Origin of the sequence: Bradyrhizobium erythrophlei (assembly GCF_900129425.1) — a bacterium.
Taxonomy (GTDB): domain Bacteria; phylum Pseudomonadota; class Alphaproteobacteria; order Rhizobiales; family Xanthobacteraceae; genus Bradyrhizobium; species Bradyrhizobium erythrophlei_C.
In genome coordinates, this window is record NZ_LT670817.1 from 6,736,507 (window position 1) to 6,791,477 (window position 54,971).

General features: G+C 62.4%; 58 protein-coding genes, 2 pseudogenes and 1 riboswitch (1 of these 61 running past the window's edge). Of the genes and pseudogenes, 27 read left to right on the plus strand and 33 right to left on the minus strand.

Annotated features, from left to right (window positions below; genetic code table 11):
• Positions 1-62: 62 nt before the first annotated feature.
• Positions 63-752 carry a class I SAM-dependent methyltransferase gene (locus B5527_RS32075; RefSeq protein ID WP_079605069.1) on the minus strand — a complete coding sequence of 230 codons (690 nt, stop codon included), beginning with the start codon at positions 750-752 and terminating at the stop codon, positions 63-65.
• Between the two features lie 83 nt (positions 753-835).
• Positions 836-1,891, minus strand: a complete 1,056-nt coding sequence (locus tag B5527_RS32080) for a glycosyltransferase family 4 protein (protein ID WP_079605070.1) — start codon at positions 1,889-1,891, stop codon at positions 836-838.
• Between the two features lie 265 nt (positions 1,892-2,156).
• Here B5527_RS32080 and B5527_RS32085 point away from each other — a divergent pair, with 265 nt between their 5' ends.
• On the plus strand, positions 2,157-2,861 hold the full coding sequence (locus B5527_RS32085) for a L,D-transpeptidase (RefSeq protein WP_079605071.1): 705 nt from the start codon (positions 2,157-2,159) through the stop codon (positions 2,859-2,861).
• A 211-nt stretch (positions 2,862-3,072) separates the two neighbouring features.
• Entirely contained in the window at positions 3,073-4,641 is a 1,569-nt protein-coding gene (locus B5527_RS32090) for a DUF4403 family protein (protein WP_079605072.1), read from the plus strand.
• An 89-nt stretch (positions 4,642-4,730) separates the two neighbouring features.
• On the opposite strand, the gene B5527_RS32095 is transcribed toward B5527_RS32090, so the two are convergent.
• Positions 4,731-4,943, minus strand: a complete 213-nt coding sequence (locus B5527_RS32095) for a dodecin family protein (RefSeq protein WP_079605073.1) — start codon at positions 4,941-4,943, stop codon at positions 4,731-4,733.
• A gap of 198 nt (positions 4,944-5,141) precedes the next feature.
• Here B5527_RS32095 and B5527_RS32100 point away from each other — a divergent pair, with 198 nt between their 5' ends.
• Positions 5,142-6,356, plus strand: coding sequence for an ABC transporter substrate-binding protein (locus B5527_RS32100; RefSeq protein WP_079605074.1), 1,215 nt, complete (start codon positions 5,142-5,144; stop codon positions 6,354-6,356).
• A 456-nt stretch (positions 6,357-6,812) separates the two neighbouring features.
• Here the strand turns inward: B5527_RS32100 and B5527_RS32105 are convergent, their stop codons facing one another.
• The 3 genes from B5527_RS32105 to B5527_RS32115 all read right to left on the minus strand — a co-directional run bounded on the left by B5527_RS32105 (position 6,813) and on the right by B5527_RS32115 (position 8,756).
• Positions 6,813-7,331: a PRC-barrel domain-containing protein gene (locus B5527_RS32105; protein ID WP_079605075.1), complete on the minus strand. Its 519-nt coding sequence runs from the start codon at positions 7,329-7,331 to the stop codon at positions 6,813-6,815.
• Positions 7,332-7,484: 153 nt separating this feature from the next.
• A complete protein-coding gene (locus tag B5527_RS32110; RefSeq protein ID WP_079605076.1) occupies positions 7,485-7,859 on the minus strand; it encodes a PRC-barrel domain-containing protein in 375 nt (124 codons plus the stop codon).
• A 216-nt stretch (positions 7,860-8,075) separates the two neighbouring features.
• Entirely contained in the window at positions 8,076-8,756 is a 681-nt protein-coding gene (locus B5527_RS32115) for a hypothetical protein (RefSeq protein ID WP_079605077.1), read from the minus strand.
• A gap of 174 nt (positions 8,757-8,930) precedes the next feature.
• Between B5527_RS32115 and B5527_RS32120 the strand changes: the two genes are divergently transcribed.
• Positions 8,931-9,671 (plus strand): response regulator, encoded by a 741-nt coding sequence (locus B5527_RS32120; RefSeq protein WP_079605078.1) that lies wholly within the window; start codon positions 8,931-8,933, stop codon positions 9,669-9,671.
• A 2-nt stretch (positions 9,672-9,673) separates the two neighbouring features.
• Entirely contained in the window at positions 9,674-11,008 is a 1,335-nt protein-coding gene (locus B5527_RS32125) for an ATP-binding protein (RefSeq protein WP_079605079.1), read from the plus strand.
• 42 nt (positions 11,009-11,050) lie between these two features.
• Here the strand turns inward: B5527_RS32125 and B5527_RS32130 are convergent, their stop codons facing one another.
• Both B5527_RS32130 and B5527_RS32135 read right to left on the minus strand, forming a co-directional pair.
• Positions 11,051-11,251: a hypothetical protein gene (locus B5527_RS32130; RefSeq protein WP_079605080.1), complete on the minus strand. Its 201-nt coding sequence runs from the start codon at positions 11,249-11,251 to the stop codon at positions 11,051-11,053.
• A gap of 172 nt (positions 11,252-11,423) precedes the next feature.
• Positions 11,424-12,917 carry a hypothetical protein gene (locus tag B5527_RS32135; RefSeq protein WP_079605081.1) on the minus strand — a complete coding sequence of 498 codons (1,494 nt, stop codon included), beginning with the start codon at positions 12,915-12,917 and terminating at the stop codon, positions 11,424-11,426.
• 195 nt (positions 12,918-13,112) lie between these two features.
• On the opposite strand from B5527_RS32135, the gene B5527_RS32140 reads away from it, so the two are divergent.
• The 6 genes from B5527_RS32140 (at position 13,113) to thiC (ending at position 18,800) form a co-directional block, all read left to right on the plus strand.
• The gene (locus B5527_RS32140; RefSeq protein WP_079605082.1) at positions 13,113-13,619 is read left to right on the plus strand and encodes a lytic transglycosylase domain-containing protein; all 507 of its coding nucleotides are present in this window, start codon (positions 13,113-13,115) and stop codon (positions 13,617-13,619) included.
• Between the two features lie 100 nt (positions 13,620-13,719).
• A riboswitch (TPP riboswitch) is annotated at positions 13,720-13,853 on the plus strand.
• Complete coding sequence (locus tag B5527_RS32145; protein ID WP_079605083.1) at positions 13,841-14,857, plus strand: FAD-dependent oxidoreductase; 1,017 nt, start codon at positions 13,841-13,843, stop codon at positions 14,855-14,857. (Overlaps the previous riboswitch by 13 nt.)
• Positions 14,848-15,045, plus strand: a complete 198-nt coding sequence (gene thiS, locus B5527_RS32150) for a sulfur carrier protein ThiS (RefSeq protein WP_079605084.1) — start codon at positions 14,848-14,850, stop codon at positions 15,043-15,045. Before B5527_RS32145 ends, thiS begins: the two co-directional genes overlap by 10 nt.
• Positions 15,046-15,270: 225 nt before the next feature.
• Positions 15,271-16,053, plus strand: coding sequence for a thiazole synthase (locus B5527_RS32155; RefSeq protein WP_079605085.1), 783 nt, complete (start codon positions 15,271-15,273; stop codon positions 16,051-16,053).
• Positions 16,040-16,666, plus strand: coding sequence for a thiamine phosphate synthase (locus tag B5527_RS32160; protein ID WP_079605086.1), 627 nt, complete (start codon positions 16,040-16,042; stop codon positions 16,664-16,666). Before B5527_RS32155 ends, B5527_RS32160 begins: the two co-directional genes overlap by 14 nt.
• Positions 16,667-16,880: 214 nt before the next feature.
• Entirely contained in the window at positions 16,881-18,800 is a 1,920-nt protein-coding gene (gene thiC / locus B5527_RS32165; protein ID WP_079605087.1) for a phosphomethylpyrimidine synthase ThiC, read from the plus strand.
• Positions 18,801-18,805: 5 nt separating this feature from the next.
• On the opposite strand, the gene B5527_RS32170 is transcribed toward thiC, so the two are convergent.
• Positions 18,806-19,645 (minus strand): hypothetical protein, encoded by an 840-nt coding sequence (locus B5527_RS32170; RefSeq protein ID WP_154072634.1) that lies wholly within the window; start codon positions 19,643-19,645, stop codon positions 18,806-18,808.
• Between B5527_RS32170 and B5527_RS32175 the strand changes: the two genes are divergently transcribed.
• A complete protein-coding gene (locus B5527_RS32175) occupies positions 19,645-20,385 on the plus strand; it encodes a hypothetical protein (RefSeq protein WP_079605089.1) in 741 nt (246 codons plus the stop codon). The two genes, B5527_RS32170 and B5527_RS32175, sit on opposite strands and share 1 nt — an antisense overlap.
• 104 nt (positions 20,386-20,489) lie before the next feature.
• On the opposite strand, the gene B5527_RS32180 is transcribed toward B5527_RS32175, so the two are convergent.
• Positions 20,490-20,714, minus strand: a complete 225-nt coding sequence (locus B5527_RS32180) for a DUF6429 family protein (protein WP_079605090.1) — start codon at positions 20,712-20,714, stop codon at positions 20,490-20,492.
• 111 nt (positions 20,715-20,825) lie between these two features.
• Here B5527_RS32180 and B5527_RS32185 point away from each other — a divergent pair, with 111 nt between their 5' ends.
• A complete protein-coding gene (locus B5527_RS32185; RefSeq protein WP_079605091.1) occupies positions 20,826-21,326 on the plus strand; it encodes a mismatch-specific DNA-glycosylase in 501 nt (166 codons plus the stop codon).
• 122 nt (positions 21,327-21,448) lie between these two features.
• On the opposite strand, the gene B5527_RS32190 is transcribed toward B5527_RS32185, so the two are convergent.
• The 3 genes from B5527_RS32190 to B5527_RS32200 form a co-directional block, all read right to left on the minus strand.
• On the minus strand, positions 21,449-21,739 hold the full coding sequence (locus B5527_RS32190; protein WP_079605092.1) for a copper-binding protein: 291 nt from the start codon (positions 21,737-21,739) through the stop codon (positions 21,449-21,451).
• Positions 21,740-21,842: 103 nt separating this feature from the next.
• Positions 21,843-22,283, minus strand: coding sequence for a hypothetical protein (locus B5527_RS32195; protein WP_079605093.1), 441 nt, complete (start codon positions 22,281-22,283; stop codon positions 21,843-21,845).
• A 177-nt stretch (positions 22,284-22,460) separates the two neighbouring features.
• Positions 22,461-22,988, minus strand: coding sequence for a hypothetical protein (locus B5527_RS32200; RefSeq protein WP_154072636.1), 528 nt, complete (start codon positions 22,986-22,988; stop codon positions 22,461-22,463).
• A 138-nt stretch (positions 22,989-23,126) separates the two neighbouring features.
• Between B5527_RS32200 and B5527_RS32205 the strand changes: the two genes are divergently transcribed.
• Both B5527_RS32205 and B5527_RS32210 read left to right on the plus strand, forming a co-directional pair.
• Positions 23,127-23,894 (plus strand): SDR family NAD(P)-dependent oxidoreductase, encoded by a 768-nt coding sequence (locus tag B5527_RS32205; protein WP_079605095.1) that lies wholly within the window; start codon positions 23,127-23,129, stop codon positions 23,892-23,894.
• Between the two features lie 1,090 nt (positions 23,895-24,984).
• Positions 24,985-26,162: pseudogene (locus B5527_RS32210) on the plus strand (cytochrome P450).
• A 16-nt stretch (positions 26,163-26,178) separates the two neighbouring features.
• On the opposite strand, the gene B5527_RS44745 reads toward B5527_RS32210, so the two are convergent.
• Positions 26,179-26,370, minus strand: coding sequence for a hypothetical protein (locus tag B5527_RS44745; RefSeq protein WP_154072637.1), 192 nt, complete (start codon positions 26,368-26,370; stop codon positions 26,179-26,181).
• Here B5527_RS44745 and B5527_RS32215 point away from each other — a divergent pair.
• Positions 26,358-27,074, plus strand: coding sequence for a hypothetical protein (locus tag B5527_RS32215; protein WP_079605096.1), 717 nt, complete (start codon positions 26,358-26,360; stop codon positions 27,072-27,074). The genes B5527_RS44745 and B5527_RS32215 overlap by 13 nt on opposite strands.
• A gap of 56 nt (positions 27,075-27,130) precedes the next feature.
• On the opposite strand, the gene B5527_RS32220 is transcribed toward B5527_RS32215, so the two are convergent.
• Positions 27,131-27,397 carry a DUF2277 domain-containing protein gene (locus tag B5527_RS32220; protein WP_079607675.1) on the minus strand — a complete coding sequence of 89 codons (267 nt, stop codon included), beginning with the start codon at positions 27,395-27,397 and terminating at the stop codon, positions 27,131-27,133.
• Positions 27,398-27,552: 155 nt separating this feature from the next.
• On the opposite strand from B5527_RS32220, the gene B5527_RS32225 reads away from it, so the two are divergent.
• The 3 genes from B5527_RS32225 (at position 27,553) to B5527_RS32235 (ending at position 29,689) form a co-directional block, all read left to right on the plus strand.
• Positions 27,553-27,798, plus strand: a complete 246-nt coding sequence (locus B5527_RS32225) for a DUF2188 domain-containing protein (RefSeq protein WP_079607676.1) — start codon at positions 27,553-27,555, stop codon at positions 27,796-27,798.
• Positions 27,799-27,920: 122 nt separating this feature from the next.
• Complete coding sequence (locus B5527_RS32230) at positions 27,921-28,985, plus strand: alpha/beta fold hydrolase (protein ID WP_079605097.1); 1,065 nt, start codon at positions 27,921-27,923, stop codon at positions 28,983-28,985.
• Between the two features lie 98 nt (positions 28,986-29,083).
• Complete coding sequence (locus tag B5527_RS32235) at positions 29,084-29,689, plus strand: pyridoxamine 5'-phosphate oxidase family protein (RefSeq protein ID WP_079605098.1); 606 nt, start codon at positions 29,084-29,086, stop codon at positions 29,687-29,689.
• Positions 29,690-29,703: 14 nt separating this feature from the next.
• Here the strand turns inward: B5527_RS32235 and bfr are convergent, their stop codons facing one another.
• From bfr to B5527_RS45530, 3 genes are all read right to left on the minus strand, one after another.
• Positions 29,704-30,201 (minus strand): bacterioferritin, encoded by a 498-nt coding sequence (gene bfr, locus B5527_RS32240; RefSeq protein ID WP_079605099.1) that lies wholly within the window; start codon positions 30,199-30,201, stop codon positions 29,704-29,706.
• Between the two features lie 125 nt (positions 30,202-30,326).
• On the minus strand, positions 30,327-30,590 hold the full coding sequence (locus B5527_RS32245) for a (2Fe-2S)-binding protein (protein WP_079605100.1): 264 nt from the start codon (positions 30,588-30,590) through the stop codon (positions 30,327-30,329).
• Positions 30,591-30,771: 181 nt separating this feature from the next.
• Positions 30,772-31,041 carry a hypothetical protein gene (locus tag B5527_RS45530; protein WP_079607677.1) on the minus strand — a complete coding sequence of 90 codons (270 nt, stop codon included), beginning with the start codon at positions 31,039-31,041 and terminating at the stop codon, positions 30,772-30,774.
• A gap of 181 nt (positions 31,042-31,222) precedes the next feature.
• Here B5527_RS45530 and B5527_RS32255 point away from each other — a divergent pair, with 181 nt between their 5' ends.
• The gene (locus B5527_RS32255; protein ID WP_079607678.1) at positions 31,223-31,543 is read left to right on the plus strand and encodes a hypothetical protein; all 321 of its coding nucleotides are present in this window, start codon (positions 31,223-31,225) and stop codon (positions 31,541-31,543) included.
• A gap of 209 nt (positions 31,544-31,752) precedes the next feature.
• Positions 31,753-32,028: a hypothetical protein gene (locus B5527_RS32260; RefSeq protein WP_079605101.1), complete on the plus strand. Its 276-nt coding sequence runs from the start codon at positions 31,753-31,755 to the stop codon at positions 32,026-32,028.
• A 70-nt stretch (positions 32,029-32,098) separates the two neighbouring features.
• Here the strand turns inward: B5527_RS32260 and B5527_RS32265 are convergent, their stop codons facing one another.
• Positions 32,099-33,286 carry a lytic murein transglycosylase gene (locus tag B5527_RS32265; RefSeq protein ID WP_425305115.1) on the minus strand — a complete coding sequence of 396 codons (1,188 nt, stop codon included), beginning with the start codon at positions 33,284-33,286 and terminating at the stop codon, positions 32,099-32,101.
• A 202-nt stretch (positions 33,287-33,488) separates the two neighbouring features.
• Between B5527_RS32265 and B5527_RS46770 the strand changes: the two genes are divergently transcribed.
• Entirely contained in the window at positions 33,489-33,620 is a 132-nt protein-coding gene (locus tag B5527_RS46770; RefSeq protein ID WP_245332774.1) for a BrnA antitoxin family protein, read from the plus strand.
• A 49-nt stretch (positions 33,621-33,669) separates the two neighbouring features.
• On the opposite strand, the gene tam is transcribed toward B5527_RS46770, so the two are convergent.
• Complete coding sequence (gene tam, locus B5527_RS32275) at positions 33,670-34,440, minus strand: trans-aconitate 2-methyltransferase (protein WP_079607679.1); 771 nt, start codon at positions 34,438-34,440, stop codon at positions 33,670-33,672.
• A gap of 13 nt (positions 34,441-34,453) precedes the next feature.
• Positions 34,454-36,103: an energy-dependent translational throttle protein EttA gene (ettA, locus tag B5527_RS32280; protein WP_079605103.1), complete on the minus strand. Its 1,650-nt coding sequence runs from the start codon at positions 36,101-36,103 to the stop codon at positions 34,454-34,456.
• 252 nt (positions 36,104-36,355) lie between these two features.
• On the opposite strand from ettA, the gene B5527_RS46775 reads away from it, so the two are divergent.
• Both B5527_RS46775 and B5527_RS32290 read left to right on the plus strand, forming a co-directional pair.
• Entirely contained in the window at positions 36,356-36,607 is a 252-nt protein-coding gene (locus B5527_RS46775; RefSeq protein WP_079605104.1) for a hypothetical protein, read from the plus strand.
• A 120-nt stretch (positions 36,608-36,727) separates the two neighbouring features.
• On the plus strand, positions 36,728-37,687 hold the full coding sequence (locus tag B5527_RS32290; protein WP_079605105.1) for a D-2-hydroxyacid dehydrogenase family protein: 960 nt from the start codon (positions 36,728-36,730) through the stop codon (positions 37,685-37,687).
• Between the two features lie 103 nt (positions 37,688-37,790).
• On the opposite strand, the pseudogene B5527_RS32295 reads toward B5527_RS32290, so the two are convergent.
• A pseudogene (locus B5527_RS32295) lies at positions 37,791-39,070 on the minus strand (L,D-transpeptidase family protein).
• 358 nt (positions 39,071-39,428) lie between these two features.
• Between B5527_RS32295 and B5527_RS32300 the strand changes: the two are divergent.
• Positions 39,429-40,394, plus strand: a complete 966-nt coding sequence (locus tag B5527_RS32300; RefSeq protein ID WP_079605106.1) for a hypothetical protein — start codon at positions 39,429-39,431, stop codon at positions 40,392-40,394.
• Positions 40,395-40,398: 4 nt separating this feature from the next.
• Here the strand turns inward: B5527_RS32300 and sseA are convergent, their stop codons facing one another.
• The 3 genes from sseA to B5527_RS32315 form a co-directional block, all read right to left on the minus strand.
• Positions 40,399-41,256: a 3-mercaptopyruvate sulfurtransferase gene (gene sseA, locus B5527_RS32305; RefSeq protein ID WP_079605107.1), complete on the minus strand. Its 858-nt coding sequence runs from the start codon at positions 41,254-41,256 to the stop codon at positions 40,399-40,401.
• A gap of 118 nt (positions 41,257-41,374) precedes the next feature.
• Positions 41,375-41,791, minus strand: coding sequence for a rhodanese-like domain-containing protein (locus B5527_RS32310; RefSeq protein WP_079605108.1), 417 nt, complete (start codon positions 41,789-41,791; stop codon positions 41,375-41,377).
• Positions 41,792-41,916: 125 nt separating this feature from the next.
• Positions 41,917-43,092, minus strand: a complete 1,176-nt coding sequence (locus B5527_RS32315; RefSeq protein WP_079605109.1) for a vWA domain-containing protein — start codon at positions 43,090-43,092, stop codon at positions 41,917-41,919.
• A 205-nt stretch (positions 43,093-43,297) separates the two neighbouring features.
• Between B5527_RS32315 and B5527_RS32320 the strand changes: the two genes are divergently transcribed.
• Positions 43,298-44,140 (plus strand): AAA family ATPase, encoded by an 843-nt coding sequence (locus tag B5527_RS32320; RefSeq protein ID WP_079605110.1) that lies wholly within the window; start codon positions 43,298-43,300, stop codon positions 44,138-44,140.
• Positions 44,141-45,079: 939 nt separating this feature from the next.
• Here B5527_RS32320 and B5527_RS47900 read toward each other — a convergent pair.
• From B5527_RS47900 to B5527_RS32330, 3 genes are all read right to left on the minus strand, one after another.
• Positions 45,080-45,163: a DUF3309 family protein gene (locus B5527_RS47900; protein WP_425305116.1), complete on the minus strand. Its 84-nt coding sequence runs from the start codon at positions 45,161-45,163 to the stop codon at positions 45,080-45,082.
• 383 nt (positions 45,164-45,546) lie between these two features.
• Positions 45,547-45,972 (minus strand): DUF4399 domain-containing protein, encoded by a 426-nt coding sequence (locus B5527_RS32325; RefSeq protein WP_079605111.1) that lies wholly within the window; start codon positions 45,970-45,972, stop codon positions 45,547-45,549.
• A 20-nt stretch (positions 45,973-45,992) separates the two neighbouring features.
• Positions 45,993-47,615: an SUMF1/EgtB/PvdO family nonheme iron enzyme gene (locus tag B5527_RS32330; RefSeq protein ID WP_079605112.1), complete on the minus strand. Its 1,623-nt coding sequence runs from the start codon at positions 47,613-47,615 to the stop codon at positions 45,993-45,995.
• Positions 47,616-48,823: 1,208 nt separating this feature from the next.
• On the opposite strand from B5527_RS32330, the gene B5527_RS44755 reads away from it, so the two are divergent.
• Positions 48,824-49,159, plus strand: coding sequence for a hypothetical protein (locus tag B5527_RS44755; RefSeq protein WP_154072639.1), 336 nt, complete (start codon positions 48,824-48,826; stop codon positions 49,157-49,159).
• A 675-nt stretch (positions 49,160-49,834) separates the two neighbouring features.
• Here B5527_RS44755 and B5527_RS32345 read toward each other — a convergent pair.
• The 5 genes from B5527_RS32345 to B5527_RS32365 form a co-directional block, all read right to left on the minus strand.
• Positions 49,835-50,293: a VOC family protein gene (locus tag B5527_RS32345; protein ID WP_079605115.1), complete on the minus strand. Its 459-nt coding sequence runs from the start codon at positions 50,291-50,293 to the stop codon at positions 49,835-49,837.
• A gap of 352 nt (positions 50,294-50,645) precedes the next feature.
• The gene (locus tag B5527_RS32350) at positions 50,646-51,707 is read right to left on the minus strand and encodes a ketopantoate reductase family protein (protein ID WP_079605116.1); all 1,062 of its coding nucleotides are present in this window, start codon (positions 51,705-51,707) and stop codon (positions 50,646-50,648) included.
• A 122-nt stretch (positions 51,708-51,829) separates the two neighbouring features.
• On the minus strand, positions 51,830-52,828 hold the full coding sequence (locus B5527_RS32355; protein ID WP_079605117.1) for an aldo/keto reductase: 999 nt from the start codon (positions 52,826-52,828) through the stop codon (positions 51,830-51,832).
• Between the two features lie 112 nt (positions 52,829-52,940).
• Positions 52,941-53,177 carry a hypothetical protein gene (locus tag B5527_RS32360; protein ID WP_079605118.1) on the minus strand — a complete coding sequence of 79 codons (237 nt, stop codon included), beginning with the start codon at positions 53,175-53,177 and terminating at the stop codon, positions 52,941-52,943.
• A gap of 993 nt (positions 53,178-54,170) precedes the next feature.
• Positions 54,171-54,971: the 3' portion of an XdhC family protein gene (locus tag B5527_RS32365; RefSeq protein WP_079605119.1), read on the minus strand. It continues 36 nt past the right edge of the window; only the last 801 of its 837 coding nucleotides appear in the window; the start codon falls outside the window, past its right edge — the gene reads right to left on this strand; the stop codon is at positions 54,171-54,173.

A 54,971-nucleotide genomic window follows, 5' to 3' on the forward strand; every position in this document is an offset into this window, starting at 1 on the left:
ATCATCAAAATGTCACATGACATCACGCGATATCTTGGATGCGGCAACTTCCGCCGCCTCGGTCAGGCGGCAACCGCCATGACGGCTTTTCGGATACGGACCAGCGAGAAATGGCCGAGCGGCGGCACCAGACGGCGCTCGACCAATTCCATGCCATGCGCGCCCGCCAGCCATTTCGCATAGCGCGACCAGGCGAATTCGGCGGTCCGGAAGCCGAGCGGGCGCACCACCGGCTGCAAGCGCTGCTCGATGAAGCGGCGCATCCCGGCATCCGCGCTGACCCGGGTCAGGATGATCAGTTCACCGCCGGGCCGCAGCACGCGGGCAAACTCGTCAAGCGCCGCTTCCGGATTCGGCACGGCGGTCACGACATATTGCGCCATCACCACGTCGAATGAATTGTCGGGAAATTCGAGTTTCTCCGCATCCATCACCGCCAGGCCCTCGACGTTCTTCAGGCGCAGATCGGTGACACGTTGCTTTGCCTTGCTCAGCATCGCTTCCGAAATATCGGTGCCGAAGATGCGCAGATGCGGTGCGTATTGCGGCAGCGAGATTCCCGTGCCGACGCCAACCTCGAGCACGCGGCCGCCAATTTTGTTGGTGGCCTGAATGGCCGCCTTGCGGCCTTTGCTGAACACGCCGCCAAACACCAGATCGTAAACCGGCGCCCAGCGGTCATAGGCCTGTTCGACCGTCTCGCGGTCGAAGTCCAGTTGCGCCGTGCCGGCGAGTTTTGCGATTTCTGTCATGAGTCACTCTTGCTCGTTGTTTGCGGTCTGTTTCAGATTCGCCGTATCAGACCCGTGGATTATCTCTTTGATGCTCGATCCATTCAGCCGCGCACCGCGCTTTGGCTCGCCACGCGGCGGGCCGGTTGCAGCGAACGGCTCGGCTGCAACGCCGTCAGATTACCGATGAACTGCCTCGCGCTGTTTTCCCAGGAACGCTCCAGCGCAAAGCTCCGACAGGTTTCGCGGGAGACGCCGAGCGCGCGGATGCAGGCGCTGCGCAGGTCGGCGTCCAAGGCGCCAACGGGGTGATCCGCGATCACGTCCAGCGGGCCGGTCACCGGAAAGGCGGCGACGGGCGTGCCGCACGCCAGCGCTTCGAGCTGAACGACGCCGAAGGTGTCGGTCAGGCTCGGAAAAACAAAGACGTCGGCCGCCGCCAGATGGGAGGTCAGGTCCGCGCCGGTTTTTTCGCCCAGAAACCGGGCTTTCGGATAGCGGCGCTGCAACTCGGCCTTCTGCGGTCCGTCCCCGATCACGACCTTGGATCCCGGCAGGTTCAGCGCGAGAAATGCCTCAAGGTTTTTTTCAACCGCGACGCGCCCCATGGTCATGAAAATGGGTCGGGGCAGATCGAGCTCGGCGGCATCGTCGGGCCGGAACAGATCGGTGTCGACCCCTCGGGTCCAGCTGCCGAGCTTCTTGAAACCTCTGGCGCCGAGTTCCTGCCGAAGCGAGGAGGTGGCGACCATCGTCATGGCGGCGGCGGCATGAAAGTGTCGCAGCACCGCGTAGCTCAGCGTCGCCGGCACGATCGAGCGCACCGCGATATATTCCGGAAAGCGGGTCGTATAGGAAGTCGTGAACGCCAATTTGCGGCGGCGGCAATAGGCGCGCACCGCCCATCCGATCGGCCCCTCGGTCGCGATATGAATGGCGTCCGGCGAGGCCGCCTCTACCCGCGCGGCAATCTCGCGCCGGTTCGGTAACGCCACTCGCAAGCCCGGATAGGTCGGGACAGCCAGCGACGGAAACCCGTCCGGGGTTAAAAAGCTTACCTCCGCTCCCAGCGCCGAAGCGCTGCGGGCCAGCGAGGTCAGGGTACGAACCACGCCGTTCACCTGCGGAAGCCAAGCGTCGGTTGCTATCAAAATCCGCATGAACGGGGACCCAGGAGCTTGCTGATTCTCAAGTCGAGACGTTCGGCCATGGATATTTCAACCGTGTGACGTCATCGATGCGTAATGGTCGTTTTTCACGCCCGCCGGCAAAAAATTTCGTGCCGGCGACATCGTCCTGAAACATTTCTCCGCCCCGACGAAACCACTTTGCCACTTTGGCGCAAACGTCCTGAAACCCTCGCCCGGTAGTGGTCACGTTAACGACGCGCCGAACGAGCGCGGCAACATCAAACAGGGACGTGCCATGCTCAATTCGGGCGTATTGAAGCTGAATTCCCGCAAACTGAATTGCCGTCGTGTCGGTGCCGCGTTCGGCGCGCTGGCGATTGGCGCGATCGCGTTTTGCGGCTCCGCCACGGCCACGCCGCTGCCGCTGTTTCCGTTCATCATGGTGCCCGCGCCGCAATCGGCGCCGCCGCCGGCCCAAATCGCACCGTCACAAGACCAAGGTGCGGTGGTCAAGCTGCCGGCACGGCTGAGGCGCCAGATCGTCAGCTATGCCACCCGCGAGGCGCCCGGCACCGTCATCATCGATACGCCCAACACCTATCTCTATTATGTGCTCGGCGGCGGCCACGCGATCCGCTACGGCATCGGCGTCGGCCGCGATGGCTTCACCTGGTCGGGCGTGCAGTCGGTTACTAAAAAGGCCGAATGGCCGGACTGGACCCCGCCCCCGGAGATGATCGCGCGCCAGCCCTATCTGCCGCGCCACATGGCCGGCGGCCCCGGCAATCCGCTCGGCGCGCGGGCGATGTATCTCGGCGGCACGGTGTATCGCATTCACGGCACCAACGCCCCGGAAACCATCGGCACCCACATCTCGTCGGGCTGCATCCGCCTCACCAACGAAGACGTCTCCGATCTCTATTCGCGGGTCAACGTCGGCACCAGGGTGATCGTGCTGCCGATGGACCGCCGCGCCGACAATGCGGGCCCGATCGACTAGCGCCGCCGAAGAATATCAGACGAAAAATGGTGCGCTCGCCGCGCGCCATTTTTTGTTTCCGGCCGGCAACAATTCGAACCGGTTTGCGTCCGTGCGAGCACCTTGCGTCGTGTTGTCGCGTATTAGTGATTGGGGTGTACCACCCTCCGCCACTCTGGCGCCGCCGGAACCTGCCCTGTAAACTCTCCGGTGCAACCAATACGGGGGGACGATGCGTTTGGCGGTGAGCCTCAAGACGATTCTGCTCGCGATCGCGGTGGTCGCGGTCTCGTTTTTTATCAGCCTGAAGGCCATGGACTGGCTGTCGCCACGCGGCTCGGTTCCGGCCCCGGTGCTGGTCGAATTGCCGCCGCTGCCGTCTGCGCCGCGTATTTCCAGCATCATCGCCCAGGTCGCGATCGCGCTTCCGGCGATTCGCGACGCCGCCGAACGCGGCGCGCCGCGCACCTTCGCCGGCAAAGCCGACAATCCGGTGTCGCAGATTCTGCAGAATGCCGACATCGGCTGGACCGCCTCGCGCGGGCCGATCACGGCGACCGGCGCCCAGGACCTGTTGTCGCTGGCAACGCCGCTGACGGGAAAGCTGGATGTGACGGGATCGCTGTCGTCGAAAGCGACCGGCGCGGTCGGTGACGCGCTCGGCAGCCTGCTCGGCGGCAATGTCGCCAAGCAGATCGGCAGCGTGAACATCAAGGCGCTCAACGCCAGCGCCGAGATCAAGGGCAACGTCGTCATTACCTCGCGGCCCAAACTCGCCGCCGCCTGGCGTATCGAACCGAATCTGGCCGGACAGGTCACGCTCGGCGATACCAACCTTTCGCTGGCGGGCGCCCGCATCGACGTCCCGGCCCAGGTCAAGCCGCTGATCGACAAGACCATCGCCGATCAGATCAACGCGGTGGATGCACAGATCCACAGCAATCCGGCCTTCGAACAGAATGCGCGGACACAATGGGCCAGGGCCTGCCGCTCGATTCCGCTGCAAGGCACCGGCGCCGCGTCGACGGTGCCGGCGCTCTGGCTGGAGTTGCGGCCGACCCGCGCGATCGCGGCCCAGCCGCGGGTCGATGCTTCCGCGGTCACGCTGACGCTCGGCGTCGAGGCCGAGACCCGCATCACATCGACGCAGACCAAGCCCGATTGCCCATTTCCCGCGAAGATCTCGATCGTTCCGCCGACCCCGGGAGGCGTCAGCATCGGCGTGCCGATCGACATGCCGTTTACCGACATCAGCAAGATCGTCGAGGCGCAGTTCGCGGGGCGGACGTTTCCCGAGGACGGTTCGGGCCCGGTCGACGTCACCGTCAAGCATGCTTCCGTCGCGGCCTCGGGCGACCGGCTGCTGATTTCGCTACTGGTCAACGCCAAGGAAAAAAAGAGCTTCTTCGGCTTCGGCGGCGAAGCCACCGTGCATATCTGGGGCAGGCCCGTGCTCGATCAGGCCCAGCAGACGCTGCGACTGACCGACATCCAACTCGCGGTCGAATCCGAAGCCGCGTTCGGGCTGCTGGGAGCCGCGGCGCGCGCGGTGATGCCGCATCTGCAAAAGGCGCTGGCCGACAAGGCCACCATCGACCTCAGGCCGTTCGCGACCAACGCGCAGAAAAAGATCGCCGCGGCAGTCGCGGATTTTCAGAAGAACGAGGACGGCGTGCGGGTGGCGGCCGATATCAACAGCCTTAGGCTCGCGGACATCGCCTTCGATTCAAAAACGCTGCGCGTGATCGCGGAAGCCGACGGCGCGATCAATATTTACCTGACGGCGCTGCCGGGATTGTAGGCAAAGGCAAACACGCGTTATCCCTGCGCAACGGCTCCGCCGTTACAGCAGGGATGACGGCAAGTGTACTTTTTCGTGAGCCCTCTTCGTCAGTCTTCGAATTTGAACGAGACGTTGAGCTTGGCGCGATAGGCTTCGATCTCGCCCTTGGCGTCCAACTGCAAATCGAGCTTGACGACTTCTGCGACGCGAAGTTCCCGAAGGGACTTTCCGGCCCTGTCGACTGCCGCCTTGGCCGCCTTCTCCCAGGAATCCTTGCTGGTACCGATCAACTCGATGACTTTGTAGACGCTCTCAGCCATGTCGACCTCCCGTTTGCTATCGGGCAGGACGCAGGTGCTCCTGCCGCCCGTGAGCCTAACATCGTGACGTCGTCGCCGAAAGGCGCATTCCGGAAGCTTTGCAACGCCCCACCTGCTCAAAAGTCGGCTTTGCGGGCCCCGCCGAAGGCGGCTAGAACAGAGGCTTCAGACCAACAAAAACTCAGGGAGAACGGAACCATGAAGTCAGTTGCAGCTGTGGCCGCGACCGTCATTGCTTTCGCCGTGTCCGGCGGCGCGGCGAACGCGCAGATTTCCGACGATGTCGTCAAGATCGGCGTCCTGACCGACATGTCCAGCCTCTATGCCGACGCCACCGGTAAGGGCTCGGTGGCCGCGGTCCAGATGGCGGTCGCCGATTACGGCGGCAAGGTGAAGGGCAAGCCCGTCGAGGTGATCTCCGCCGACCACCAGAACAAGCCCGACGTCGGCGTCGGCATCGCGCGCAACTGGTATGACAACGAGAAAGTCGATGCGATCTTCGACGTGCCGACCTCCTCGGTTGCATTGCCGGTTTCCGCGCTGACCCGCGAGAAGAACAAGATCAACATCAATTCCGGCGGCGGCAGCTCCGACATCACCGGCACGCAGTGCTCGCCCAACACGGTGCACTGGACCTACGATACCTACGCGCTCTCCAACGTCGCCGGCAAGGCGATGGTCAAGCGCGGCGAGGACACCTGGTTCTTCGTCACCGCCGACTACGCTTTCGGCATGGCGCTCGAACGCGATGCCGCCAACGTCGTCAAGGAGAGCGGCGGCAAGGTGCTGGGCGACGTTCGCCATCCCCTGAACTCCTCCGACTTCTCGTCCTTCCTGCTGCAGGCGCAGGCCTCCAAGGCCAAGGTCGTGGCGCTCGCCAACGCCGGCGGCGACACCACCAATGCGCTCAAGCAGGCCGCCGAATTCGGCATCACCCAGGGCGGCCAGAAGATGATCGCGCTGTTGCAGGAGATCACCGACACGCATTCGCTCGGCATCAAGGCGACCCAGGGGCTGATCGTGACCGACGCGTTCTACTGGGACATGAATGACGAGACCCGCGCCTTCTCGAAACGCTTCAACGAGAAGGTCGGCCATATGCCGACCATGATTCAGGCCGGCCTCTACTCGGCGACGATGCATTATTTGAAGGCGATCGAAGCCATCGGCACCGACGAGGCGCCGAAGGTGATGGCGCAGATGCGGGCGACGCCGGTCAACGACTTTTTCGCCAAGAACGGCAAGATCCGCATCGACGGCCGCATGGTCCACGACATGTATCTGTTCGAGGTGAAGAAGCCGGAAGAGTCCAAGGGCGAGTGGGATCTCTACAAGCTGATCGCCACCGTGCCCGGCGACGAAGCCTTCCGTCCGCTCGACAAGGGCGGCTGCCCGCTGGTCAAGGCGAATTGAGGGGACTAGCGCGCTTTCTATCTCACATGGGCCAGCACACTTTTCTTCTCCCCTCCCCCCGCAAAGCGGCGGGGTCGAGACGAGCGAAGCTCGCTCTTAGGGGTCGGGGGTGGGGGGTCTATCGGCCGGAACGGCTGCATGGGTGATTGCCGCACTACCCCCCACCCCCGACCCCTCCCCACCACGCGCAAGGGCGCGTGGAGGGAGGGGAGTGAAGAGCATCGCAAAGCGATGCCGCTCGAAGGATGAAGCATTAGAAATGGAAAGCGCTTTAGGCATTCCTCATGGTGAGGAGCGCTTCATGCGCGTCTCGAACCATGAGGCCCCGATGCCTCTTCCCATCCTTCGAGACGCGCGCAAAGCGCGCTCCTCAGGATGAGGTCCGGCGCAAAACAAAAACGCGCCCGGCAAAACCGGGCGCGCTTCTGTTTTTGACCAACTCGATCCGGCGTGACGTTACGTCGAATATTTGAACTCGGGCATCGCCTTGAGCAGATCCTTGGTCGCGTTGAAGACCGCGTGGTCCGGATACCACGGGTTGGACTTCGTCGAGGCCGGCGCGGTGCTGGTGGTCGCGGCCCCCGTGGTCGTGCTCGACGCCGGGCGGGTGGTCGACGTGCTCGAAGCCGTCGTGGAAGAGACCGGCTGATCGACAAATTTGATCTTGTCGAAGGCTACGGCGACAAGATGCTCACCGACGCCAAGGAAACCGCCAACACCGATCACGACAGCCTTGATGCTCCCGTTCTTGTCGGTCAGGAGGTCATTGATCGAACCAACGTTTTCATTGTTGTCGTTGTAGACGTTGAGACCGACAAGCTTCGATGCACGCCAGTCGCCCTGGAACGACTGATCGGACATCGCGGCGGTCGACGTGGTGTTGCTGCCCGCGTTGGTCATCGGCGTTTGCGCAAATGCAACGGTCGCAAGCAAAGTGGACGCGGCCAAACCGGCCGTTATGTATTTCACAAGCATATGGTTTCTCCTCGAGGTTGGATTGTCAGGAGAGAACACGCCACCGCGTCCGCCGTTCCCATGGCCGGCCTGCATTTTCAACAGGCGCAACGGGTGATGATTTGGTACGGCGCGCAAACTGAAATGGTGTGCGGAACGAGTCTCAAGGCGCGATCAGAAGCCGCCCCAGTACGGCGGGATTCCGTAGTAGCGATGCAACTCCGCTTCCTGCGAACGATCGCCCCAGTCGAAATCCTTGTCGGCGCGAAACGACGGCGCGTGCCTGAGTTCCTCGTCGTCGATGTCGAGCTGATAGGCCTCGAACCTGGTGTTGTAGGTCAGACGCGCCCACGGCAGCGGCAGCAGGTTGGTGCCCATGCCGAGGAACCCGCCGAAACTGAGGATCGCGTAGGACACCTTGCCGGTGACCTTGTCGATCATCAGCCGTTCGATATGGCCGATCCGGTCGCCGTTCGGCCGTCGCACTGCAGTGCCTTCGACCCGGTCGCTCGCGATCAACTGGTGCGGTTTGGCCATGACGTCGGTCATCTCATCCTCCCCTTTTGGGTCGATGAAGCCGAATCAACGTGTCAGCCGTAGCCCGGTTCCAACAAAACCGGGCCGGCGTGTGGAAGCGCGATTCAGGATGCCCGGCCCGCGCGTCCGCCCGCCGACCAGGAATCGCCGACGTCCGGGGTCGCGTCGGCCACAGCACCCATTCCCCTTCCCATTTGGGAAGAATGATTGCCGCGCGCCGGCCTCAACTCAGATCTGATAGTTGATCAGAAGCGACGAGAAGGAATTGCTGCCGGTGCCGGAGGCACCGGTCGCGCCGTAGGTCGTCGACGTGGCGCTCGACTGAGAGTCCTGAAGCGATTGGAGGAATTGCTGAAGAATGGTGTTGGCGGAGCTCGTGCTGCCGGTCGACGACGAACTGCCGGCTGAAGACGAACTGCCGGCTGAAGACGAACCGCCGTGGCCACCGTGCCCACCATGGCCATGGTGGGCGCCGCCGGCGCCGGCCGGTCCACCGGCACCACCTGGCGCAGCGGCAACCGGCGGAGCCACAGCAGCTGTTGAAGCGCCGGCACTGCCGGCGCTACCCGAAGCGCCGGCGCCGTCGGGGCCATTGGCGAAAGCGGTCTGGAACACGCCCTGCAGCTCGGTGGCCTGCTGGCTGGTCAGGTTGCCGCTGGACACTTCGCCCTGAATCAGGGTGTCGATCTTCGATTTCAGATCACCGGGTGAAGAGTTCGTGGCGGCGGTTGTACCGCTCGCACTGCTGCCGCTCTGCAGCGAGGCGTTGATGTCGGTCAGCGCCGAGGACAGCGCGCCCTGATCGGACGAGGAGACGGTGCCCGAGTTTACTTCGCTCTGCAGCTGGTTCTGCAGTAGCTGGAGCGGCGACAAATAAGGATTGCTGGAGGTCGCGGAGATTGAGGTCATGGGGGACTCCGAGGATGATTCTTGGCTTACCCCCGATCTTTAGGATTAATGATCTTAACGAGGCCTTTTCATTGCCGCGCCAGCATGTTGCCTCGTGTTGCGAAGCTGACGCCGGACATATTGCGAAACAAAAATCCTTCGCCGGTTTCCCCGAATCTGCGACAATAGGTGCGCATGGCCATCGCATCGCCGAACATCCTTGTCGTCGAAGACGACCGCGAGACGCGGACGCTGATTGCAAAATACCTGCGCACCAACGCCTGCAACGTGACGACGGCGAACGACGGACGCGAGATGGTGCGGGCGATGGCCGACCATCGCGTCGATCTTCTGATCCTCGATGTGATGCTGCCGGGTGAAGACGGCCTCAGCCTGTGCCGCAAGGTCCGCGCGGAATCGCAAATTCCGATCATCATGCTCACCGCGCGCGGCGAGGATATCGATCGGATTCTCGGACTTGAAATGGGCGCCGACGACTACCTGGCCAAGCCGTTCAATCCGCGCGAATTGCTGGCCCGGATCAACGCGGTGCTGCGCCGCCAGGCCGCCGCGCAGAACGTCAGCACCAGCAATGGCGCCACTGCGCTGACCTTTCTGGGCTGGCGGATCGATTTCAGGCTGCGCGAATTGCGCGATCCGGCGGGCGCGCGGGTCGCGATGACCAGCGCCGAATTCGACCTGCTGCGAACCTTTTGCGAGCGGCCGGGCCGCGTGCTGTCGCGCGACAGCCTGCTCGACCTCACCCAGGGGCGCAACGCCGGCTCATTCGAGCGCAGCATCGACGTGCTGGTCAGCCGCATCCGGCGCAAGATCGAAACCGATCCGCAGGACGCTACCATGATCAAGACGGTGCGCTCCGGCGGCTATTTGTTCACCCCCAGTGTGGATGCGGTCATACCCCCGGCAAACAACTGACCATGAAGCTGGCAGGTTTCCTGAATCTCAGGGGTATCAGCGGACAGATCGCGGCGCTGGTGGTCGCCTCGATCATCGCCATCCACCTGATCCTCACCGCGACCTTCCTGATCCATCGGCCGGACCAGATCGATCCATCGCTCGACCGCGGACACGGCCAGCTCGCCGCCGCAGTCCAGCTTCTCGGCGCGGCGCCCGCAGCCGGGCGGCCACGGCTTGTCGCCGACATCGCGCGGGCATTTCCGCAACTGGACATCGAAAGCCTTCCAGCAGGTTCCGCTGCCGCGGCCGACGAACCGGATGGCCATAATCTGCGCAGTCTGCATCGCCGCCTCGGCGGAAACTACCGGATTTTTTCGCTCGCGCATGAGGGAAACATCCACAGGATCGGCATCGCCTTACCCGACGGCGCGATGATTTCCGCGAAGATCCAGGTGGACCAGCCGCAACGTCCGTTCTGGATTGGAACCTGGATCGTGACCTTGCTGTTTGGCGCCATCAGCGTCACCTCGCTCGGCTTGTGGGCGGCGTGGGCCTTGACGGCGCCGCTGTCGTCATTCGCGAAAGCCGCCGAGAACTTCAGCCTGAACGGCGCCGCGGCACCGCTGCCCGAACGCGGGCCTGTAGAAATTCGCTCGGTGGCGAAGGCGCTCAACCGGATGCGGGAGCGCATCACCGCTTTGATCGACGACCGCACCAAAATGCTGGCCGCCATCAGTCACGATCTGCGCACGCCGATCACCCGGATGCGCCTGCGCTCCGAATTCATCGAGGACGATACGCACCGCAGCCGCATGCTGGATGATCTCGACCAGATGCGCTCGATGCTGGAATCCGTGCTTTCTTTCCTGCGCAACGACGGCAAACTCGAATCCATGACGCTGGTCGACATCGCGACCACGCTGCAGCTCGTCACCGATCAATTCGGCGACATGGGACACAAGATCGCTTACGACGGACCCGGACACGCCATGGCCACGGTCCGCCCCGACGACCTGCATCGCAGCATTACCAACCTGGTCGAGAATGCGGTCAGGTTCGGCGCGGAGGCCACCATCCGCCTCATTGTGTCGCCGGACACCGCGACGATCGAGATTGAGGACGATGGCCCCGGCATCGCCGATGCGCGCAAGGACGTCATGCTCGAACCGTTCGTCCGCGGCGACGACGCCCGCAATATGGATGAGGCAGCCGGCTTTGGTCTCGGTCTGTCGATCGCGCGCGCCATCGTGCTGGCGCATGGCGGCGAGCTGTCGCTGCACGACCGGCAGCCGCATGGATTGATTGTTCGCATCGAACTGCCGATCCATCAGCAGGGCCGGCAGGCCGCCGCCTGAGCGGGCAGATTCCAGGAGAGCAAATCAGTGAGGACTTGGCGGTCAGGCCGCGATGGCTTCCCGATCCGTATGCGACGCATCGAAGAAGGCCACCGCCTCGAACCGGTAGTCGCAGGCCTGGCAATGCCAGAGATATGAGATGCGGCGCGGACCGTTTTCCGTCCATTCCGGTTTCGCGATCGGCTTGCCGCACTGGGCACAGGGATTTTCACGGGGCAAATAGCCGAAGTCTTTTTTGGCCATGACGCGTCTCCCTTTTCTTTTTGTAGTCTCCGGTAGGAAGCGGATTGGACAGGATTGCTGTCGGATAGTCCACGCTCCGTCTGCGACTTTGAGACAGCATTGCGACTTTTGAACGGCGATGAGGGCGAATTTCAGGACGGCGGCGGTATGCGTGTCCGGGTGGACAGCCGGTTTACTTCGCTGCCGGTTCGACCGCCGGTTCCGCCGTGTGCACCGCTCCCGCCTTGCGCACGTGAATCGTGGCGATGTCGTCGGCATAGACCTTCCGCCAGCCGTCGACGTGATCGAGCAGTTTGGTCGCAGCACTTTGCGTGCGCATCAAGGTCGCCTCGATCTTGTACTGCTCGAGCAGCCGGAACAGGTTTTCCGGCTCCATCAATCCGCTGGCGGCGTTGTGGTCGACGAAGAATTTCTCGCCGTAGAGCTCGGTGCGGCCGTCGATGAAGGGGGCGACGCCATTGGCGATCAGATAGCCGCCGAAATCGTAGTCGTTGAACACGCGCGCGAGATGCAGTTTCTTCAGTGCGGCCACCGCGGCGACCGGCGATTGCCGGACATTGGGCTCGTAGCGATGCACCGATGCAAAGGCAAAAGTTCCCGCCACCAGCACGGCCGCGACGCTGGCAAACAACACGCCGCGCAGCGGCGGCGCGGCGTTCGGGTTTGAAAGCTCTGCGCCGCCGATCTGCCGGGCCAGCGGTGCGGCGAGCACGAGTGGCGCCAGCAGCGCCAGCAGTTCGCCGGCGCGTCCCTGGGCGAGCGCCATGTGCAGCAGCCCCAACAGCAGCGCGATGCGCAGCGGCGGCAGCTTGATGCCGTGCAGCAGCGCCAGGCCTGTTCCCGCGAGCAGGCAGACCTCGAGCGCGCCGACGCTGCCGAAATCCGCCGGTTTCCACTCCATGATCAGCGGCAGCGCGCCGCCCAATTCCATAATCTTTTCCGAGGCCAGCAACGCATTCCAGCCATAGGGCGTGCAGCAACTCGCCACGAGCGCCGCAAGCGCGAACGCCGCCCATCGCAGCGCCAGCGCTTTGCGCAGCGTGGCATCGGCGCTCAAGACGACGTCGAGCGCGACTGGCGCGATCAGCACGAGGCCGAACACAAAGCCGCCATGCAGATTGGCCCACAGCGCCATCAATGGCAGCAGCCAGAACGATGGCGCGCCACGGCGATCCGCGGCGGCGATCAATCCGCCGACCCACGCCACCATGACCGGCATCGCCAGCACATGCGGCCGGGCCAGCAGATGCGGCACCGTCAGCGCCAGCGCCGCGGCGACGAACACCAGCGTCGTGCTTTCGCTCAGGCGCCGGTTCAGGAATCGTGTCAGCAGCGCGAAGGTCGCGGCGATCGCGCCGGCGGCCAGCACCACCGGCCCGCTCCAGCCGGATATCGCATAGGCCTTGGCGAGCATCACCTGCGCCAGCCACTGCGTCGATATCCAGGGCTGGCCGCGCATGGTGAGGGAGTAGACATCGGTTTCCGGCACCGCGCGATGGTCCAGGATCCACTGGCCGACGGTGACCTGCCACAGCGTGTCGGGATCGATCAGCAGCCGGTTTCCGGCCAGCACGAACAGCGCATAGATGCCGATGCCGACCCACAGCGGCAGCAGCCCGCGCAGCGGACTCGTCTCCGCGGTACTATGGGCGACGGACATGGTCATCGGTGCGGCCGGATTTCCAAGGGGTTTCCGGCCGGATCGAAGCACGCCAGGGCATAATTCTTGGTAAATCGGGGCGCGGAATAAAGGCAAACCCGAGAAAGCCGGATTTTGGCCACATCTATGCCCGGCGATTGCGGCAGTCAGGGTCCTTTAGCGTTCGACCGCTGTATTTTGTCCCGCCTGAGGCCATTCCCGATGAAACGTCTTTTATGGCTCGTGTGCCTCACGACCCTGGCGGCGCTGCACTCTCCGCAGGCCGCCCAGGCGCAGCACGCCGAATACGACGCGCTGGTCGCCACCCACGCCAGCGCCAACGCGGTGCCGGAAGCCCTGGTGCATCGCGTGATCCTGCGTGAAAGCCGCTATCGGCCGGCGCTGGTGGGGCGCGGGGGCACCATCGGCCTGATGCAGATCAAGCTCGCGACCGCGCGCAGCCTCGGCTACACCGGGTCAGCCGAGGGACTGCGCGATCCCAACACCAACCTGCTCTATGGCGTGAAATATCTCGCCGGCGCCTACCACGCCGCCAACGGCGACCACGCCCGTGCCATGCATTATTACGCCAGCGGCTATTACCAGGCCGCCAAGCGCCAGCGGCTCGAATTGGCCGGCAATCCACAACCCCCGCTCACCCGCGCGCTGCGGAAACAGGCCGTCAAAGAGCTCCCCGACGCCAACGCAGGGCAGGTTTCCCCGAAATAATCGTCGCCGACAAGTTTACGCGGTCTGAGCAAAGCAGCCTGCAATGGCCCCGCCTGACCAACGGGGTCCGTTGACACTCCCGGCCATCGGCCTACATTAGCCCCGTTCCGAGGGGAGCTCCGATGAGGAGCTGAGAGACCGCAAGCTCAAGCCTGGCTGCAGGCGCGAGACCGCGGTGACCCTTTGAACCTGATCCGGGTCATGCCGGCGAAGGGACAGGGATGTACCAGAGTTCGAAGCTACCACGGGGGGATTCCCCCGTTTCCGTCATCGGCGCCGGGATCGCCGGGGCCTGGCAGGCGCTGTTGTTCGCACAGGCCGGCCACGCCGTGACGCTGCACGAGCGCAGCGATGCCGACATGATGCTCTCCACCAGCCACTGGGCCGGCGGCATGCTGGCGCCCTGGTGCGAGAGCGAGGTATCGGAGCCGGTGATCAGCCGGCTCGGCCTGCGGGCGCTCGATCTGTGGCGCCGGGAATTGCCGGACACCCCGTTCAACGGCTCGCTGGTGGTGGCGCACCCCCGCGAGCGCAACGATTTCGAACGTTTTGCCAAACTCACATCAGGCCATCGGCGGCTCGATGCGCGCGCGCTGGGCGAACTCGAACCCTCGCTGCAGGGCCGTTTCCGCGATGCGCTGTTTTTCGCCGGCGAAGGCCATGTCGAGCCGCGCCGCGTGCTGCCGAAGCTGCATGAACGGATCATCGCCGCCGGCGGCACCATCAGGTTCAACAGCGAACCGGCGCCGGCGGATATCGACGGGCTCGTAATCGACTGCCGCGGGTTTTCGGCGCGCGACGTCGAGCCCGAGTTGCGCGGCGTCAAGGGCGAGATGATCCTGATCGAAACGGACGAGGTCGAACTGGCGCGCCCGGTGCGCCTGATCCATCCGCGCTGGCCGCTCTACGTGATTCCGCGCGAGAACAACCTCTTCATGCTCGGCGCCACCTCGATCGAGGCCGAGGACACCGGCGTCAGCGTCCGCTCGGCGCTGGAACTGCTCGGCGCGGCCTATGCGGTGCATCCGGCGTTCGCGGAAGCGCGCATCGTCGAATTCGGCTCCGGCCTGCGCCCGGCATTTCCCGACAATCTTCCGCGCATCCGGATCGACGACGACAAGATCGCGGTGAACGGCCTCTATCGCCACGGCTTCCTGATCGCCCCCGCGCTGGCGGAGCTGACGCTGGCGTTTGTCGAGCGCGGCCAGATCGACAACGAGGTGATGCAATGCGCGTGATCGTCAACGGCGAATCGCGCGAGATCTCGTCGACACGGGTCGACGCGCTGCTCGGCGAACTCGAATATGAGGGCACGCATTTTGCGATCGCCGTGAATTACGACGTGCTGCCGAAGAGCCAATGGGCGCAGACGCCGCTGAAGAACGGCGACGAGATCGAGATCATCACGCCGCGGCAGGGAGGGTGATGGGATGACGCGCGCAACATCTCTCTCCACGTCGTCCCTGCGAACGCAGGGACCCATAACCACCGCGCATCAAACTCAGCCGTCATCGCCCGGCTTGACCGGGCGACCCAGTACGCCGCGACGCCTCGGTTCAATCTCCGAGGTCTCTGGAATACTGGATCCCCGCCTTCGCGGGGATGACGAGTTGTATGTGGAGCGACGTGTCTTGTTCGGAGCGCCAACACGATGCTGAAATTCTATGACCGCGAATTCTCTTCCCGCCTTTTGATCGGCAGCGCGCTGTATCCGTCGCCGGCGATCATGCAAGGCGCGATCCGGGCTTCGGGGGCGCAGATCGTCACGGTGTCGCTGCGGCGTGAATCCGCCGGCGGCAAGACCGGCGATGCGTTCTGGTCGCTGATCCGTGAGCTCGACGTCACGGTGCTGCCGAACACCGCGGGATGCCGCAGCGTGCGCGAGGCCGTGACCACTGCGAAACTGGCGCGCGAACTTTTCGCTACTTCCTGGATCAAGCTCGAGGTGATCGCCGACAACGACACGCTGCAGCCCGACGTGGTCGGCCTGGTCGAAGCCGCCGGGATCCTGATCAGGGACGGCTTTGAGGTGTTCCCCTATTGCACGGAAGATCTCGGCGTCGCGATGCGGCTGGTCGACGCCGGCTGCAAGGTGGTGATGCCATGGGCAGCCCCGATCGGCAGCGCCAGGGGGATCATCAACCCGGATGCGTTAAAACTGTTGCGCGACCGCCTGCCCGATATCGCGCTGGTGGTCGATGCCGGCCTCGGCGCGCCCAGCCATGCCGCGCAGGCGCTCGAACTCGGCTATGACGCCGTGCTGCTCAACACCGCGATCGCCAAAGCCGCCGATCCCGTCGCGATGGCGACAGCGTTTCGCACCGGCGTCGAGGCCGGCCGTATCGCTTACGAGGCCGGGCTGATGGAAGCCCGCGACTTCGCCTCCCCTTCAACCCCTGTCGTTGGGACACCGTTCTGGCATGCCGTATCCTGATCGCAACGCGTATCCTGATCGATTCTATCCTGTCGTCGACAGCGTCGCCTGGGTGGCGCGTCTGACAAAGCTTGGCGTCGGCACGATTCAACTTCGCGCCAAGGATCTCGACGACGCCCGGGCGCTGCAGATCGTGACCGACGCGCTCGCGGTGACCGCGGGCACGCCGACAAAACTCGTGGTCAACGACTACTGGCGCGCGGCCGTCGTCGCCGGCGCGCAGCATCTGCATCTCGGCCAGGAAGACCTGGCGGAAGCCGACCTCAAGGCGATCCGCGACGCCGGGCTGACGCTCGGGCTGTCGACCCATGACGATGAAGAGCTCGAAAATGCCCTGCGCGCGGAGCCGGACTACATCGCGCTCGGCCCGATCTTTCCGACCACGCTGAAATCGATGCGCTTCGCGCCGCAGGGCATTCCGAAGATCACCGAATGGAAGCGCCGCATCGGCGAGATCCCGCTGGTCGCGATCGGCGGCATCAAGCTCGAACAGGCGGCTGCGATTTTCGCCGCCGGCGCCGATTCCATCGCCGTCGTCAGCGACGTCACCCAGAACGCCGATCCCGACGCCCGCGTGCGCGCCTGGCTCGGCCAGAACGCGGAGGCCGCGTGAGATGAGAGGCAAATCTATCAGCCGTCATTGCGAGGAGCGCAGCGACGAAGCAATCCATTTCTCCGTTCGGCACGCTGCCCATGGATTGCTTCGCGGAGCCTGTCATCGGGCGGCGCTTCGCGCCGACCCGTTGGCTCGCAAAGACGGAAACAACCATCAACGTCATTCAGGATCGACCGTCCGGAATGACAAACAACTATAACAGGAGGATCCCATGAACATCCGCTCCAATCCCGACACCACGCTTCCCGCCGTCACCACCGGCCCGCTGCCCGCTTCGCGAAAAATTTTCGTCACGCCGGACGAGGCGCCGGATGTGCGGGTGCCGCTGCGCGAGATCATCCTGAGCGAAGGCGCCGGCGAGCCGAACCTGCCGGTGTACGATACCTCCGGCCCCTATACGGACCCGGCCATCACCATCGACGTCAATGCCGGGCTGTCGCGCGCGCGCATCGCATGGGTCAAAGAGCGCGGCGGCGTCGAGGAGTATCAGGGCCGCGACATCAAGCCGGAGGATAACGGCAATGTCGGCGCCTCGCATGCCGCGAAATCCTTCACCGCGCATCACAAGCCGCTGCGCGGCCTCGACGGCCACATGATCACGCAGCTCGAATTCGCCCGCGCAGGGATCATCACCAAGGAGATGATCTACGTTGCCGTCAGAGAAAATCTCGGCCGCAAGGTGCAACTCGAACGCGCCGAGGCGGCGCTCGCCGACGGCGAAAGTTTTGGCGCGTCGGTGCCGGCGTTCGTCACCCCGGAATTCGTCCGCTCTGAGATTGCGCGCGGCCGCGCCATCATCCCCTGCAACATTAACCACGGCGAACTGGAGCCGATGATCATCGGCCGCAATTTCCTGACCAAAATCAACGCCAATATCGGCAACTCCGCCGTCACCTCGTCGGTGGAAGAAGAAGTCGACAAGATGGTGTGGGCGATCCGCTGGGGCGCCGACACCGTGATGGACCTCTCGACGGGGCGCAACATCCACACCACGCGCGAATGGATTTTGCGCAACGCGCCGATCCCGATCGGCACCGTGCCGATCTATCAGGCACTGGAGAAGTGCGACGGCGATCCGGTCAAGCTGACCTGGGAGCTTTACAGGGATACGCTGGTCGAACAGTGCGAACAGGGCGTCGATTATTTCACCATTCACGCCGGCGTGCGGTTGCCCTACATCCACCTCACCGCCAACCGCGTCACCGGCATCGTTTCGCGCGGCGGCTCGATCATGGCGAAGTGGTGCCTGGCGCATCACAAGGAAAGCTTTCTCTACACGCACTTCGAAGAGATTTGCGACCTGATGCGCCAATACGACGTGTCGTTCTCGCTCGGCGACGGATTGCGGCCGGGCTCGATCGCCGATGCCAACGACCGCGCGCAATTCGCCGAACTGGAGACGCTCGGCGAACTCACGCAGATCGCGTGGAAGAAAGGCTGCCAGGTGATGATCGAGGGCCCCGGCCACGTGCCGCTGCACAAGATCAAGATCAACATGGACAAGCAGCTGAAGGAATGCGGCGAAGCGCCGTTCTACACGCTGGGGCCGCTGACCACCGACATCGCGCCGGGCTACGACCACATCACCTCAGGGATCGGTGCGGCCATGATCGGCTGGTTCGGCTGCGCGATGCTGTGTTACGTGACGCCGAAGGAGCATCTCGGCCTGCCCAACCGCGACGACGTCAAGGTCGGCGTCATCACCTACAAGATCGCCGCGCACGCGTCCGATCTCGGCAAGGGCCACCCCGCCGCGCAGCTGCGCGACGACGCGTTGTCCCGCGCCCGCTTCGACTTCCGCTGGGAGGACCAGTTCAACCTCGGCCTCGATCCGGAAACCGCGCGCAGCTTCCACGACGAAACGCTGCCGAAGGAAGCACACAAAGTCGCGCATTTCTGCTCGATGTGCGGCCCGAAATTCTGCTCGATGAAGATCACGCAGGACGTGCGCGACTACGCGGCGACGCTGAACGATCCCGACAAGCGCGCGGTGGCCGGCGGTGCCGTCGGCCTATCGATGTCCGGCGTGATCGAGGACGGGATGGCGCAGATGTCGCAGAAGTTCAAGGAGATGGGCGGGCAGGTCTATCTGGATGCGGAGAAGGTGAAGGAGAGCAATCGGGTGTTGTGAGGGGGTCACTTCTTTAGCAGGGCTGACGATACCAATCGCTGTTGATTAGCAGCGGTTGCCTGAAGTCTGCTATCCATAGCGATGGCGGCGAACTTCAGCGCTTGCAAGTATTCAACCATCGGTGTTGCGGAGAGCGATCTATCTGAAACTTCCGCAAGCTCGTGACCGACCTCATCTTCCGTCACCTCAGCATGGACCTTCGAAAAATGATCGCCCCAGTTAAAGGAATTCAGCATTTTGTGCCGTCCGGCAAAGCTTGAATCGCGCTCGACAAATCGCAACAGGTAATGCCACTTGGGTCGGAAATTCCCCTCCCCAACAGTCCACGACGCAATGACCCTTTCATGAAAGGAAAACGTTATGTAAAACAATTTAAAAGCCGTCACTGGATTTTTCGCAATATCGATTGCTTCAAGATCATTTCTGAATTCCCTAATGCGAGGCGCAAGAAATTTTCTCTCAAAGCGGTCGCGATTGATATCTGCCAGCAGGTCAACTACAGAATCATTCGGTCGTTCAGTGGTGATTTGTTGAACATAGTCCATTTTTGAAACGAGTGAAGTTACCTGCTTCTTATTGAACGCTTCCATTTTGGCTACGTGGAACTCGCTCCACGAGCCAAATGGACCGTCGGGCCTACTAGTCAGGATAATTCCGTTTTCACCAAATTCGTAACTTAATTCAACAATCTGCTTCGCTAACGTATCCCGCATAGACGAATCGATCTCGTCGAATCCATCTAGCAATAGCAGGAACTTGCCGGCTTTGAGGGCGTACTCAAATAGCTCACTATCAATCGCGGGGGCAACAGCAGCTATAGGCGGCTTTTGATTGGACAATCCCAATGGGTGGATTTCCCGACGACGTTAAACAGGTCTTTATTGATTGGAAGCAGGATAAGCTTCTGAAAGATCTTGAGGACTCCATCAGAGAACTGCAAAAACGACGTATCGAGTACGTCGAATATGGCGACCCGGAAAAACTCACCCCGAAGAAACGGGCGGCGCTTAATGCCGAGCTGTTAAGACAAGCCCTTCTTCATCGAGCAGAGTGCTTGCTGCAAGCCGCTGGCAAGATGTTGTTGGCGAAGAACGTCTATGGTCTCGCGCTTGTGGGGCGAGGTTCTGTTGAAGCAACTGCTGTGCTTGGGTATTTCTGCAAACGCATCGACTCACTCTCAAAGGGAAATATCGACTTCGAGAGGTTCGAAACCGATATCGCAAACGGTTTGCTGGGTGCAAAGGACGACTTGTTTTCTCAAGCTGATGCGCCGGTCAACATCATTACCTGCATTGAGTTCAGCGACAAATATCTTAATACCGAGCTATTCGAGGGAGAGAAGAAAGATGTGCTCGAGGAGGTCTACACTTGGCTGTCGGAATTCGCTCACCCAAACTTCTGCTCTAACAAAACCGCGTTTCACCTTGACAAGGAAATGGGCCGAATGACCTTCCGGCATGATGCGGACTTGCAAGAGAGGGATTTCGGTCTGGCCGGTTACATGTCCGTCAGCGCAGGATTTTTCCCTATGCTCTACGATCGCTTTTCTGCCGCTTGCGAGAAATCGCTCGCCGAGAGCTCGTAGGACGGATTGGCGCAGCGTAATCCGCCATCTCTCATTGTGAGTCCATCTCTCGCAATGGCGGCGGGTTACGGCTTCGCCTAACTACCCGCCCTACAGACTGCCTTTTACTTCTCGAACATTTCCTCAAATAGCGCCTTCGCCCGCTCCAATCCTTCCTGCGTGAACACCACGGATTTCACCTTGCCCACGGGATCGTGGATCATGCCCTTGTCATGCAGGCGGCCGAGCACGCCCCAATCGAAACCTTTCCAGGCCCTGCAATCGTCGTGCAGCGTCAGATAGAGCAAGGCCAGCGCGGTGTCATCGATCTTGTCGGTGTTGAGAGCCATCGCGAACCTCCTGCTGCGGGATGGGCCATGGTATTCAGGATCGCGCCCAGCGCAATCGACCCACCTATTCGTGTTGGGCGTTCCCCGGCTTTGACGAAAAGAGCGCACGCGTTGGAAAAACTTCCCGACCAGCTTCAGCCTCACCTGCGCCTCGTCTTCGTCGGCACCGCCGCGAGCCAGCGGTCCGCCGACGTTGGCCACTACTACGCGCATCCCGGCAATCGCTTTTGGCGCACGCTCCACGAGGTCGGCATCACGCCGCGCCTGTTCGAGCCGCATGAATTTCCGGCGCTGCTGAGACTCGGCATTGGCTTCACCGATGTTTGCAAGCTCGGCGCGGGAATGGACCATCAGGCCCTCGCCTTCCCCGTCGACATTCCGGCCTTCCGGGAAAAGATGCGGCGCTATCGGCCGAACACCATCGCCTTCACCAGCAAGAAGGCGGCGAGCCTGTTCTATGGACGACCGACGAAGGCGGTCACGCTGGGCCGGCAGCCGGCACTCGACGATTTTCCGATCATCTTCGTGCTGACGTCGCCGTCCGGCGCCGCATCGGGCCATTGGTCGGTGCAGCCATGGCGGGAACTGGCGGATTCGATCGGGGACATGTAGGGCGGGTTAGCCATCCGGGTCCGCGCATGGCGCGGCCCGAATGCAGGCTCCGGCGTAATCCGCCATCATTTCGTCCTCAAGACGGCGGGTTACGGCTTCGCCTAACCCGCCCTACCATGGACCTACTGGCTCTCGATTTTCGTGATTGTCTTCTTGCCGCCGCTTTCACTGACGGAAAAAGTCACCCTGTCGCCGGCGTGCACTTTCTCCAGCGCGCCCGGGGACACCTTGAATTGTTCAGTGGCGCCGCCGGAACTGGCTCCGACGGTGCCGTTTTGCGCCTGTTGAATGCCGATAGTGCCACTGATCCGATCGATGGTGGTCACCGTTCCCGTGAGCGCTTGCTGGGCCAGCGCCACCGATGGGATGACCATCAGCAGGGAACCAGCCAGGATCCGCTTTGCCAGTTTCATTGAAATCTCCCGGTTTTTCGAACGTTGGGCAATAAGCCGAAGCGAACGGATTGGTTCCCCGGTAATGCCCCCTGGACCGAACAAGCGCCGGATTGGTTTCCCGCTACTTCAGCGTAATCGCCAGCCCGCTCAAATCCACATTCGCCATCAGGCCGACCTGGCGTCCCGACAGTTCCAGCACCGCGCCCTTCTGGTTGGTCAGCACGATCGCGCGCGCGCCGCCGCCGACCGCGAGGCCGGCGCCCGCCGCGCCATAGACGCCGGCGACGTCGGAGGGCCGGTTGATGTTGCTGACGCGGCCGCGCAGCATAGTCTTCGATCCGCCGAACACCAGGCCGTAGTCCAGTCCGCCGGCCGACAGCGGGTAGCTCCGGCCGCGAAAATTCAGCGAGCCGCCGCCGCCCGAGCCGCCGATGATCCATCCGGCCTTGTAGATCGTGAGCGACACGGTGCCCTCCTCGGCATGGGATGCGGAGCACAGGACGGCGCCGGCGAAAGCGGTCAGCGCGACCAGCGCAATACGAATAGCGGATGACATCTTCATGTGCACATTTCCCCGGAATGTTGTGATTGGACGCCACGACGCAGAACGAATCGCGCGGGGCAGAGTGTAGCCGATGGCGCGGATCGGCAAAACGTATTCGCGCTTTTCACGACCCTCGGCCCGTTCCCCCCTGCGCATTCCTTGCCGCCGACAGTCAGCCGGCGTAGCCCGGATGCTCTAATCGCCGCCCATCGCCACGGGCCAAATCCCTTGCACCCGGGTGAGCAGCGCCACGGACGCGCATATATCGATGATCAAATGCACGGACGTATTCATCAGATAGCTTCTCCTCTCACCTTTCTGCTTGCGGAATTCCCAAAACAGGCCGCCTTCCCGCATGTCCTCGAACGCATGCGCCAGCTCATCCCTGTATTGCTGCGGCCTGCCCTGCAGGGCAGCCGTCAATGCGCGGCTCAACTTGTTGATCTGCTCTACGCAGCGCAGGACAAAGCCAAGATGGCCAAGATTGAAGGTCCATACGCCGACAAGGACCGCCAAACCGGCAGACAGCGGCAATCTTTGATTGGACCCATAGTTGCCGGCGGCAAACTGGACTGCCGTATAGACCGCCCACAAGGTGTAATATTGCGTTTGCTTGCTGATGATCAGGTCGACGAGCCTGGATGGTTCGATCTTGAATAATGCGGCTCTATGCCCCGAAGAGGACGTGAAATGAGATTTTATCATATGGGCCATTCCCGGCATTCCTTCTCTGAGTGAAAATAACAAGCGTGCAGTCCGATACAGCCGCTACAGCGACTTAAGCGGGCGCCTCGGGGTGACGCCTTGTGCCGGCGGGCGCGCTTGCTATCCTCCGCCAAAATCAAACGCGAGGAAACACCCATGCCGCTTCTCGAAAACCACATCGCCGTCGTCACCGGGTCGGGCTCCGGCATCGGGCACGCGATCGCATCGGGCTATGCCCGCGAAGGCGCGCAAGTGGTGCTTCTCGACATCGACGAGAAGGCGGCCGCCGAAGCCGCGCGGGAAATCCGCGAAGCCGGCGGCAAGGCCGAGAGTTTTGGACTCGACGTGACCCGGCGCGAAGCCTGCGCCGTCGTCGCCAGACGGATTGCCGGCGAGGTCGGGCCGGTCTCGATCCTGGTCAACAATGCCGGCATCGCGCGGCGCAACGGCATGCTGGGCGCAGCCGAGGCCGTGACCAGCGACTGGGAGGACATCATCGCCATCAACCTCACCGGCGTCTTCAACGTGACGCACGCGTTTCTCGACGCCTTGCGCGCCACCAAAGGGCGCATCGTCAATATCGGCTCGATCCAGTCGTTCGTGCATCTGCGCCAACCGAGTTCGCCGGCCTATACCGCCTCCAAGCACGGCGTGCTCGGCTTCACCAAGGCGCTCGCCGCCGAACTCGGCAAGGAGGGCGTGCGCGTCAATGCGATCGGCCCGGGTTTCATCGAGACCCCGCTCAACGCCGGCACCCGCGCCAACAACCCCGACGCGGTGAAGATGTTCATCGATCACACTCCGCTGGGACGCGCGGGCAAGCCGGAGGACATCGTCGGCCCGGCGATCTTCCTCGCCTCCGATCTCTCAAGCTACGTCACCGGCTCGATCGTGATGGCGGACGGCGGCTACCGGGCGATCTAGGGCAAGATGGTTTTAAGTTGAATCGATGCCCTTCACCTCTCCCCCACGGGGAGAGGTCGATTTGCGCAGCAAATCGGGTGAGGGGGCTGCACCAACGATAGACCGTAACCCCTCACCCGGCGCTACGCGCCGACCTCTCCCTTTGGGAGAGGTAAAGTTTCCGCTACAGCTTAACCTAACTTCATCTCATCACGCTTTAGACACGCTCGCCTTTTGACCTGTTGGCGATGGCGTAGCCCATGCTTCCAACTCCGTCCGTGCACGGACCGCCCGCCTGACGGGCAAATCAGTGACTCGCCTTGTCACTTGCTTGTCCAGCCCTGTTTGCAAAAATATTCTGATTTTCCGAACACCAAAATCAGTCTATCTGTTCGGCGTCCTGTCCCACTCAGAGGGGCGTTGCGCAACGTCACCGACGCGGGGCTTGATGCGGTGGACGCGGATGGTGCTCCTGACGAGGGTGCTTGAGGCGGACGGCGAAGACGTGTGGTCCTGACACCCCGACGCTGGTGTCAAGTCGGTGGAGGCAACTCCGCCGGCGACGGTGGCAAGAAAGCCGATCACCGGGGAGAGCACGGTATAAGCCGTAAACCATTGCGCGGGGAATGCCGGGTGATTCCGGTGACTCGCTGTGAATACTCGTGTGCATACTTACTACCCATAGCGCACACGAGGCTGCGGGTGCATCGGGCGCCCGGCATTCCCTGCGCCCTCTGATTGAGAGGGCGGAACGAGCAGGCCAAACCTCGCGCAACACATGCGGCGAGATCGCGGAAGTGTGTTTATGGATCCCGGCGAACGGGGCGAGGGAGCGCTGATCGCGGACGCTGGTTGCTGTCATTGCCGGGCTTGACCCGGCAATCCATCCGCTTCGCGAGATTCCTTTCAAGCGATGGATACGCGGGTCGAGCCCGCGTATGACGACCTAATATGTTTAGCGCGCGTTCGCGCGACCCGTTGGCTCGCAATGACGGCTGGCCACACCACACTCCGAACGATTTGACACGGCCCTATCGCTTCGCCAGTTTATCCGCCAACAAACAATACGTCTCGCCGACGGCAAAGACGGCCCAGGCCAACGGGAAACGCCATGTCCAACGCCCCGCATTTTGACATCGACGTATCGGCGTTCTGGGCAGACCCCTATCCCGATCTTGCCAGGATGCGCAAGGAAGCGCCGATCGCATTCGTGCCGCAACTCGGCTCGACCGTCTTCACGCGGCGCGACGACATCTTCAGCCAGGAAAAGCGCACCGACGTGTTCTCGTCGCATCAGCCGGCCGGGTTGATGAACACGCTGATGGGCCACAACATGATGCGCAAGGACGGCGATGCCCACATGTCCGAGCGCGCCGCGATGTTTCCGGCCGTGTCGCCGCGCGCGGTGCGCGACATCTGGCGCAAGCAGTTTCAGGCCCACGCCGACCGCATCCTCGATGCGCTGGCACCAATCGGCCGCGCCGACCTCTGCAAGGCGTTCGCGCTGCCGCTGTCGGCCGAATGTCTCAAGGACATCACCGGCCTGACCAACATGCGCTATCAGGACATGGATGCGTGGTCGCAGGCGATGATCGACGGCATCGCCAATTACAGCGGCAACACAACAAGGAGGTCGAGGCGCGCTGCCACGCCGCCACCGCGGGGATCGATGCCGCGATCGACGATATGATTCCGGTGGTGACCAGACATCCGAACGCGTCGATCCTCAGCGTGCTGCTGTCGGCCGGCATGCCCATGATGAGCGTGCGCGCCAACGTCAAGCTGGCGATCTCCGGCGGCCAGAACGAACCGCGCGACGCCATCTCGGGCGCGGTCTGGGCGCTGCTGACGCACCCCGATCAGCTCGCGCTGGTACGCGAAGGCAAGGCGAAATGGATCGACGTGTTCGAGGAATATGCGCGCTGGATCGCGCCGATCGGGATGTCGCCGCGCCGGGTGGCGAAGCCGTGGTGCCACGGCGGCGTCGATTTCGAGCCGGAGGATCGGGTGTTCTTCATGTTCGGCTCGGCCAATCGCGACGAGGCCTGCTTTCGCAATCCCGACGATTTCGACATCACCCGCGATACCGGCAAAAGCATCGCCTTCGGCGCCGGTCCGCATTATTGCGCCGGCGCCTTCGCCTCGCGCGCGATGGTGGCGGACGTGGCGCTGCCCGGCATCTTCGCGCGCTTGAAGGGCTTGCGGCTCGACGTCACGGAGCCGGCGCGGATCGGCGGCTGGGCGTTTCGCGGGCTGCTCAACCTGCCGGTGATGTGGGAGGCGGGATAGGATGCGCGGCAACGGCTCACTGGCGCGGGTATTTCCTGTAGCCGAGCACATCGATGATGACGATGCCCCAGACGCCGTGAAACACCGTATGGCGCGCCGCCATCCGGCTTTTCGCCAATGCAGCGGTGGATTTGCGTGCGCAAACCCGCCGGGCGGGATAAATTGCGGCGCCGCCTCCAGCGATCGAGCCAGAGAATGACCGAAGCAAATTTCTCACAACAGGCGAGCGCTTCCAGGGGCGCCGTCAGCGCGTTTTCCGAGGTTTGTGAAAAATTCCAGGAGATCTCCAAAAGCGGGCAGTCCGGATACCTGCCGATCTATGGCGGGCAGTGGGCGATTCTGAAGTTCATCGCGAGACATCCCATTCACGCTTACGCCAGTTTATTTCGCGAAGCGATACGCGCCCAATCTTCCCTCGGGATCCTGGTGTCGTCATTTCCGCTGGAAACGATGATTGCGTTTCTAACCCGCTTTACTGAAGCCGAATTGAAAACACTCAAAACGCTTTCCGAAATGCAGCTTCGCCGCATGAAATCATTGGTAACGGACAACCCGGTATTGAAGGTTTCCGTTCCGCTAGGCTCCGCTTATGCGCTGCTCAAAGTCAGCAATGAATTGGTAAAAGGTCACGACTCGCAGCTGGATTTTCTTAAATCAATGTTCGAGACGCCCGCAGTCCAGTCCTTGACCGGGTCGCTCCTGTTTGGCTTTATCATTGGACTCGCCGCCCTGGGCTTCCAGTATGTGTTCTTGACGGTTCCAACCATTGCGCGCGCTCAAATCCTTGACGATATGCTGCAGATCGCGTTGGAGGAAAAGCACTTTGGGCCGGGACCCATCGCGGAAAATGCCGTTCCGCTCGATGTCCCCGTGGACAGCCTGAAGGGCGCAAACCGGACCAGCCAAACGTGATCCGCGATCATTGCCAATCGGCGGGTTTAACGCCTCGCCTGACCCGCCGCCGCCCCTCACCCGAATCGCAGCTTCGACCGTTCCTTCGCCTTCTCGGCTTCGGTCGCGCGGTCGCGCGAGGGCGCGTGGGTGTGCAGCGACGCCAGCAGGCGTCGGGCCGAGGCCGAGACCTCCGCGACCGCGCGGTCGAACGCCTCGGCATTGCCCTGCGACGGCTTGTTGAAGCCGGAGAGTTTTCGCACGAACTGCAGCGCGGAGGCGTGGATCTCCTCCTCGGTCGCCGGCGGTTCGAAATTAAACAGCGTCTTGATGTTGCGGCACATTTTTTTCTCCTTGCCCAGGCGGCGCACGATCCCTGGCTCGAACCCAGGGACGATCGGCCGGCGTAAAAACCTGCATCGCGGTCTATTTTGTCATAGAATAGGCGATGCGTTCACCCCTGACGGCGCGCCCGCGCCGACAAAAAAGCGAGTTCTCGATGTCCCACGTCACCTACAAGATCGTTCAGCATGACGGCGGCTGGGCCTACACCGTCGACGGCGTTTTTTCGGAAGCCTTCGCGACCCATGCCGCAGCACTCGCCGCCGCCAAGCGCGCCGCCGCCGAGCAGCGCGTGCCCGGCCGTACCGAGGCGATCGAGTACGAGACCGCCGACGGCAAGTGGCACACCGAAACCGCCGCCGGCGGCGACCGTCCCGACACCGACGTCGAGGACAAGCGGTAGCGCCGGTGTTTTCCCGGAAAATTGACCTCGCGCTCCCGACGCTAAGTCTCTCGGATCGCCCGGCACGACGTGATAGGCTTTTACGCAAGCGGCCCGAGGCCGCGCCCCGGGGAGAAGCCATCATGAAATGTTCGCGCGCGGCGCTATCGGCTATCTTTGCAATGATCTCATTTACGACCGCGCTCGCAGCGGACTATCCCACACCGAAACAGGGCGACTGGAGCGCGAAGGATTTCAAATTCCACAACGGCGAGACCATGCCGGAGCTGCGGCTGCATTACACCACCGTCGGCGAACCCAACGGACAGCCGGTGCTGGTGCTGCACGGCTCGGGCGGCTCGGCGGCGAGCATGCTGACGCCCGCCTTTGCCGGCGAGCTGTTCGGCCCCGGCCAGCCGCTCGACGCGTCGAAATACTACATCATTATTCCCGACGGCATCGGCCACGGCAAATCCTCGAAACCGTCGGACGGCATGAAGACGGCGTTTCCGAAATACGATTACGAAGACATGGTCGACGCGCAGTACCGCCTGGTCAAGGAAGGGCTCGGAATAAAGCACCTGCGGCTGGTGATCGGCAATTCGATGGGCGGCATGCACACCTGGATCTGGGGTGTGCGGTATCCGCGGTTCATGGATGCGCTGGTGCCGATGGCCTCGCAGCCGACCGAAATGGCGGCGCGCAACTGGATGCTGCGCCGGATCATGCTCGACACCATCCGCAACGATCCGGACTACAATGGCGGCAATTACACCGCGCAGCCGCGCATGATGAAGTACGCCATCGTCGCCTATGGCATCGCCTCCGGCGGCGGCACGCTCGGCTATCAGACGCTGGCGCCGACGGCTGACAAAGCCGACAGGATGGTCGACGAGCGGCTGGCCACGCCGGTAACGGCAGACGCCAATGACTTCATCTACCAGTGGTACGCCTCGCACGATTACAATCCTTCCGCCGGGATGGAGAAGATCGAGGCGACGCTGCTCGCCATCAATGCCGCCGACGACGAACGCAATCCGCCGGAAACCGGCGTCACCGACGCCGCGCTGAAGCGCGTCAAGAACGGCCGGCTCTATCTGATCCCGGCCAGCACGCAGACGCGCGGCCATCTCACCACGGGCAATGCGGCATTCTATAAGCAACAACTGCAGGAGTTGCTGCAGACGGCGCCGCAGCGGACGATGTGAGGGCCAGTGGTGGCAGCGCCGGCGATCAAGGATGGCCGCCGGAATGCCGCGATGATAGCTTCGACTAGTTACGACGACATTGTTCCCGGAGGCAGAACTTGACCGACCTTGGCGCCAGCGACCTCGCGACGATTTACCCGCAACCCTCGCCGCGCGTGATCGCGAAGGCGCGGCCCGAAATCGATGCGCATGCGAGAAACTTCATTGCGATGTCGCCGTTCTGCGTGCTGGCGACGTCAGGCTCCGACGGCAGCGTCGATGCTTCGCCGCGCGGCGGCAATCCCGGCTTTGTCCACGTCGTCGGTCCCAACAAGCTGCTGCTGCCGGATCGTTCCGGCAACAACCGGATCGACAGTTTCAAGAACATCGTCGAGGGCTCCGGATTCGTGCAGCTGATCTTCTTCGTGCCGGGCATCGACGAGACGCTGCGCGTCGGCGGCAGAGGCAGGCTGTCGGCGGAGCCGGAACTGCTGGAGTCGATGGAGGAATTCGGGAAGCCGCCGCGCGCGGTGCTGAGCATCGGCGTGCACGAGGCTTATTTTCATTGCGGCAAGGCGCTGATGCGCTCGAAGCTGTGGTCAAGGGAGGCGCAGGTGGAACGCGCGGTCCTCCCCAGCATCAGCCAGGTGATCCACGACCAGACCAAGCTCGGCGAGCCGGAATCCCAGGCCGTGGTCGAGGCGCGCTACAGGACGCAGTTGTAGCGAGGATCTACGGCCTACTCCTTGGGGTCGAATTCGCTCTCGAGGCCGCCGACGTGCTTCTGGGTGTAAAGATCAAGCCCGATCCGCTGGATCAAATCGAGTTGGGTTTCGAGGAAGTCGATGTGGTGCTCCTCATCCTTCATCAGATCTTCGAACAGATCGCGCGAGACGTAATCCTTGACGCCATGGCAGTAGGTCGCCGCTTCCTGATAAAGCGTGCGCGCCGCGACCTCGGTGGCGAGATCGCAGTCGATGATTTCCTTGACGTTCTGGCCGATCCGCAAGGGATCGAGCACCTGCATGTTGGGAAACCCGTCGAGAAACAGGATACGGTCGGTGAAGCGATCGGCGTGATGCATCTCCTCGATGGATTCCTTGCGCCATTGCTTGGCCATTTCCAGCAAGCCCCAGTGATTCAGCAGCCGGAAGTGCAGCCAATACTGGTTGATGGCGGTGAGTTCGCTGCGCAGACCCTTGTTGAGGTAATCGATGACCTTGAGGTCGCCTTGCATGGTGCACTCCGCTCGCTGAAGCCAAATGAATCCGCCTCTATTCAACTTTAGAATGCTTCTAAATCAGATCGCCGACGAGGGCAACCCTATTCCCCAAGGGCAGGGCCTAGAAGCTCGTTCGATCTTCAGGAGGCAGCGAGCGCAAACTCGGTATTGCTGTGCTGATGCGTTCCGGCCCGGCTGTGCGGGCATCCGGAACAGCAGGCTTCGGCGCAAGCGCCGAGCGCCTCGTCGATAATGGTCTTGATGGTGCGCGCGCATCGGCCGCACTCAGCGCTGCAGCCGAGGCAGCCGTAGATCTGCTTGGCATTACGCGGAAGCTGTTCGGCGGCCCCAACGGCATTGCGGACATCGTGGTCGCTGAGGACGTTGCAGGAACAGACAATCATGAAAGCGGCAGACCCATTGGTGATGCAAGGCCAGAGATATTTAAGACCGCGGCGGGATGCAAAAGGAAAAGCCGCATTTTCAAGTGATTCCAAACTGGCCCTTGGTACAGACTGGAATGAATCTAAAAACCCTTGCTGGACCGGATCAAAATGCCGTTCGTTTTTCGGCGGACTCCCAGCGTTAATCGCCTCCGCCGTCGCCGCCACCTCCGCTATCGCTTCCATCTCCACCACCATCAACCAGATTGCCCGAACTATCCGATGCGGAATGGACGCCGTCGCTCCAGAGGGTCCCACCGTGGTCGCCGGCATAGCCGGCGCCGTCCGCTCCGAAGCTGTCGCTCGACGATCGGCGAGGTGCGCGGCGGTTCTGTAATCGCGTCGTCACTACGTAGCAGATCAGCGACGTGCCGCCGACCGCGATCGCGAGTGCCGTCATCCCGCTCGTCATCGTTTCCTCTCGCGCCCAACCGCATGCCGGAGCCCGCTTGCGCATCGCAAAAGCTGCGCAGCGGCCCACATTTGTCGTGAAATGTGGCGATCCCGTTCATTGATCATTCAAGTGAAATGTGGAACTTTCACTCCGACGGACCGCTTTGTCGCTGTCCTTGCTCGATGAGAAAGGTGAAGCCATGAGGAAAACATTGATGGCCCTAACCGCTGTCGCCAGCTTGGCTGTCTCAGCCGTGGTGGCGCCCGCGCCGGCCCACGCCCAACGCGGCTTCGGCGCAGCGGTGGCTGGCGGCATCATCGGCGGCGCCATCGTCGGCGGTGCGCTTGCCGGTCCCGGCTATTATTACGGCCCCGGTTATTACGGACCCGGTTACGGCTATTACGGCCATCCGGCCTACGTCGGCGAAGACCCGGATTACTATGGCGGCTGCGTCTGGCAACGGCAGCGTTTCTGGGACGGCTATGGCTGGCGCGTTCGCCGCGTCCGGATCTGCGGCTGATCCCGTTCATCTTCGTTAAACCTGCGGCGCTTCTTGGCGTGCTCTGACAAAGGCCTGAAAAAACCGTTTTTTCGGCCCAGTAGCTCGGAAGCGTTTACTTTGAATTGACTGTTGCGCGCTTTTTGGCGAGACGGCCAGTTTCGAATACTGCGTGAGTCACCTTCAACCCGGCGCTGACTGAAGGCGCCAACTCCAGGAGAGCCCAAGACATGAAGAAGACATTGGTTGCCTTCGCAGCGGTCGCAATGATCGCCGCCGGATCGTTTGCCCCGACGCCCGCCAGCGCACAGCGCTACCTTGGCGCGGCCGTGGCCGGCGGGCTCATCGGCGGCGCGATCGTCGGCGGAGCCATCGCCTCCAGCCGCCCGGCCTATGGTGGTCCGGTGTATGTGGAAGACGCACCGCCCCCGCCCTGCCGTTGGGTTCGCCAGCGCTTCTGGGATGGTTACGGCTGGCGCTTCCGCCGCATCGAGGTCTGCAACTGATCTGACCGGCGCCAATCGACGCTGCCTAGATTCAAAACCCGGCCGATGCTTCGGCCGGGTTTTTTCTTTTTCAGCGCGCCGCGCTGATCGAACGCAGCACCGCTTCGCTTGGCCAGCAATCGACCTTGAGTCCGGCCGATTTCTGGTACGCCCCGAGCGCCGCGCGGGTCTTCATCCCCGCCTTGCCATCCACCTTGTCGGCATAGAGACCGATGCGCGTCAACTGACGCTGCATGGCCTCGACATCGGCGGTGCGCAGCTGGGTCGAAGCCGACCACGGCGTTGCGAACGGTTGCGGGCTCAACATGCGATCGCTGAGATGCCCGACGAACAGCACATACAGATCAGAGAAATTATATTCCTTGATCACGAAATAATTCTTCGTGGTCAGAAACGCCGGGCCATAGATACCCTCCGGCTGCAGCAGCGAGGCCGGCTCGGCCTGCTCGGTCGCGCTGAGCTTTTGTCCGCGCACCGGCACGAAGCCTGCGCGCAGCCAATCGCCGATCGGCTTTGTCACTTCCGGTACGCCCATGCTGCAATCGACATTGCCAGGCGCGCGGACTTCATAGGCCCAGCGCACGCCCGGCTGCCAGCCCTTGTTGACGAGTTGCTGCGCGGCAGAGGCAAGCGCGTCCGGCACCGAATTCCAGATGTCGCGGTGGCCGTCGCCGTCGAAATCGACGGCGTGCTTATAAAATTCCGACGGCAGAAATTGCGTGAGGCCGGTGGCGCCGGCCCAGGACGAACGCATGTCCTTGCGCGCCACCTCGCCGTCACCAAGGAGCTTCAGCGCCAGGATAAACTCGTTGCGATACTGATCCTTGCGCCGGCCGACATAGGCCTGCGTCGCCAGCACGCGCAACCCGTCGTAGGGCAGCGTGTAGCGGCCAAAATCGGTTTCGCGGCCCCAGATCGCCAGCACGATGGTGGCGGGCACACCGAAACGCTTCTCGATTCCAGCGAGCGCAGCGCGGTACTTCGCCATTAGCCGCTGCCCCTCCTCAGCCAGCCGCGCGATGCTGGCTTCCTTCACATAATCGGCCGGTACCTGCACGAATTCGGCCTGCGACGGCGCACCGGTCGCGGGACGGCCAGGCAAAATCAGATCGGGCAATTTGTAATCCGGCTCGAGACCGCTGGTCTCGCGGTCGAACGTCGCGCGCGCGACACCGGCGGCCTGCGCTTCCGGCCAAAGCGAGGCGATGAACTCTTTGAAGCCGGCGTCGGCGGCGCGGGCGGGAGTCAGGCCCGGCATCAATAGCAGGACTGAAACGGCGAACAGGAAACGGTTCAGAGTGCTTACAAACTTGATATATTGCATTCGCGCCTGCCAATTGTAGCTTCGACAATATGCACCGCGAGGAGCGGCGAATCTATGAGCAAGCCTAAATCAATGCCTGCTTCAAGACCGAAGCGAGGAACGGAAGTTTTGGGGAACGCACGATTCTACCGATTACATCGACTGGAGCACGGCCGAGCGCGCCTCGCCTTTCAAACCTGAAGCCCTCGACCAGGTCGATTTCAATTTGTCGATCAAGATCCCTGCCAACAACCGCGACGTGCCGTATCAGTCGCTGATCAAGATGTAGCTGGCGGAAGAAGGTGGGATGAACACCAAAAACGCCGCCGCCTCATTCGTTACCTTACCGCCACGATGAACAGCCGCGGAAACCGCAGCAGCACCTTGCCGTCGGTCTGCGGCGGATAACTGGCAGCAATGCGCGCGGTGTATTCGGCGAGATATTGTTTGCGCTCGGGCGCCTCCAGCGGATCGAGGAACGGCCGCAGGCCCGTTCCCTTGACCCATTCCACGATGGCGTTGGCATCGTCGAGCACGTGGTTATAGATCGTGTGCCAGATTTCCAGCCGGGTGCAGAGCGGCCCCAGCGCATCGTAATAGCCGCCGGGCTTCGGAATATCGTCGCGCAGGCGTGCGCTCTCCCCCAGCGCCTTGCGCCACGGCTCCAGCTGCGCGACTTCGCGCATCAGCACATGGCTGGGCTCATCGAAATTGTCGGGCATCTGCACCGCGAGTACGCCGCACGGCGGCAACGCGCCGAGCAGCCGCTGCAGCTGCTTGAGATGGCCGGGCACCCATTGAAAGATGGCGTTGGCGAATAGAACGTCGGTGCCCGCAGGCGGCGCCCAGTGCGCGATATTGGCTTCGATAAAGCTGTGTCCCGGCAGCCGCTCGCGCGCCTGCCGCAGCATGTCGGCGGACGTATCGATGCCGATCACAGCCGCCTGCGGCCAGCGCTTGACCAGAAGCTCGGTTGAATTTCCCGGCCCGCATCCGATGTCGACGACCTTGCGCGCATCGGAGAGCGGGATCTGCGCCAGCAGGTCGCGCGAGGGGCGGGTCCGCTCGTCCTCGAATTTGAGATACTGCTCTGCGTTCCAGTCCGCCATGCCGGCCCCCAAATTACCTTGTGAGCTTCTTGTACTTCATGCGATGCGGGATGATGGAATCCTGCCCCAATCGGCGCATCTTGTCTTTTTCGTAATCCTGGAAATTTCCTTCGAACCATTCGACGTGGCTGTCGCCCTCAAAGGCCAGAATATGGGTGGCGATGCGGTCGAGGAACCAGCGGTCATGGCTGATGATCACCGCGCAGCCGGCGAAATCCTCCAGCGCCTCTTCCAGCGCACGCAGCGTGTCGACGTCGAGGTCGTTGGTCGGTTCGTCGAGCAGCAGCACGTTGGCGCCGGACTTGAGCATCTTGGCCAGATGGACGCGGTTGCGCTCACCGCCTGACAGCGAACCGACCTTCTTCTGCTGGTCGGCGCCCTTGAAATTGAACGACGAGCAATAGCCGCGCGAATTGACCTCGCGCTTGCCCAGAAGAATAAGTTCGTTGCCGCCGGAAATTTCCTCCCACACGCTTTTCTTGCCGTCGAGCGAGTCGCGCGACTGGTCGACATAACCGAGATGCACGCTTTCACCGATGGTGATGGTGCCCTTGTCCGGCGTCTCTTGCCTGGTGATCATCCGAAACAGCGTGGTCTTGCCGGCGCCGTTGGGGCCGATCACGCCGACGATGCCGCCGGGCGGCAATTTGAAGGTGAGATTGTCGATCAGCTCACGGTCGCCGAAGCCCTTGGTCAGGCCCTCGAAATCGACCACGTTCTGGCCGAGGCGTTCGGCCACGGGAATCGTGATCTGCGCGGTCTGGGTCTGCTTCTCGCTGGCCTGCTTCAGCAGCTCTTCGTAGCGTTGGTAGCGCGCCTTGGATTTGGCCTGGCGCGCTTTCGGCGAGGCCGCGATCCATTCCTTCTCGCGCTCCAGGGTGCGCTGGTGCGCGATATCCTCGCGGCCCTCCTGCGCAAGCCGCTTCTGCTTTTGCGACAGCCAGGCGGTGTAGTTGCCCTCGTAGGGAATGCCCTTGCCGCGGTCGAGTTCGAGGATCCAACTGGTGACGTTGTCGAGGAAATAGCGGTCATGGGTGACGATCAGGATTGCGCCGGGATAGTTGCGCAAGTGCCCTTCCAGCCATGATACCGACTCGGCGTCGAGATGGTTGGTCGGCTCGTCCAGCAGCAGCAGGTCGGGCTGGTCGAGCAGCAGCTTGCACAGCGCCACGCGGCGGCGCTCGCCGCCGGAGAGCTTGGTGACGTCGGACTCGTCGGGCGGGCAGCGCAGCGCGTCCATCGCCTGGTCGACCTTGCTGTCGAGATCCCACAGCCCCGCGGACTCGATCTCGTCCTGCAGCTTGGTCATCTCGTCGGCGGTCTCGTCGGAATAATTCATCGCCAATTCGTTGTAGCGATCGAGGATCGCCTTCTGCTTGGCAACCCCCAGCATGACGTTCTCGCGCACGGTCTTGGTGGCGTCGAGTTGCGGCTCCTGTTCGAGGTAGCCGACCCGGGCGCCCTCGGCGACCCACGCCTCGCCGTTATATTCCTTGTCGAGGCCGGCCATGATCCGCAGCAGCGTCGATTTGCCGGAGCCGTTGACACCAAGCACGCCGATCTTGGCGTCGGGATAAAACGATAGATGGACGTTATCGAGCACCTTGCGGGTCGGGTAGGTCTTGGACAAACCCTGCATGAAATAGACGAACTGACGGGCCATCGCGATCCCTGGAAACGAGAGGATTTATGGAAATTTGCTGCCGCTGATGTAACGGCGCGGCCCCCAAAGGGCAACCGTACCCCGATGTTTTCCATCCGTTCACCACGGATCGTTACGGGGTGGACACCATGTGTGCGCCAGATCACGACAATTGAAACCTTCTTTTAATAAATCAGGCCAAAACTCGCTTTCAGCGCCAAAAAAGGCGATTCCAACGCGGCATAAGCCGCGAGCAAAGACAGCAGGCGTGTCATGGCAACCATCACCTCGGCATCTTTCTCCTCTCCGGCAGACGGCCGCGACAGGTCCAATTCTTTCGCCGAAATCCGGGCCTTCTGGCGCCAGTTCCTCGCCAGGGCATTCAATCCCTACCGGCCGGAACTGCACTACATGCGCGGCCCCGGCCCGGCCTGTCGCGCCAAGCACAGGGCGTTGTCACCCGCGGTCCAATCGATGGTCGCCGAAATCCGGGCCGCGAAGGCGCTCAGGTCGTCTGCGCACTGATAACAGCGACCGCTTTTCAAGTCACAGGCGCTCTTGCGCGCTCGCGGATTGCGCGCGACCATGGCGGTCCCCGGACGGCGCGTTTGCGCGCCGTCATCATCGCCATGAACGGACGTTCCCATGACGCGGCTGCGCTGTGTAATTCTCGATGACTATATCAATCTGGCTTTGAAGGTTGCGGACTGGTCGAAGATCGGCGACCGGGTCGACGTCACCGTGTTCAATCAGCCGTTCGCCTCGCCGGAGGCCGCAGCCGGCGCGCTGAAGGATTTCGAGATCATCTGCGCGATGCGCGAGCGCACGGCGTTTCCGCGTGCCCTGTTTGCGGCATTGCCGAACCTGAAACTCCTGATCACCTCGGGCATGCGCAACGCCGCGATCGACTTGGAAGCCGCCAAGGAGCATCAGGTGGTGCTGTGCGGCACGCAATGGGCACGCGACCCCACCGCGCCGCTGACCATGGGCCTGATCCTCGAACTGACCCGCAATATCGGCCGCGAGAACGCCCGCATGCATGCCGGCGAAGCCTTGCAGAAATTTGTCGGCATCGAGATCGAGGGCAAGACACTGGGCGTGGTCGGACTCGGCAAGCTCGGGGCCAAGGTTGCGGGGCTTGCCAAGGCGTTCGGCATGAACGTGATCGCCTGGAGCCCGAACCTGACGCCGGAGCGCTGCAAGGAAGTCGGCGTCGGCTACGCCACCAAGGAGGAACTGTTCTCAACCGCCGATTTCGTCACCGTCCATGTGGTGCTGAGCCAGCGTTCGCGCGGGCTGGTGGGACGCGATGATCTGGCGCGGATGAAGCCGACCGCCTACCTCGTCAACACCGCGCGGGGGCCGATCGTCGATGAAGCCGCGCTGCTGGAAACGCTGCAGCAGAACAAGATCGCGGGTGCTGCGGTCGACGTGTTCTCGGTCGAGCCGCTGCCAACAGATCATCCTTTCCGCAAGCTCGATAACATCGTGCTGACGCCGCATCTCGGCTATGTCACCGAGGAGGGCTTTCGCAACCATTACAGCCAGATGGTCGAGGGCATCGACGCCTGGTTCAAAGGCGAGCCGCTGCGAAGGCTGGCATAGCCGTTAGGGCATCACGCCGTCATTGCAATGACGTGAACGCGCAACGAAAAGGGGCGCGCCATCGCGCGCCCCTTCGGGAAATGTCCGCGCCGATCGTGTCGGCCTAGCGCACCGTCACCGGCGCCGGCAGCGGCGGCACCACGGTGGGCTGGGTGCCATGCATGCCCGACGGAGGCAACCCGGCATTCGGTCCAGGTATCGGCGCTGCCGAGGCGGTGGTGGTCGACGCCGGCGGCGCGCCTCCGGGAAGCACGACCACGCGGGTGCCGACCTTGACGCGGTCGAACAGGTCCGAGACATCCTCGTTCAGCATCCCGATGCAGCCCGACGAGACGAACTTGCCGATCGTCGAGGGCTGGTTGGTGCCATGGATGCGATAGACGGTGGAACCGAGATACATCGCCCGCGCGCCCAGCGGATTGCCCGGGCCGCCGGCCATGAAGCGTGGCAGATAAGGCTGACGGTCGATCATCTCCGGCGGCGGATGCCAATCTGGCCACTCGGCTTTGCGCGAGATTTTCTGCACACCGGTCCAGGTGAAGCCATCGCGGCCGACGCGGACGCCGTAGCGGATCGCACGCCCGCCACCCAGCACGTAATAGAGATAGGTGTTCGGGGTATCGACGATCAGCGTTCCCGCCGGCTCCTTGGTGGCGAAGGCGACTTCCTGCCGGCGCAAATTCGGCGCGAGCTGCGCGGGCCCGGCCTCCGGCTGCTCATCCGGCGGCAGCGCCGACAGCACCATCGGCCTGCCGTCCGCTCCTATGGGCCCGGGCTGCACCGAGCCCGTGACGCCGGCACCGGGGGGGGCCCGACAGCTTCTGGCGGACGCAAGCCACGATTGTCTTGATAGGGATCGACGCCCGTAGGAGGAAGGCGGTTATCGCCGTTGCCGCGGTCCGAATAGATCACCGGCGGCGGTCCATCGGGACGGCCATAACGGGGATCGTCCGGCGACAGGATCGGCCCCTGCGGTACGCTGCGGTCGGAATAGACGGGCGGAGCGCCCATCGGCCGGCCATAGCGGGGATCGTCGGGGGAAAGAACCGGCCCCTGAGGTACATTGCGGTCCGAATAAACGGGCGGAGCACCCATCGGCCGGCCGTAGCGGGGATCGTCGGGCGAAAGCACGGGGCCGGGCGGCGGCAGCGCCGTCGAACTCTGGGCGTTCGGCCCCTCATCGTCCTCCACCGCGTCGTAATCCGGGCCGCCGGGAGCGCGGCGATAACCAGGCGGATAACCGCCGGGCGGATAGGACGGCGGCGCGCTCGAATAAACCGACCCGGGAGGCACCGGATAGCCCTGCTGCGCCAGGGCGAGCGAAGTTCCCGCCGCGCCAGCCGCCACGGCAGCACAAATCGTCAGAATGCTTTTGATCGTCATCGCTGTTGTATAGTCCCCAAGCCGACACCGGACCGTTAACGCAGATGGCCGAACATAGCGGCGCATTCAAGACAAATCCGCCCAATTCACGCCAAGTTTCGCAGTTTGTACCGATGCCGCAGCACAGTTGCAACGAAGCCTCACCGGTTCAGGAAACACTTTTCCGGCATGGAGGCGGGCTTCGCACCGCCGATTTTTAACAACCGCCGCAGATACCTTGCGGTATTCTGAAATCAGCTGATTCGCTGGCGCTGGGGGTGTCCGATGCGTCGCGAACGCGGCCAATTCTGCGGTCACCGCGTTCCCCGATGCTCAAAGGCCTTCGCGGATTTATCGCGAAGGTGGAACTCGCCTCCCCATGCTGCCCGGTTTCCGTTTTCTGTTCGCCGCGATCCTATTGTCGATGTCGATCCTGGTCTTCGGCCTGGGCGCGGTGGCACTGTTGCGCGCGGCCCACGAGGAAGTTGCCAGTACACCATCGTGGCGCGCCGCTCCCGAAACCATGTTTGCGCAGCAGAAGGAAGTCACACCACCGGTTCTGGCGATGCTGCTCGTCGAACCGGCGGTCGCAGAGAAAGCGCCGGATGATGTTCCAGCGGTGCCGCCAGCCGAGCCGGTGGCCATCGTTTCCCCGCCGGACGAGCCAGCGCCGGTTTCAACACCGGTCGAGCCCGCGGCGCCCGTTTCAACACCCGCCGAGTCCGCGGCGCCCGTTTCAACACCCGCCGAGTCCGCAGCGCCCGTTTCAACACCGGTCGAGCCCGCAGCGCCCGCTTCAACACCCGCCGAGTCCGCAGCGACCGTCTCGGCGCCGGCCGAGCCCGAAAGCACCGCCGCGCTGAAGCCGGATGAGGCGTCGGTGCCAGAGACCGCGAAATCCGAAGCCCCGGTCGCGGAAACTCCGGCACTTACCGAGGCAACACCCGCTCGAACCGATCCACCCGCTGCCGCCGACGACACCACGATCGCGGTCTCGGAGCCTGTCCCGCCGCCGGCGCAAGTTGCGGCGCCGGCGAACGATGCTGTCCCAGCCGCATCCGAACCGGCCGCATCGGAGCAAACGAGCACGACCGTCTCCCCGGAAGTCGGAATGACCTCGACGAAAATCGCCACGCTTGGTGGCCCGCCCGTCACCATCGGGGCGCAGTCGCCGGCAAAAGCTGCAGGCGCCAAGCCTGATCCGGCCGCCATCAAGAAACGCCAGCAGGCACGGCGGGCGGCACAGCGCCGCAGGATGGCGGCGCGGGCGCGGCTCGCGCAACAGGCACAACAGCAGGCCGCCAACCCGTTCGCGCAGCCGGTGGCACCCGCTCCCAAGCGCTGAAGTCTCAGGCCGGGCCGGTTGCGACCGGCGGCCCGTCGGGCAGGCCCCATTCGGCCCACGAGCCATCGTAAAGCGCGCTGCCGCGCACGCCGAGCCGATACAGCGCCAGCGTCAACACCAGCGCGGAGACGCCGGAGCCGCAGGTCGTCACGATCGGTTTTGCCAAATCGACGCCGGTGCTGCTGAAAGCCTGGCGCAACTCTTCCAGCGGCTTCATCGCGCCGGTCGCGGGATCGAACAATCCGGCATAGGGCACGTTGCGGCTGCCCGGGATATGACCGGAGCGGCGGCCCGGCCACGGCTCGGCCACCGTGCCCTCGAAACGCGGACGCGGCCGCGCATCGACCAATTGCTCGGCCTGCGTTTCCAGATTGCCAACCAACTGCTGCTGGCTGCGGATATAGGCTGGATCGAGGCTCGCCCGAAATTTTCCGGGCTTCGGGATCACCTTGCCGGAATGGGTGGGGCGTCCTTCGCGCAGCCATTTCTGCAAGCCGCCATCGAGCACCTTCACGTTGCGATGGCCGAACGACAGGAACATCCACCAGGCCCGGGGCGCTGCGACCCAGGCGCCGGAATCGTAGGCGACCACGGTATCGCCGTTGGAAATGCCCAGCGCGGCGACGTCGCGGGCGAACTGCTCTGCGCGCGGATACATATGCGGCCGCGGATCGTTGGGATCGGCGATACTGCCGACATCGAAAAACACCGTGCCCGGAATATGCGCGCCGAGATAATCGTCCGACGGCAGCGGCAGCACGCCCGGCATCTTGTAGGACGCGTCGATGATCTTGATCCTGGGATCTTCGAGCCGGGCGGCAAGCCAATCGGTGGAGACGAGCGGATCGTCGGTGGGTGGCATTGGAATATCCTTTTGTCATTCCGGGATGCGTGCGAAGCACGCAGACCCGGAATCCAGAAGTTATGACTGCGAGATTCCGGGTTCGCGCTGCGCGCGCCCCGGAATGACGAAACGAATACTAACCCTTCGCCGGCTTCGGCTCGACCTTCTCGACCGGGCCGCCGGCATCGCGCCAGGCGGCGAAGCCGCCGCCGATATGCGCGACCGGTTTCAGTCCCATGTCCTGCGCGGTTTTCGCCGCCAGCGCCGAGCGCATCCCGCCGGCGCAATGAAAGATGAACTTCTTGTCGCTCTGAAAAATCGGCTTCGCATAGGGGCTGGCCGGATCAATCCAGAATTCCAGCATGCCGCGGGTGCAGGAGAAGGCGCCGGGAATCCGCCCCTCGCGCTCGATCTCGCGGGGATCGCGGATATCGACGATCACGACGTCATCGTTGTGGGCGATTTCAATGGCTTCGGAAGCGCTGAGGGTTTCGATCTCCGCATTGGCCTCGTCGATCAGCGATTTGATTCCGCGGTGGATGGTCTGGGGCATTTTTCACACCTCCCTTTTTCCGTCGTTCCGGGGCGATGCGAAGCATCGAACCCGGAATCTCGATCGAATTTTTATTACATCGAGATTCCGGGTTCGCGCTGACGCGCGCCCCGGAATGACGATATCTACCGCACCAGTTCCTTCATCGCGCCTTCCAGACCTTCGATCGTGATCGGGAACATGCGCTGCGAAAACAGCCGGCGAATGATGGTGGTCGATTCCGAATAATCCCAGTGCCGCTGCGCCACCGGATTGAGCCACACCGCGTGCGGATAGGTGCGCGTGATGCGCTCGAGCCAGACCGAGCCGGCCTCCTCGTTGACATGCTCGACCGAGCCGCCGGGCACCATGACCTCGTAAGGGCTCATCGAGGCGTCGCCGACGAACACCACCTTGTAGTCGTGCGGATATTTATGCAGCACGTCCCAGGTCGGGGTGCGATCGGTGAAGCGGCGGCGGTTCTGCTTCCACACGCCCTCATAGAGGCAGTTGTGGAAGTAGAAATATTCCATGTGCTTGAATTCGCTCTTCGCCGCCGAGAACAATTCCTCGACCTGCTCGATGTGCGAATCCATGGACCCACCGATGTCGAAGAACACCAGCACCTTGACCGCGTTGCGCCGCTCGGGGCGCATATGGACGTCGAGATAGCCGTGGTTGGCGGTCTCCTTGATCGTGGTGTCGAGATCGAGTTCGTCGGGCGCGCCGGTGCGGGCGAATTTGCGCAGGCGCCGCAGCGCGATCTTGATGTTGCGGATGCCTAGTTCAACGTTGCCGTCGAGATCCTTGAACTCGCGGCGGTCCCACACCTTCACGGCGCGGAAATTGCGGTTCTTCTCCTGCCCGATCCGGATGCCTTCGGGATTATAGCCCTCCGCGCCGAACGGCGAGGTGCCTGCGGTGCCGATCCATTTGCTGCCGCCCTGGTGCCGGCCTTTCTGCTCCTTCAGGCGCTGGCGCAGGGTCTCCATGAGCTTGTCCCAGCCCATCGCCTCGATCTGCTTCTTCTCTTCCTCGGTGAGATATTTTTCCGCGAGCTTCTTCAGCCATTCGGCCGGAATATCCGCCTTCTCCATGGCGTCGAGCAGGCTCTCCAGCCCCTTGAACACGGTACCGAACACGCGATCGAACTTGTCGAGGTTGCGTTCGTCCTTCACCAGCGAGACGCGCGCGAGATAGTAGAAATTCTCCACCGTCTGCTCGGCGAGGTCGGCGTTGAGCGCCTCCATCAGCGTCAGATATTCGCGCAGGCTCACCGGGACCTGAGCGTCGCGCAGCGATGTGAAGAATTGCAAGAACATGAATGACAGATTGCCCGCCGGACCCGGGACGTCAAGGGTAGAGAAGCCTAGACCTGCGGGGTTTTTCAATTAGAATTGACTGCAGAAGACCTTTTCCCCACCCCCGCAATGAGCGCCAATCTGGTGTCGGGACGCCAGCTGTCGTTTCCTGCACAAGCCAAGGCGCGCCTCGGCGCTCAAGACTGAACAACAGGGCAGATACTCGATGAAATTTACCGGCACCAAAGACTACGTCGCCACCGACGACCTCAAGATCGCCGTCAACGCCTCGATCGTGCTCGAGCGCCCGCTCCTGATCAAGGGCGAGCCCGGCACCGGCAAAACCGTGCTGGCCGAGGAAGTCGCCAAGGCGCTCGGCGCGCCGCTTCTGACCTGGCACATCAAGTCCACCACCAAGGCGCAGCAGGGTCTCTACGAATACGACGCGGTGTCGCGGCTGCGCGACAGCCAGCTCGGCGATTCCAGGGTTTCCGACATCGGCAATTACATCCGGCGCGGAAAATTGTGGGAGGCCTTTACCCACGACAAGCGCCCGGTGCTGCTGATCGACGAAATCGACAAGGCCGACATCGAATTTCCCAACGACCTTCTGCTCGAACTCGATCGCATGGAGTTCTTCGTCTACGAGACCGGCGAGAACATCAAAGCCAAGCTGCGGCCGATCGTGATGATCACCTCGAACAACGAGAAGGAATTGCCGGACGCGTTCCTGCGGCGCTGCTTCTTCCACTACATCAAGTTTCCCGACGTCGACACCATGAACCGGATCGTCGACGTGCATTTTCCCGGCATCAAGAAGCGCCTGGTGGAAGAGGCGCTGCGGATCTTTTTCGAGGTGCGCGAAGTGCCCGGCCTGAAGAAGAAGCCCTCGACGTCGGAACTGCTGGACTGGCTGAAACTCCTGCTCAACGAGGACATGACCCCGGAAATGCTCAGGGAACGCGATCCGCGCAAGCTGATCCCGCCGCTGCACGGCGCGCTGCTGAAAAACGAACAGGACGTGCATCTGTTCGAGCGGCTGGCGTTTCTCAGCCGCAGGGAAGTGTGAGGGAATCAGCCCTCTCGGAAATCGTGGTTGCGCAATCGTAGGGTGGGCAAAGCGCAAGCGAGCCCACCATTTTGAGCGGTACTGATACCGATCCTCGAAAAGATTGACTGGTGGTGTCATTGCCGGGCTCGACCCGGCAATCCATCCTGCTTCAAAAAACGTTTTACGTAGAAGATGGATGCCCGGATCAAGTCCGGGCATGACGAATGTGTTTGCGTTGCGCATTGCCTTGAAACAACCGGTCTTGTTTTTCGCACAACTCCGCGATCTCGCCGCATGTTTCGCGCGAGGTTTGGCCTGCTCGTTTCGCCCTCTGCAATCAGAGGGCGCAGGGAATGCCGGGCGCCCGATGCGCCCGAGAGCCGCGTGTGCAGGGGTAGTGGTAGAACGCACACGCGTAATCAGATCACACCGGAATCACCCGGCATTCCCCGCGCAATGGTTTACGGCTTATACGCGCTCTCCCCGGTGATCGGCTTGTTGACACCGTCACTGGCGAAAAACTCCGCCAGCTTGACGCCTGCGTCGAGGCGTCAGGACCACACGACTTCGCCGTCCGCAAGGCGCGCCCTCGTCAGAAGCACAGCCCGCGTCCACCGCATCCAAGCCCCGCGTTGGTGACGTTGCGCAACGCCCCTCTGTTGGGACAGGACAGCGGCGGATATACAAGCGATTTGGGTCTTCGGAAAACCAGAATATTTTTTCAAAAGGGGCTGGACACATCGCGGACGCGGTCGAGCACTGATTTGCCCGTCAGGCGGGCTGGCAAGTATCCGTGTGTACGCGACGGCCTCGTCGCCGGCGCGGTGACCGGTCCTATCGCGCTCGGCGTTCTCCGCAGCCAATCGCGATCGGTTCAGGAATTGCGGCTTGCGGTGAATGTCCCGTGACTAGACAGGAATTCGATAACACCGCAGAGCACGCGAAAGAGTCAGTTCCTCACCAATGACCTCGACTGCGACCCCAGTATCCGCCACCACCGAACAAGAGCACCAGTACAACGATAATCAGAAGCAATTCCATGGGATTTCTCCGTTGATGCCGAATGGCATTATTTGTCGCGTAGCTAACTACTCAACGGCGTCTCCAAAGTATTGTTCCCGATCAACGTGCAACCTCCCCGACTTGCGTTGCGGGGGACGTGAGCAATTTCGCTCGGTCTTCACTCGACTTCAGGTGAGCAATAGTGACCGGCAATTCCGTAACTCAGAGCATACGCGCCCGGTATCCGCGGGCCAATTTAAGGACGCAAAAGCGCTCAGGCTGGGCTTGACGTCAAGTCGATGCCGGTCGGGACAAGCAGGTCGAATTTGCGATGCGACGGCTGGTGAACGTGGGTGCCAAAATGCGCAAAACTTTATGATTATGGCCGGCTTGAATCTGAATAAGAAACAATCAAACCAATTCTACTTGATCCTGATGGTAATCTTGTCCGAAACCACCGGCGGGTTGAACGGATAGTGACTTGCGTCGCCCAGCACGAGTTGAAGCGTATGTTTGCCGGGTGGCAGTTCAATACGCGCCTCGGTTTGACCAGCTCCAAAATGAAGATGTGACTTGTCTTGTGGAATCGGTTCCTTGGGATCGATCGGTTCATTCACATCAACCAGCAAATGGTGATGGCCGCTGTTTTGATAGTTATCGCCGGCATGGGTTACTCCCATGTTGCGCAGACCGAAGCGGCACCAAAACCCGCCTTTGATCGTCGCGCCGTTCTGCGGCCACACGAAATAAAGCTGGGCATCCTTTGGCGCGGGCCTTCCCTGGGCATAGGCAGCAAATGACAGACAAGTCAGGACCGCGGACAACGCGATGAGGCGGGTGACCTTCATGACTCAACATCTCCTGGCGTTCATGGGGGAGACAGTGCGATGCGGAATCCATGGGTCGGATATCGCACGTTGGTGTCGTAGCTGTCACGGTTTGATGGCCGGACATACTGCGCGTCATTCCTCCACGAACCGGACCGGATGACGTGTGAGCCGCATTCGCCCTCGAGCCACGCCGAACCGTCCGCCGGAGCGCCGTGGTAATTTTTGTGCCAGCAGTCCTCGGCCCACTGATCGACGCCGCCACCCATATCATACAGTCCGAACGGGTTTGGCCTGAAGCTGCCGACCTTGATCGGTTGCTCGGCGAGTGCGACGTCATTGCAATTCTTGCAATTGGCCATGCCGGATTGAAGCTGATCACCCCACCAGTACTTTGTTTGCGTGCCTCCGCGCGCGGCATACTCCCATTCGGCCTCGCTTGGCAGCCGGTATGGCTTGCGCGTCGCGTCCGCGAGCCACGCGACATACTGCTTGGCGTCAGTCCAGCTTACGTTCGTGACGGGCGCATCATCCTTGCCGCTTGCCACGAACGCACACGCCTTCGCAGCAGCGCACGCGTTCCATTCGCGCACGGAGATGGGATACCGACTGATGGCAAACGGCTTGATCGTGACCTGGTGCGTTGGCTTCTCGGTGACGTCGTCATTGCTCCCCATCGTGAAACTGCCGCCCCGGATCGTGGTCATCTCGGGCTCATGGAGCCCCGACGCCGGCGGTGCTGCGGGCTGCGCTGATTGTTGGGTGGTTGTTGCGACCGAAGGAGCCGGCGTGGGTGCCACCGAAGGAGCCGGCGTAGGCGCCGGCGCAGGCGCCGCTTGCTGCGGAATTGGCGCTACGGCGGGAGCAGGCTGAGGTTGCCGCGTTGCCGGTGTGATGGCAGGGCCGGGCAACGGGGGCGCGGTCGGTATCGCCGTCGGAGGCGAGACCGAAGCTGACGTCTGGTTCCCCACTTTGCCACGCGGTTGCAGCAGCAGGTACCAGAGGACGCCGCCAGCGATGACCAGCAGCGTAAGGCTCAGCAAAAAAATCAGAACATTCTCGCGCCGCTTCCTGGTCCTTTGGAAGGCCGCCGGATCGGGAAGCACCCGATAGACCCTCACCGGATCGGTGATGTTCTTGACCTTGCGATCGCCAAGCGACTCGTATCCGCAAACCAGTTTGTGTTTTATCTGCTCGTAAATGCCGCCAGAGATGTAAACCTGGCCGGGATCGGCAATACCCTCGAGGCGTGAAGCCACATTGACGCCGTCACCGTAAACGTCGTCTGGCTCGATGATGACATCGCCAAGATTGACACCAATCCGATATTCGATCCAGTGATGCCTCGGCAGCGAGGTGTTGCGTCCGACCATGTTTTGCTGGATGACGATGGCGCAGCGCACGGCCTCGACGGGACTGTCAAAGATTGCGATAAAACCGTCGCCGGTGGTCTTGACGAGCTTTCCGTGGTTTTCTGCAATGCTGGGCTCGATGAGATCGCGCTCGATCCGCTTCACGCGATTATGCGTTCCTTCTTCATCAAGTTCCATCAAGCGGCTGTAGCCGGCAATATCGGCAGCGACAATCGCAGCCAGACGACGCGGCATTGAATCGCGTGGAGGCTCACCGCTCCGGCCCGTTTTGAAATCCCGAATTTCGGCCATGGCTCGGACTGGGTCTCCATAAACTGCAAATGGCAGTGTTAGGGCCACACAACTTCCGAAAGCAAACTTGCTGCTGGCACGATATCATATTGCCAGTTTGGGACAAGTTAATCGGGCGGGATTGGCGGCGACCACGGCGGGTCAAAACGCCGCTCTAATAGTCGGGCGGCTACTTCCGTATCTGCTTCATCAAACAGACATTGCGCGATGTCCGTCGGCAAATCTCAAAAGTTGCAAAGATCTCAAAAGTGACAGGAGGAGACGTGCCTGCCCGCAGAAATTCAACGGACATCTCCGGCGCAACAATCCCGGCTACGGCCTACACGGCGATCACGCAATTACGACCTTCACGTTTCGCGCGGTAGAGCCGCTGATCGGCGACACCCAAACGAGTCGAGCGTATCTCCATCGCGCCCAAACTCCGACACCCCGATGCTGACGGTGATCTTGATCGGCGGCGGAATTCCGACATCGAATGTATCGTCGAGATGGCCGATCGAAGACGCTCGCCGACCGCGCAAGCCGCATCGCGCGATACGGAATAGGACGCGAAACCCAAGGCAGGCACACAGGTGCAAGTGCGCGCGTGGTTGTGTGTCTGGATTGCAACAAACATTTTGTTTCTCGCATGGAACAGAACCTTGGACTCCACAACGGAGGCAAGCTTTAGATAATCTCGAAATACCGGGGCCGAGCGAGTTATTTTCAGATTCAATAGATTTTGAGCCCGGCGACCGCTGGACATTTTTCCAGCGGTCTTTTCATTGCCGTGAGCGCGGTCGTGCTTGCTGGGGATTTTATAATGCTGTTTCGGGGGAGTCTGTTCGCATGGCAATCGAGAAGCTGAGAGACGAAAGCATTTTGCGGTTTTATGACGCCATCCGCAGAGAGGTCGAAGCTGACCGGAGTTACAAGCGCAAATTCATGATCGGCACTTCCGTAAGGCAATATGCCGAGGCTTTGCGCGTCGAAATGACCAGACGGCGATTGCGGCACACGCCTATTGAGTGGCATCGAGATCGGTGACGCAGGCCCTCTCGGGCGGTACGCGCTCTCTCATCTTCCCGCCCCGCTCTCCGCGCTGGGCACCGCGTTGGGTGCAGCGCAGCGAGACTATAATTTCAGCTTGCGCCGCGATAAGCGGAGAGGAAGACTTCAGGACGGCAGCTTGTAGAGCTGGGGCTGAAGGCGAAACCGAAGGGCTACCGATGGGTTCCCGCGGTACGAAAGGCACTCCTGCAGACGTTCCGACCACGTCGGAAACGGAGGAGCCCTATGGCCTGGCGCGACCGGCTCCGGCAAAAGAAAAGAAGACTGCCGAGGAACTGGCGGCGATGATCCGCCAGGATTTGAGCAAGGTGGACGGCTGGCCAGAACGGGGTGTCAGCGTAACCGTCTATGGTCTTAACCCGTGGAATTCTTTGCTCGCGTTTGGCGTCGACGCCGGCCCCGTTCCCAATAAGGTCGATCTACAGAATTTTTGCGACATCATCACCGAGCGGCTGAAGCGGTTGTACGACGTCAGGGTTGTCGAGCCGCCTTAGTCCATCCCCCTCAGTTGAGCGGCAGCCACACAATGTCGCACGGTCCGTTACAGCCGTTGCAGTGGGCTGGTTGGCGGAAGGTGCTGGCCAATTGCCATTCCTGCGATTCATTGCTCCACTGAGCAACGGCATGAGAGACGATATCATCCGAGTGGCAACTGGAGCATACGGGTGTCGACCGTACCGCCAGCCGCTTGGCGAACTGTGCGGGCTGTGCGGGCTGTGCGGGCTCCGGATTGGGACTAAACGGATTGAGAAGCAATGCTTGTCTCATATTCTTCCCCGACGACATGAACTCAGACCTTACCCAGCCGAATTTAACTCTTGAGTGATGATTCTGTCTTGGCCGCAGCTTCTCACGGCTGTGGATTGTGGCTTTCTGCATCCCGCTGTGGCGCGCCGAGCACAGCATGGATGCGGCGGGAGCGTGCCGTACTCTCAGCCACTGATAGACGCCGACCTGCAGCTTCCGAATTCAAACTAGGCCACAGGCGCGAGATAGACCGGTACCCAAAGCGGAGCGCTGTCTCAATTCGGAAACTCGCAATCGTGAAACAGGACACCGAGCCCGAAGCCCAGCTTCGCCCGTATCCATGGCGGCGACCCATCATGCGACGCGCAGCGGAGCCGAGGTAGCCGACATCACATCGGCCACCTCAAAAATAGATCGCAACCCTAGGCCGCTTTGCCCTTTTGCTGCTTGTGGAAGGCCTCGGCCCGTTTTGCCAGTTCCTTCGGCTCAACGTCTTCCTTGTGGGTCGCGATGAACCAGCTATTGCCCGAGGGATCCCTGACACCGCCGCCGCGGTCGCCGTAGAACATGTCCATCGGCTCCATGACATTGCTGCCGCCGGCCTTGATCGCTTGCTGGTACACGCTGTCGACGTCCGGAACGTAGATGTAGAGAGTCGAAACCGTCGCCTTCGCCATTTCGTTTTCCTCGGCAATCATGACGTGGGAATCACCGATAGTGACCTGCGCGTGCATGATCGACCCGTCCGGCCGCTTGATGGCGTCGTGCGACAGCTTGGCCCCGAACGCCTGCATCAGGAATTCGATAACCTTGGGGGCGTTGCGAACCGTCAAATACGGCGTGACAGTGTGGTAGCCGTCCGGAATGAATTTTACACCCATGATTGGCTCCCATGTTGGTGAGATGCCAAACGTTGCTCCGGAATTTTGAGGTTTGTGTGCCGCCCCTGTGAAGATATGGCGGCGGCAGGCGGCGGAACCGGCCGCGATGCAGGCGCTGTCAATGGTCGCAGAACATCGCGGCCCAACGACGCTCGCGCACATCCGCACCGCTTGAGCGGAGGTCGATGAGATCAGCAGCGGAGCGCGCAAGACAAAGCAATCGGGGTCAAATCGATAAACACGATGGGCCTGATAAACGCGGCGCGTCTGATTTGTTTCCAAATATTTCTTTGCCACAAATAAGAAATTTTTTGAATTACACTGCAATGTTCAGACGGCAGCTATCCGGCGCTCAGTTCAGCCGCAGCTCCGTGATGTGCCGCGGATCCGGGTTCAGCTCGCCACGTTCCACGCGCGTGACGAGGTCCGTCAACACCGCATTGGCGCTGCAGGCGAGGCCGACCTTCTCGCCTTCGCGCACCACGAAGCCGTTGAGGAATTCGATCTCGGTGCGCCGGCCTTTCTGCATGTCCTGGCCCATCGAGGGACGCTGCGCGGAGGAGGTGCGCTTGCCGTCCTCAAAGCGCTGCGCGTCGCAGGCGCGCATCGCCGCCTCGTCGCCCTCGCCCGCCCGCGCGATCGTCTCGGGCGGCAGATGCAAAATCTCCTCCAGCTGATAGCCGTGCGCCTGTCCAACGCGGATCGCCTCGCTGCCGAGCCGGGTGGAGAAGCGGCGGATCGGCTCGCTCTGCAGCATCTCGCCGCCGGGCAGGCCGGTGCAGGCGGAAAGCCCGTTGCCCATGGCGTTGGCGACCAGTTTCGACCAGCGCTCGCCCCACAGATTGCCGGTTACCTTGGCGCTGTCGGCGTAGCCGACCAGGCGGCGGATTTCTTCCGCCCGTTGCGTGATGCGGCCGTGCACTTCTCCGGTGCGAAACACGGTGTGCGCCGCTCCGCCCTTGCCGGCGCCGCGATGGATGTGGCCCGGCTCGGGCAGGTTGACCGTGATGCTGCTGGCGATGCAGCCGAGCGTCTTGCCCCAGCCGACGATGCCGGCAATGGTCTCTTCGTTCATGCAGTTCTGCAGCGACACGACGAAGCCGTCCGGCGCCAGATACTGCCGGATCAGCATGGTGGCCCAGGCCGTGTCGTAGGATTTCATGCACACGAAGGCGATGTCGACCGGCGTCTCCCGGGCCAGCTGCTGCGCGTCCGTGACGTGAAGCGCGCGCACCGGAACGGAGAACTCAGCGACGTCCCTGGCGTGGGTGACGCGCAGGCCGTGCTTCCTCATGTGCTCGACATGCTCGGGCCATGGATCGATGAACGTGACGTCCTCGCCCGCCTGCACCATATGCGCGCCGGCATACCCGCCGACGGCACCCGCTCCGACGATAGCGATCTTCCGACCCATGCTTTCCTCCCGGCTTCTTTTGCCGCCGAGGCTAGCGCACCGACCGGGCTCGTCACAACGGTCTTGGGCCGCGGTCTACGCTGATGCCCTGCGCGGCCCGCGCAATGCTGCAACCCCGGCGATCATCGTGGTTCGCCGGAGAATGCCTGCCGCAATGCCGACAGCCGGTCGAGCGCCGCCGGCGGCAGCGGGCCTTTTTCGACGGCGGCGAGCGCGTCCTCGAACTGCTGCGGCGTCGCCATGCCGACCAGGATCGTGCCGACAGCCGGATGCGACAGCGCAAACCGCGTGGCGGCTTCGGTCAGGCTGGCGGCGAACCCCTCCCTGACCAGCGGCATCAGCCGGCGGGCGCGATCGACATCGGCGTCGTAGCTCATGGCCGAACCGATCGGCTCGGGCGCCGGGCCCGCAATCGGGTGACGGTCGGTCGAGCCCGACAATGCGCCGCCGGCCAGCACGCGGATGCCCACCACGCCGACGCCGGCGGCCTGGGTCGAATCGAACAATCGCCCATAATCCTGTGCCGGATAGTTTGGCGGCAATGGCTCCGATGCAGATGGATTGAGCATGTTGTAGACGATTTGGGCACTGTCGAAGGCGCGCGCGTCGATCACTTGCCGCAGTGCCGCCGTGTCGCCGATGGCCGTCATCCCGAGGAAACGAATCTTGCCCTGCGCGCGCAGGCGCTCGAACGCCGGGACCACGTCGCCGAGCACCTGCCGGACGCTCAGCGCCGGTCCGCCTCCCGTCTCGGTAACCGGATTGTGCAGATGAAAGATGTCGACCCGCTCAAGTCCCAGTCGCGCCAGACTGCCTTCGAGCGACAGCGTCACGGCGTCGGCAATGCGTCCGAACTCGCCGGGCGGCACCCGGACCTTGGTGCCGACGGCGACGTTGGCGGGTTTGAGCTTTTGCAAAACGCGGCCAAGGTTCTTTTCGGATTCGCCATCGCCGTACTGCACGGCTGTGTCGAAGTAGTTCACGCCGGCGGCGATCGCCCGCGCGATGGTGCGCTCCTGCTCGGCAGGATCGCCGCGCACCATAAATCCGCCCACGGCGCCGCAGCCGAAGCCCAGCACCGAGAGCCGCATTCCCGTGCGCCCAAAGACCCGCAATTGCATCGTTGTTCCTCCGAGTGATGGCGTAGACGATACGCCAGACTACGCCACGGAGTACATGCGGCCAACGCCCCTGCAGAGCCCGGACCCTGGGGGCTGCGAACTCCGGCAGCGGTCAGGAATTGACGTGCGGGGTGTAATGACCGGCCGCGCATTTAAAGCGCTGGAGCGTCCAGTCGGTTCGATAGATCGGATGTTCGGACATCCATTTTGCGACGCCGATCTCGCCTTCGATCATGCAGCTCTGGAAGGAGATCTCGCTTTTTGAGCTGTCGGTGACAATTTCTTCGACACAAGCGCCGGGAGATCCCGACGAAACATGACAGAGCACGGCCACAAGCGTCACAAACATGATTTCTCCTAACCCCGGCTGGTATCGCTAAGCAAAGTTGATGCCAACCGTGTCGAGGATACCGGCGGACGGGCGGGCGGCTGCGAAGGAATCTGGATGGCGCCGGCCCTGGACACCGCCTCGGCCGTGACCATCCTCGCGCTGGCGCTCGCCCGCGAATCGTTACTCGGGCCGAAATCGTTGAAAAGGACGACAGTCTGGCCTGTGATGGCGACAAATAGGGCCACTGTCACAGGCACCCAAGCGCGCTGGCCTTTTCTTTGAGCGTACATCTGCCTGTCTCCCGAATCCGTTGCTTCCCAGGCGCATCACCCGACCGCTCATTCGAGGCGTTGCAGGAGGGATCGAAGATGCAATTGATCGCCGATGCGCTTGCAATCGATGTAGGCTCGCGATCCGCCGGCACCATTAAATTGCGTTTTATTCGGCGCGCCCTTGCTGGCCATCGCTGCCGGCGCAGGTGGGATTATCTCTTCACAACTCGATGTACGTATGTATGTTTAGAAACGATTAAGCCCTGTCCAGCATATTGGGCTTTGAAGGTGCTCATCGGCGCGGCGGTAGCCGGGCGCCTTCTGAATGTCACATCCGACGGCTCTCGAATAGAGCCAGCACCCGGAATGACCAGCGCGATCATGGAGGCTCTCAAGGGCCTCCCCTCTTGAGCCGAGGACGCGCAGCAAAATGAAACGGTACGAATGGAAATCCCTTCTTCTTCTGGAATGGGATCGTTGGCTTCAGACTGAGTCTATTGAACCACCAGCGCCAACTGCAAAAGACACATTAAAGTTTTTTTGCGAGCTTCAGGACAGGCGATCTCCTCTTTTGGATTTCCGGCCAAGGCGACACGACAAGTGGCGAGTTATCCATGCTTTGCTGCTGAGCGAAGAGCGCGTCTCCGATTGACGCCAACCAGGCATCAACTGGATGGCTTCGGCGAGCTTGTCATCGGGCGGCGCTTTGCGCCGACCCGTCGGCTCGCAATGACTGCCGCTATGCGACTTGCAGCTTCCCCGCCCCGCGCTGCCCGCGCCTCCGCTCCACCGTGATCTCCGCCAGAATCGACATCGCGATTTCCTCGGGGGTGATGGCGCCGAGGTCGAGGCCGGCCGGCGCCTTGACGCGGTCGAGCGCTGAGGCGTCGATGCCTTCGGCGATCAGTTTTGCGTGCAGTGCCGCCATCTTGCGACGGCTGCCGACGAAGGCGTGGTAGGCGGCCTCGGTCGATACTGCCGCGCGCAGTGCGGCTTCGTCGCCCTTGCCTTGGGTCGAGACCACGACGAAGCGTTTCGCCTCATGCAGCTTGCCGAGCGTGTAGCCCTCGATCAGCATGTCGGCGTCGGGCGTGTCGGTGATCTCAGCCACTGGCGCTGCGACCGTGACGTGATAACCGAGCTGGCGTGCCTGTGCCGCCAGCGACAGCGCGACCGGGCTGACGCCGAGAATGACCAGCGAGGGATGCGGCAGCACCGGTTCGACGAACACGTCCATGGTGCCCTTGCTCGGGCACATGTTCTCTGCGAAGCGCACGCCGTCGCGGTTCTCGCCGGGCCTGACGCCGAGTTCGGCCAGAAGATTCTCCGGCTGCACCGAGACCATACGCGGCTCGCCGTCAGCCAGCGCGTCGCGCGCCGCCTTGAGCACCGCGCCGCGGGCGCAGCCTCCGCCGATCCATCCCGCGACGATGGTACCGTCAGGCCGGATGATCGCCTTGGCGCCGGCCTTGGCCGCGGTCACCGACACCGTGCGCACGACGGTAGCCAGCACAAAAGTTTCCTCGGCGGCCGTGAGCCG

What these genes read in the sequence shown, in the direction of transcription:
- B5527_RS32145 (WP_079605083.1), top strand. Translation starts at nt 13,841, where the DNA reads ATGTACCAGAGTTCGAAGCTACCACGGGGGGATTCCCCCGTTTCCGTC.
- B5527_RS32220 (WP_079607675.1), bottom strand. Translation starts at nt 27,397, where the DNA reads ATGTGCCGCAACATCAAGACGCTGTTTAATTTCGAACCGCCGGCGACC.
- B5527_RS32320 (WP_079605110.1), top strand. Translation starts at nt 43,298, where the DNA reads ATGAAATTTACCGGCACCAAAGACTACGTCGCCACCGACGACCTCAAG.
- B5527_RS32310 (WP_079605108.1), bottom strand. Translation starts at nt 41,791, where the DNA reads ATGCCCCAGACCATCCACCGCGGAATCAAATCGCTGATCGACGAGGCC.
- B5527_RS32255 (WP_079607678.1), top strand. Translation starts at nt 31,223, where the DNA reads ATGAGGAAAACATTGATGGCCCTAACCGCTGTCGCCAGCTTGGCTGTC.
- B5527_RS32160 (WP_079605086.1), top strand. Translation starts at nt 16,040, where the DNA reads ATGCCGTATCCTGATCGCAACGCGTATCCTGATCGATTCTATCCTGTC.
- B5527_RS32330 (WP_079605112.1), bottom strand. Translation starts at nt 47,615, where the DNA reads ATGGCCGAAATTCGGGATTTCAAAACGGGCCGGAGCGGTGAGCCTCCA.
- B5527_RS32350 (WP_079605116.1), bottom strand. Translation starts at nt 51,707, where the DNA reads ATGGGTCGGAAGATCGCTATCGTCGGAGCGGGTGCCGTCGGCGGGTAT.
- B5527_RS32315 (WP_079605109.1), bottom strand. Translation starts at nt 43,092, where the DNA reads ATGTTCTTGCAATTCTTCACATCGCTGCGCGACGCTCAGGTCCCGGTG.
- B5527_RS32260 (WP_079605101.1), top strand. Translation starts at nt 31,753, where the DNA reads ATGAAGAAGACATTGGTTGCCTTCGCAGCGGTCGCAATGATCGCCGCC.
- B5527_RS32100 (WP_079605074.1), top strand. Translation starts at nt 5,142, where the DNA reads ATGAAGTCAGTTGCAGCTGTGGCCGCGACCGTCATTGCTTTCGCCGTG.
- B5527_RS32110 (WP_079605076.1), bottom strand. Translation starts at nt 7,859, where the DNA reads ATGACCGACGTCATGGCCAAACCGCACCAGTTGATCGCGAGCGACCGG.
- B5527_RS32090 (WP_079605072.1), top strand. Translation starts at nt 3,073, where the DNA reads ATGCGTTTGGCGGTGAGCCTCAAGACGATTCTGCTCGCGATCGCGGTG.
- B5527_RS32080 (WP_079605070.1), bottom strand. Translation starts at nt 1,891, where the DNA reads ATGCGGATTTTGATAGCAACCGACGCTTGGCTTCCGCAGGTGAACGGC.
- B5527_RS32325 (WP_079605111.1), bottom strand. Translation starts at nt 45,972, where the DNA reads ATGAAGGTCACCCGCCTCATCGCGTTGTCCGCGGTCCTGACTTGTCTG.
- bfr (WP_079605099.1), bottom strand. Translation starts at nt 30,201, where the DNA reads ATGCAAGGCGACCTCAAGGTCATCGATTACCTCAACAAGGGTCTGCGC.
- B5527_RS44755 (WP_154072639.1), top strand. Translation starts at nt 48,824, where the DNA reads ATGGGTTCCCGCGGTACGAAAGGCACTCCTGCAGACGTTCCGACCACG.
- sseA (WP_079605107.1), bottom strand. Translation starts at nt 41,256, where the DNA reads ATGCCACCCACCGACGATCCGCTCGTCTCCACCGATTGGCTTGCCGCC.
- B5527_RS32125 (WP_079605079.1), top strand. Translation starts at nt 9,674, where the DNA reads ATGAAGCTGGCAGGTTTCCTGAATCTCAGGGGTATCAGCGGACAGATC.
- B5527_RS32265 (WP_425305115.1), bottom strand. Translation starts at nt 33,286, where the DNA reads ATGCCGGGCCTGACTCCCGCCCGCGCCGCCGACGCCGGCTTCAAAGAG.
- tam (WP_079607679.1), bottom strand. Translation starts at nt 34,440, where the DNA reads ATGGCGGACTGGAACGCAGAGCAGTATCTCAAATTCGAGGACGAGCGG.
- B5527_RS47900 (WP_425305116.1), bottom strand. Translation starts at nt 45,163, where the DNA reads ATGGAATTGCTTCTGATTATCGTTGTACTGGTGCTCTTGTTCGGTGGT.
- B5527_RS32130 (WP_079605080.1), bottom strand. Translation starts at nt 11,251, where the DNA reads ATGGCCAAAAAAGACTTCGGCTATTTGCCCCGTGAAAATCCCTGTGCC.
- B5527_RS32105 (WP_079605075.1), bottom strand. Translation starts at nt 7,331, where the DNA reads ATGCTTGTGAAATACATAACGGCCGGTTTGGCCGCGTCCACTTTGCTT.
- B5527_RS45530 (WP_079607677.1), bottom strand. Translation starts at nt 31,041, where the DNA reads ATGACGAGCGGGATGACGGCACTCGCGATCGCGGTCGGCGGCACGTCG.
- B5527_RS32180 (WP_079605090.1), bottom strand. Translation starts at nt 20,714, where the DNA reads ATGGCTCTCAACACCGACAAGATCGATGACACCGCGCTGGCCTTGCTC.
- B5527_RS32095 (WP_079605073.1), bottom strand. Translation starts at nt 4,943, where the DNA reads ATGGCTGAGAGCGTCTACAAAGTCATCGAGTTGATCGGTACCAGCAAG.
- B5527_RS32360 (WP_079605118.1), bottom strand. Translation starts at nt 53,177, where the DNA reads ATGTTTGTGACGCTTGTGGCCGTGCTCTGTCATGTTTCGTCGGGATCT.
- B5527_RS32195 (WP_079605093.1), bottom strand. Translation starts at nt 22,283, where the DNA reads ATGAAGATGTCATCCGCTATTCGTATTGCGCTGGTCGCGCTGACCGCT.
- B5527_RS32085 (WP_079605071.1), top strand. Translation starts at nt 2,157, where the DNA reads ATGCTCAATTCGGGCGTATTGAAGCTGAATTCCCGCAAACTGAATTGC.
- B5527_RS32175 (WP_079605089.1), top strand. Translation starts at nt 19,645, where the DNA reads ATGGGTGGATTTCCCGACGACGTTAAACAGGTCTTTATTGATTGGAAG.
- B5527_RS32155 (WP_079605085.1), top strand. Translation starts at nt 15,271, where the DNA reads ATGCTGAAATTCTATGACCGCGAATTCTCTTCCCGCCTTTTGATCGGC.
- thiC (WP_079605087.1), top strand. Translation starts at nt 16,881, where the DNA reads ATGAACATCCGCTCCAATCCCGACACCACGCTTCCCGCCGTCACCACC.
- B5527_RS32135 (WP_079605081.1), bottom strand. Translation starts at nt 12,917, where the DNA reads ATGACCATGTCCGTCGCCCATAGTACCGCGGAGACGAGTCCGCTGCGC.
- B5527_RS32225 (WP_079607676.1), top strand. Translation starts at nt 27,553, where the DNA reads ATGTCCCACGTCACCTACAAGATCGTTCAGCATGACGGCGGCTGGGCC.
- B5527_RS32215 (WP_079605096.1), top strand. Translation starts at nt 26,358, where the DNA reads ATGACCGAAGCAAATTTCTCACAACAGGCGAGCGCTTCCAGGGGCGCC.
- B5527_RS32205 (WP_079605095.1), top strand. Translation starts at nt 23,127, where the DNA reads ATGCCGCTTCTCGAAAACCACATCGCCGTCGTCACCGGGTCGGGCTCC.
- B5527_RS32300 (WP_079605106.1), top strand. Translation starts at nt 39,429, where the DNA reads ATGCTGCCCGGTTTCCGTTTTCTGTTCGCCGCGATCCTATTGTCGATG.
- ettA (WP_079605103.1), bottom strand. Translation starts at nt 36,103, where the DNA reads ATGGCCCGTCAGTTCGTCTATTTCATGCAGGGTTTGTCCAAGACCTAC.
- B5527_RS32140 (WP_079605082.1), top strand. Translation starts at nt 13,113, where the DNA reads ATGAAACGTCTTTTATGGCTCGTGTGCCTCACGACCCTGGCGGCGCTG.
- B5527_RS32190 (WP_079605092.1), bottom strand. Translation starts at nt 21,739, where the DNA reads ATGAAACTGGCAAAGCGGATCCTGGCTGGTTCCCTGCTGATGGTCATC.
- B5527_RS32200 (WP_154072636.1), bottom strand. Translation starts at nt 22,988, where the DNA reads ATGCCGGGAATGGCCCATATGATAAAATCTCATTTCACGTCCTCTTCG.
- B5527_RS46775 (WP_079605104.1), top strand. Translation starts at nt 36,356, where the DNA reads ATGGCAACCATCACCTCGGCATCTTTCTCCTCTCCGGCAGACGGCCGC.
- B5527_RS32345 (WP_079605115.1), bottom strand. Translation starts at nt 50,293, where the DNA reads ATGGGTGTAAAATTCATTCCGGACGGCTACCACACTGTCACGCCGTAT.
- B5527_RS32115 (WP_079605077.1), bottom strand. Translation starts at nt 8,756, where the DNA reads ATGACCTCAATCTCCGCGACCTCCAGCAATCCTTATTTGTCGCCGCTC.
- B5527_RS32120 (WP_079605078.1), top strand. Translation starts at nt 8,931, where the DNA reads ATGGCCATCGCATCGCCGAACATCCTTGTCGTCGAAGACGACCGCGAG.
- B5527_RS32290 (WP_079605105.1), top strand. Translation starts at nt 36,728, where the DNA reads ATGACGCGGCTGCGCTGTGTAATTCTCGATGACTATATCAATCTGGCT.
- B5527_RS32355 (WP_079605117.1), bottom strand. Translation starts at nt 52,828, where the DNA reads ATGCAATTGCGGGTCTTTGGGCGCACGGGAATGCGGCTCTCGGTGCTG.
- B5527_RS32245 (WP_079605100.1), bottom strand. Translation starts at nt 30,590, where the DNA reads ATGATTGTCTGTTCCTGCAACGTCCTCAGCGACCACGATGTCCGCAAT.
- B5527_RS32230 (WP_079605097.1), top strand. Translation starts at nt 27,921, where the DNA reads ATGAAATGTTCGCGCGCGGCGCTATCGGCTATCTTTGCAATGATCTCA.
- B5527_RS32075 (WP_079605069.1), bottom strand. Translation starts at nt 752, where the DNA reads ATGACAGAAATCGCAAAACTCGCCGGCACGGCGCAACTGGACTTCGAC.
- thiS (WP_079605084.1), top strand. Translation starts at nt 14,848, where the DNA reads ATGCGCGTGATCGTCAACGGCGAATCGCGCGAGATCTCGTCGACACGG.